The following is a 57,671-nucleotide window of genomic DNA, read 5'->3' as shown; positions in this document are numbered from 1 at the left end:
CACTGCAGTGACTTGATAGTCAGATACCCCATCAGCCAATGGTTTCTCGACAGTAATTCGCCACCCACCTTTATCATCAGCAACTGTCGATAAAATTTGTCCTGCAATTGTTAGCGTGACTGAACTACCGGCTTCGGCTTTCCCAGCAAAAGTAGGAACCTGATTATTCGTTTGTCTCCCACCCAATGTTTCGATATCCGAATGCCCATCAAGGCTAACAGAGAGGTTATCAAGCTGAGTGTCCACTTCAAATTGACCATTCACCGTCACTGGCTTACCGCCAACGGAAGAAGCCACTAATGAATATTCATATATTTTATCGTCTAACGGTTCTATGATTTTTAATAACCACTTCCCGTCTTTATCTGCGGTGATCGGATATTTTTTATCATTAATCGTCAGATAAGCCTGACTATCAGGAGAAACAAACCCAGTAAATGTCGGTGTATTAATATGGGTAATATTATCGCCCTTTTTCCCTGAGTCAGACTCTTCGCTTAGTTTCCCCTGAATAAAAACCTGTGTTATCGGTTTATCTATTTGGGAAGCTGCGGGTGGCTTATTTGCAGACTGAGTAGATGATGACGAGGAGCTTATTGGCATAGCCACAGGTGCGGGTGGCGGAGAAAAACTTAAGTCATTATCTTCTACCGGTGCTTTCTCTGATTTGTTTTTCTGATTTAGCTGTTTTTTCACTTCTGTAAGCTTTGTTAAAGACGAGCTTAGTAATGCTTCCTTTTCGTCTTTTTCAGAAGACAAAGTCTGAAGCGTCTTTTCTAGTTGCTGATTTTTTTGATTTAACTCCGCTAGTTTTTTGTTGAAACTTTGCTCATCGTCTTGCCGATTACCATCTTGCTGTTCCTCACCTTCTATTTGCTCACTATTATTTTTTGAGGCTTGGTTATCAGTATATTCGACGATATCACTCGTTAATTGCTCTTTGATATAAACGGCATCGGCTCCCACGTTTAAGGTTATTGATGATAGGATTTCATCTTGTGAAATAATCGTTCCTTGCTCAGTCAATAATGTCATGTTTCCTAAGATAACTTCAGACAACCCATTTTTAATGTTCTCAATAGAACCATCGGGTTTAGTTACAATTAAATCAAACCCTTGAACTTTAAACTTTTGAATTTCTATGCTTTTTAATTTATCGGTGATAGTTTTATCGGTCATATTCTATGTCATTATATTAATAAATGGATTTATCAGCTAATACTCACGCGCTGCCGTCAATAAAAACAATTATATCCATTTAATTAAAAATAAAACGTCATTTAATATAATGTGGTCTGACAATCTTTTTTTTTGAGCTCAAATTCAAGTGAGTTCATTTCAATAGCGATTATAATAAAAGAATGAATTAACAAAGATGTTTCTAAAATGAAAGAATAAAATAATGGAAGAAGATGATGATAACTCTGATGAAGAACTAGCCCCAATGGTTGATGGGTTAAGTGGAACACTATGCATAATTATTTTAGTTTCTATGGTGTTTATTTTTAGTGGTATGAAAGCCGCAGAAACCCATATCAATTATGGCCAGTTAAACTTTGAAAAAATAAAGATGGATATACCAAACAAACGTCTTTTCTTTAAAGGTGGCATTCATTTATCAAACAATGAAATTTCTTTAATAAAGAAAGAAATCATTAAAAACGAGAGTAATAAAATCATTATCAGTGGTTACATTAATGATAAGGTCAGCCACAGTAAAGAAAAAAACACCTATAACCTTCTTTATATGGCATCACTAATTAAGAATATGGGAATTAATAAAGAGATTGTTCTAAAACAAGGGACAAGTGAACATTGCCCAGGTTGGAACTCATGTATTTATTGGGGTTACAAATAACATGTATTATATTGGATTATTTTTTTATGCAGCAACGTTTATCGCTTGTTTTTTATTACAATCGGTACGTGAAATGGTTCAGCAATGTCTATTGCTTGCTCCTGAAATCAGCTACACCATGATTGGGATTTATATTTATCCTTTAATTATATTTTTATTTCACCGAGTATTTAATAAAAACAAACAAAGCAACTATACATTGCTTTCAAACCAAACTAAATTATCTGCATCCGTCACTGTATCATTAGGGTTAATCGGAACATTTATTGGGTTAACAGGGATGATCACCGCGATCTCAGCATCGCTTGGGGGAGAAGGTGATATCTCAGAAAAAATGAATGCCATGATTTCATCCATTTCAATGGCACTTAATTCAATGTCTTTTGCATTCTTAACCTCCATTCTGGGAGTGTCTATTTCAGTTTTATTGTTAGTTAGTTTGAATTTCTTTCACTTCTTTTATCAAAAAGAAAATAAAAAAACTAAACAACAACTATCTAAAAACGACTCAGAAGAACTTAATCACATTCAAGAAACCCTGAATTCATTACAGGAAGTAAATATCAGTATAGCGCAAAAAATGGTTTCCGTGACTGAAAGCAATGAACTTGCGACTGATATTTCTTCATACCTTCAGGCCTTATCCACCACTGCACAAGATCACTTAGCAGTTTTACAATCAATAAAAGAAGCTGATGACGACTGGAAAAGAAAATTAGCGGTCTACTTATTAGAAGAAAAAATAAATAAAAGAAATGAAAATGAAAAAATATCAGAAGAAATTTTAAAAATAGATCAAACTACACAATGGCTAAAAGAAAACACCATTGAGAGCAGAAAAAAATTATTAACATTACTATCAATGGAGTAAAAAACGTGCGCCTCATCACCTTTGGTTTTTTATTAACACTATTATCACCATCTTATAGCTTGGCTAGCCAAGATGTAGAAAATTTCCAAGCCTTTATTAACCGAGTATTAGAAAATTCCAATCCGGTTCAAATAAAGTCATTAGAATTAGAAGCTGAAAAGCTCAGAGCAAAGCAAACAAACTATTATTATCTACCAAAAATATCAGCATCAGGAAAAATAAAAAGCCATGATGGCAGTACCAGCAGTAATATTACTGCCAGTTCATTAGTCTATGATACGACGCTAACTCATAAATTTAACGAAAAAAATTTAAAATTAAAAATATCAACGCTCTCACTAAACAAAGAAAAAGAAGAGCTTTACACCTCAACAACTAATAACTTAATTGGCATCTATTATCTCAATGAGTTAACAAAAACGACAGATGATTTAAATAAAAACGCTAAAAATATTTTCAAACTTATTACCCACCGCTATAAAAGTGGTATAGCGAAATACAGCGATGTTGAACAAGCGTCCTTATTGATGCAGAGGATTGAAACAGAGCTACAGAATATAGAAAAAGAAATTGAACAATATAAGTCAAATATTGAGCTTTTATCGGGGATCACCTTTCCATCTAAAGGCGTACAGGTTCCCAAAAACTTACTAAAAAAATTGCAAAAAACTATTATTGATAGTGAAAACGCGCAACAAAATAGCGAATATAACTTGCTCCGCATGCAAGCTGATGCAATGAAGGAAAATGCTTATCAACAAAACCCATTCTTGAATGTTAATGTTATCGCCGAAGAACGATTTGTTGACCAAGTTCGAAGTCGTAACGAGTCTTACATGGGAATGGAGGTAAAACTAAATATCTTTGACCTTGATAAAATACTGAATGAAAAATCTCAGCTAAAACTGTATGAAGCAACAAAGGGAAAGGCTGATTATAAATATAAAGAATCAACCGCTAAAATTAAAAATTTAAAATTAATTGCTAATTCAAATGCGACTGAACTTGCAGGGTTACATGCACAACGTAAGACCATGCGTTCGATAGTTAAGAGCCAACAAAGGGAATATGAAATATCACAGTCTTCTTTCTATGAAATGGTTAACACATTATTTGATATGTTAACAATGGAAAGGCGCATAGCTGAACTAATGATTGCTGATATGAAAAACAAAATGGAATACATACAATTAACAGGGAAGTTAGCTGAAATTGAAACGTTATCTAAATAAACTGAACCAAATCCCTAAAAAATTAAAAATATTCCTAGGTATCACATCATTGTTCATCGGATATATTTTATTAGCTGAAATAGAAATATCCTCTCCTGGAGAGGGTATCATCTCAGGGGTCTCCAATCGGCTAGAAATAGTAAGTCCTGCATCTGGATTTATTAATCAATTCGCGATTAAAACCGGCGATAAGGTAGAGAAAGATCAGATTTTATTTTCCTATACGAATCTAGATGCGTTTCATCAAGAAAAAACCTTAACCAACCTCGTTACTTTTGCTAATGAACGCATTGATGAATTAGAAGAAAATAAAAAGCTATTAAATAAAATCCTTGATGGAAGCATAAGTACAGAATCTGAATATTTTTTCTTTGCAAAGGGCTTACAGAGTCAAACGTTAAGTGCTTATAGAGAGCTTTATGGTCACGTTCTCTTACGCATGGAGATAAGCAACTTAAGAGATAAATATATCTCACAAGTTAAAGAGTCTAGTGAATTAGAGAATCAGATTAACATATTGAAAAAAAGGACTTATTATTAAAGAATGCAAGAGCTCCTGAAATTGAAAAACTCAATAATAATGCTGAAATTAGCCGTACCACCGCATTGATGACATCAGGTGAATTAAATGCTCAAGGGCTATTGCGAGAAATCTCACTGCTAGAAAAGAAATATACTGCACGGCTTATCGGTGAAATCCAAGAAAATGAAACTCTACTTAATCGGCTAAAAAAAGAGAAATTAGAAAACAGCGGCCAGATGGAATTACTTCGCAATAAAATAAGAGCAAATAGCGTACTATCGCCAGCAGATGGGGTTGTATTAAGTATCGAAAAAGATTTAGAAAAAGGCTCTTACGTTGAAGCCTCAAATTTAGTCATGGTAATTAAAAAACAGCAGAATACACGGGTCATTGAAGGTAAAGTATTAGCGAAATATCGTCCTTTTATAACGCAACAGTTGCCAGCAAAAATTGTGGTGAACTCCCCTGGATTTAAAAAAATCATTAACGGAAAAGTCACAAAAATCAGTGCTGACTCCTTTAGTGATAGGGAACGAGCCAACCAAGAGCGCTATTATTCCGTACAAATTACACCGGAACAAAATACTGTGCTCCTTCCAGAGCATGATGGCCTACCGGTGATGCTCTATATCTCGAGTAAAGAGATTTCAGTGCTTCATTATTTAACCGCATTAATTAGCGATAACATTACATTTAACGTTTGGTGACCTATGTTAGGTTTTATTTCTGCATTATCTGCTGCTGTAGCAACCATGACATTACTTATGGCCGTACTTTTAGCAAATGTGTTATCAAGTACGATGGCCGCTGAAGAAAATAAAGGTAAAGCAGCATTGATAGGAATTGATAACAGCAACACTGAAGCTTCTGCATCTATAAATACCGATAGTAATAATGGCAATGGCAAGAACATCATGAAGTCGTTAATATTTAGCCATGACACCATCAAATTCATTAACCATAAAAAGGTTAAATCTATTGATATCTATTGCAGTTATGGAAATAACATCTCTTTTGATGTAGCAATGACCTACACCATTTATAACACCGTATTAATTAAGAAAAGCACGCCTAATGTACACATTAAAGCATTGAAACCTATTGAAGATAATCAAGGTGTTAACGCTTGCTTCCTGAAGAGTGAAGAAAATGAAAGAAAGTAGTTTCCATGATGTCATTAACCAATATTTTAAGATATTAGGGGAGTCATTTATCTCTCCCGCCCTATCGTATGATAATAAATATATATTAAATAATATAAATGAATTTATTAATAATGATTTTTTCACTTATCAATATGTTTCCATTTCTGATTTTAGTGAAAAAAATCTGCCCGCTCTCTTCATTATGGAAATAGAAAATGGAAAGTACATTATCATTAAAAATCATAAGGGCCAGCTAACCAACCTCACAACTGACACCACAATAACGCACCAACTAATTGAAAGTAAAAACTTATTTTCATTCTCTGCGAGTGAAAACACATTGAATGAAGAGAGTATATACACATCACTAATTAAGTTAACCCCAAAATCCAGTTTATTTTCATTACCTTTAATTGTATTTGCACTGTTATTACCTTTATATTCAAATCTTTTTAACTCACGATTAGTTTACAGTGAGTCCATAAGCTCAATCTTATATATTAGTTTTATTTTCATTGTTGTTATTGGCTTAGAGTTCTTTATTAAACACATTATTCATGAACAGAATATAAAAAAAACAAAGCTTAACATCAGCATTTTTAATCGTTACTTTGTTAATTTATTAAAGCAGTCTAGTTGTAAAAGTGCCTCGATTAAAGTGAGAACTGCCGAAGCATCGATTTTACAGGTATGGGAAATCAAACCACAAATTATTTATGATATCGGTTTAGCCATTTTATTTTCATTTTGTATTTTTGGCATGCTAGGTTTTTATTCATTATTGCTATTAAGCTATTACGCTGGGCTTATCTTTTTATGTCTACATGTCCGCTTCCTTTCCTACAAAAATATGCTTCGAGCGAATACCTTAAACTATGAAAAATCAGCCATGTACTACTCGTTAGAACAGAAAAAACATGAGCTGTATTTCGCCAGAGATAACCACTTTAAGCAGTACATCAGTACAAAAACCAATGAAGATGAAAAAATAAAATTAAAACTGAATGAGGCGAACCACCATTGGATGGAAATCATCAAAGTAAATACGTTTCTATCCATGATTATCATGTACGTGGCTAGCTATTTAGCTATTGGTGAAGGGAGTTTAAGTTTGGCCTCCGTTATCGCTGTAATGATCATTAATGGCCGACTTTCAGGTGCAATTACAAGTGCAATTAATCGCTTATTTATGGTGAAAACACATCTATTTCATATCAAATCCAGTATTGATCAGCTAAAAAACAATCCACTTATCCATTTCAAAGTAGATGGCATAGCAACAGATTCGATAAAGCATTTTAGTGCAAAAAATCTTAGCGTTAATATTAATGGTAAAACCATTATTAACCAGCTCAATATTGAAGCCAAACCCGGTGATGTTATCGGTATTACTGGTATTTCAGGGGTAGGAAAGACATCTTTAATGAAAGCATTATGTGGGACTTCGGAATACTCTTCAGGGGATATTACAATCAATAGTATTGGAATTGATGAAATTTCCCAATCCTTTTTAACAGAAAAAATTGCCTACCATAATGGTATTTCAACATTTATTCATGGCAGCATACGTGACAATTTTAATTTCTACGGTGTTTTCGATAACAATACGATTGTTCGCCTGACCAAATTATGTTGCCCAACCTTACTGATTAGCAAAGAAACCTTAGACGACACACTCGTCACCGACATCGCTGCCTCTACAGGGGAAAAACAAAAGTTACAGCTCGTTCTTGCACTGATAAAACAACCTGAAATGATATTCTTAGACGAATCAACATCATTTATGGCGACCTCTGATGCGCTCTCATTTTTACAATTAATAAAACAAGAGTTTGAATTAGATAAATCAATTATTTTCTTTTCTACTCACGACTTAGGGCTGACCTCATTTTTTACGAAGCATATTGCGCTATCACCGGGCCATGTTAAACACATTAACGCCCCACAACCCCACAATGAAATTATCATTCCTAAAATTAGCTTAAGCTAAACAAAAACGCCCACTTGATTGTGGGCGCTTTGATTACCTTTTTATGAAGCACATTACAAGAACATAAAGAACACCATGCCGACAATTGCCCCTGTCGTACCAAGGATAGTTTCCATTACCGTCCACGTTTTTAGCGTTTGTGCTTCAGTTGCACCAGTAAATTTCCCATATAGCCAGAAGCCAGAGTCATTCACATGGCTTAAGATTAATGACCCACCAGAAATACAGATAGCTAAAGCTGCCAATTGTGCGCCTGAGTAGCCTAACTCACTAATAACAGGTAACACTAAACCTACAGCAGTTAAACATGCAACGGTTGCTGACCCTTGAATAACACGTACCGCACCTGCTAATACAAAACAAGCAACCGCAATAGGTAAACCTGCACCAATTAAAGAGTCACCTAGCGCGGGGCCGACACCTGAGTCCACCAAAATTTGTTTGAATACGCCACCAGCACCGGTCACAAGTAGAATGATCCCAGCAGGTTGGATCGCAGCAGAACAAATCGCCATGACTTTTTCTTTATCCATACCATAACGGAAGCCTAGGCCATAAATCGCCAGTAAACACGCTAACAATAAGGCAGTAAAAGGGTGACCGATAAACTCTAACCAATGCTCAAGAGTGGTTCCTTTTTCAACTAAATGAGTCCCGATTGTTTTTAAACCCACTAATACCAATGGGAAAAGCACTAAACACAAGCTAAATCCAAAGCTTGGCATTTTGCCATGTTCTGTATTTGGCGCTTGATAATCCGCGGGAATATCAATATGAACAAAGTTACTGATAAATTTGCCAAATAAAGGGCCTGCCAAAATCATGCCAGGGATAGCAGCACACAGGCCAATTAAAATCATCCAGCCATAATCCGCGCCCATTTGTGATGCAACCAACATCGGTGTTGGTCCCGGTAATAAGAACGCTGCCGCGGCGGCAACACCAGCAAATAGAGGGATAGCAAGGCGGACAACGTTATGGCCAGTACGGTTTGCAACTGCAAACACCACGCCAATTAACAAGACAATAGCCACATCAAAGAAAAGCGGTAGCGCACAAATCAACCCTGCGACACCCACTGCATAGTGAGCATTCTTTTCACCGAACAGATTAAGTAGCTTATTCGCTATTTGGTCTAACGCACCTGTTTCATGTAAAATTTTACCGAACATTGCCCCAAGCGCCACCACAATAGCAAGGAAACCTAAGGTTCCCGCCATACCTTTTTGCATGGTTTCAGTGATCTGTTGTACTGGCATGCCGGAGAATAAACCCGCGCCAATAGAAACGATCATTAGCGCGACAAATGCGTGTAAACGAGCATACATCACTAAAAAGAGCAGTAAAACGACAGAGCCAACCGCCGTTAGCACGAGCGTTAACGTGCTTAATGTTTCTGGGGTATTCATTAGTTATCTCCAGCGACAATCTTACGAATAGTAGAACACGTATTTTCAATCACGTTCTCTAAGGATGGTCGAATATCAACAACCTGCACATCAGGTTCATCCGCACCAGGTTCTTGTAAAGCATCAAATTGCGATTTCAGCATTTCAGGCTTAAAGAAATGCCCTTTACGTGCTTTCAATCTATCTTCAATAACAACCGCATCACCTTTTAGGTAAATAAAATAGAGGTTATGGTTCCCCTCTCTTAAGATATCGCGATAGCTTTTTTTCAGTGCGGAGCTAACCACCAGCGATACCTTATTGGTTCTTTGCATTGCAAAAATGGCATTATTTAATGCGACTAACCAAGGTTTACGGTCGTCATCATTTAATGCGTGACCCGATGCCATTTTTAAAATATTTGATTTAGGGTGAAGAAAGTCACCATCAAGGAAGGCAGCTTGTAGTTGCTGTGCAACACCGGTAGCAACAGCAGACTTACCACTACCCGATACCCCCATTAGTACAAATGTATAGTTTTGTTTTTGGGTATCATTCATAGGAAACTCCTCAGATATTCACTATTGTCCTGGCTTTAGTTAAAAACCGGCATTTGTTACCGGTAACAAGTTACGGGTAACATTATCATCAGTGCGGATTTATTTGGCAATCAAATTGGTGAAGAAGAGAACAGATCTGTGATGATACTCTCAATCTGACTTCAGAAGAGGCAGGTGAAGAACAAAGCAAAACTCGCAATGCAATATAGAAACAAAAGACAAAAAGTATATTTAAACTTTATTGCTCGTCTTAAAACATTCCTCTAAATAATTCGTGTTGTCGCTAGGCGCCAAGCGAGTCAAGCCCTAGGAGCATACATAAGTATGTGACTAGGGTTGGCGAGTACAGGCAACAACGCGACAGCGCGAAGGATGACGAGGAATAATTAGATACTTTCGCCAGTAAGGACAGAAAACCCCACATCAAAATGCGTATCCGTTAGCTTCTTACCAGACATTCTCGCCAACAAGACTTCTGCCGCCTTACGCCCCATTTGGTCCCTTGGCGTCAAAATACTCGCCAGTTTTGGCGTCATCACTTGCCCTACATCATGGCCGTGGAAACCTGAAATAGCGAGATCTTGTGGAATTTGAATACCTAAACGTTGGCATTCAAAAATAGCCCCTATTGCTAAGTCATCATTGGTACAAAATAAGCCGTCAGTATCTGGATACTTATCACGGCAATCGTGCAACAATTGAGCGCCTAACGAATACGATGAGCTAGCCTGTGTCATCACATTACGTGGTTCAAGATTGGCATCGAGCATGGCCTGCTCATAACCTTTCAGGCGGATAAAAGTACGCTCATCATGCCTTGCGCCTAAATACACAACCTTACGGCAGCCGCGCTCAATCATCGCCCGAGTCATTTGGCGGGACGCTTCAAAGTTATCAATACCCACTGCAATATCTAGGCAAGGAGAAACGCTATCCATAATTTCAACCACAGGGATCCCCGCAGTTTTAAGCATACGCAGCGTTCTCTCTGTATGGGTTCGTTCAGCTAAAATCACACCATCAATATTATAAGAAAGTAACGAAGTCAGCCGCTCCTCTTCTTTTTCGGGCAAATAGCCATAGTGAGCGAGCATGGTTTGGTAGCCATGGCGGTCTGTCACGGCTTCAATTCCACGGATCACTTCGGCGAAAACTTGGTTAGTTAATGAAGGAAGCAACACCCCGATGGCATGGCTGGTTGCATTCGATAAAATATCGGGAGCTTTATTCGGAATATACCCGGAAGCCTCCACCGCCTGAGCAATTTTATCACGCAGAGCTTCTGAAACCTGCTCTGGGTTTCGTAAAAAACGGCTCACCGTCATTTTCGTGACGCCAACTTGGTCGGCAACATCCTGCAAAGAAGGTCTTCTTTTCTTCATAAGTCCAAAGTCATATTCAATTCGTTAACGATAACAATGTTCTGCTATCCATCAATAGATAGCAATCTTTGTTACTGATTTACATCACATAAACGTTGATTTTTCTTAACCAACCCACTTTTGTAGTTGACTCTCTATCATGACTCCGCTAATTTTCGCGCTATATAATTATTATCATAACGAATAGATGAAATTAGACTATGGCTATCAATCGTAGACAGTTTCTTAAATCCAGTGCCGTCCTCACTGCTTTTTACTGCTTACCAAGCTTCGCACAAACTCGCCCAGAAGTTGAAGCCGCGATATTCGGTAAACTCCCAACACCCAAGGATATTCATCGCGTCATCAGCTCGGGGCCCCCTTCCGATTTACTGATGTTTGCCTTAGCCCCAGAAAAAATGGTGGGTTTCGCCTCTATTTCATTGAAAAAAGGGCAAACGGGCCTTTTTGCACCACAATGGCTTGAATTACCGGTTTATGGCCGCTTGGCAGGCCGTGGTAGTACCCTTTCCCTTGAACAACTGTTGTCTTATAACCCTGACTTAATTATTGACACAGGAAACATTGATGAAACTTATCGCTCACAAGCAGAAAAAGTCGCCAAACAAACCCATGTTCCTTATTTGTTAATCGCAGGTGGCCTAAAAGACTCACCGCAGCAACTAATGCAACTGGGTGAAATCTTAGGGGTTTTACCACAAGTACAACAATTGAGCCAACTTGCTCAACGCTATATTGATGATGCTGCCTTATTTGCTCATCAAAACCAACAGAAATCACTGAGTTTTTACCTCGCGAGAGGGGCAAAAGGTTTAGAAACTGGCGCTAAAGGCTCAATTCATACTGAAGCGATTGAAATGCTAGGCTTACGCAATGTAGTGGATATCCCTAATTTTCATGGCCTTACTACGGTTTCTATGGAGCAGCTCTACCAATGGAACCCTGACATCATTATAACGCAATATGACGAAGCCATTGAACTGATGACAAGTTCTGCATTATGGCAAGGGCTTGATGCTATTGCTAATCGCAAATTACTTGTATTTAGTGGCATGCCATTTGGTTGGTTAGATGGGCCTCCAGGCGTTAACCGCCTACTAGGAATGAGGCGGCTACAAAGCCATTTTGATAAAAACATTGCCATGAATATTAAACATGATATTGCTGAGTTTTTTACTCGTTTCTACCATTCATCATTAACGACACAGCAAATTGATTTGCTCATGGAAAAGTCATGAATGATGTTTTGAACAAAAAGGGAAAATTCCTTTTATTGGTCATCATATTACTGATTAGCTTTGTTATTGCGTTAACAAGTGGTAAGTACTCACTTACACTTAATGAACTTTATCGACTATTTGCCAGCCAATTATCATCTCACAGTGAATTGAGTAACCCACGCCATGAAACCGTTTTCTGGCAAATACGCTTTCCACGCACATTAGCCGCTATTATTATTGGCGGAGGGCTAGCGATTGCAGGCGCAGCTTACCAAGGAATGTTTCGTAACCCACTAGTTTCGCCTGATATTTTAGGTGTTTCTGCTGGTGCGGGCGTGGGAGCTGTCATTGGTATTTTCTTCGGCCAATCTTTGTTTTACATTCAATTAAGTGCATTTATTGGTGGGCTAATTACCGTGACTTTAGTGTGTTTTATTGCCCGCCTAGCACGGCAACATGACCCTATTTTATCTTTGGTTCTTGTCGGTGTCGCTATCAGTGCGTTATGTGGTTCCGCCATCTCCTTAATGAAGATCCTTGCAGACCCCTACACCCAGTTGCCTTCCATCACTTTTTGGTTATTAGGTGGATTGTCATCGATTACCCAAGCAGACTTAGTGTCAGTATTACCACTGATGATTATCGGTATTATTCCACTATTATTATTGCGCTGGCGTATGAATTTACTCAGCTTATCGGATGAAGAAGCCAAAAGCCTTGGGATCAATGTCAGTTTAACCCGCGCTGTTTTCATTGTTTGTGCCACATTACTTACAGCAAGCGCGGTGTCAATCGCAGGAATTATTGGTTGGGTGGGGTTAATTGTTCCACACATCACTAGAATGATAGTGGGTGCTAACTTTCGCTATCAGCTCCCGGCATCACTGGCAATTGGTGCCATCTTATTGCTAGTTACTGACACCTTAGCACGGACTATTGCTGCAATTGAATTACCAATAGGCATTTTAACCTCCGCAATTGGCGCCCCCTTCTTTCTGGCTATCTTATTGCAGACAAGGCGGGTGAAATGAGCATTCTGTCTTTGCAAAAGGTCGCAATTGGTTATCATGGCACTGCCATCATTGATGGTATTAACCTTTCATTACCTAAGGGGGAGATTAGTTGCTTGTTAGGCGCAAATGGCTGCGGTAAAACCACCTTGATGAAAACATTACTGGGGTTATTACCCGCAATTAAAGGTGAGATCCTACTCAATGGGCAAGACATTCAAGGTCTTAAACCCCGCGAAATAGCCAAAACTGTCGCTTATGTTCCCCAAGCCCATGATACCCCCTTTACTTTCACTGTACTTGATATGGTGATGATGGGTTTAACACCCCATATTTCAATATTTTCAGTCCCTAAAGAGGCCGAAAAAAACTTAGCATATCAACAACTAAAGCATCTGGGCATTTCACACTTAGCAACACGTCTATACAGCACACTTAGTGGCGGAGAGAAACAATTAGTATTGATAGCAAGGGCTTTAATACAAAAACCATTACTTCTAATTATGGATGAGCCGGCCGCTAGCCTTGATTTTGGTAACCAAATTCGCTTACTTGAGCAAATCGAAAAGCTTAAATCCCATGGTATGACGATATTGATGTCAACCCATCATCCACAGCATGCCGCAGCTATCGCTGATAACGTCATTTTGCTTGATAAGCACCACAAAGCGAGGCAAGGGTTATCCAAATGTATGTTAACACTTACTAACTTGGCAGCACTTTATAATGTGGATGAGCGCAGCATTCAAGCTCACTTCCAGCTTCCATCAACGTTTTCTTGTTAAGGTCAGGGATCATGTTAATCAATCAAATCGATTTTTCAAAAATGTACCAACAGCACATGCAACAGGCACAACGTAGCCGCAAAGAACCAGAGCATTGGGATAAAAAAGCACAACAAATGGCACAAAACTGTGCTAATCCTCATGACCCATACTTAGTACGGTTTCGCGAACTAATGGATTTAACAGGTGCTGAAACCTTACTTGATGTCGGTTGCGGCCCCGGTTCCATAAGCCTTTGCCTAGCGAATGAATTTAAAGATGTGATTGGAATTGATTATAGCCGTGGCATGCTCGAAATGGCTGAACTACGGGCTAAAGAGCTCGCTATCCCACATGCACGCTTTGAACAGCTCGCATGGGAAGATGATTGGCGTTCATTGCCAAAAGTGGATATTTCTGTGGCATCGCGTTCAACGCTGGTTGATGATTTAAAAGCTGCTTTATTGAAACTTAATAACCAAACAAAATTACGGGTGTACACAACCCATACCGTCAACCCAACATTTATTGATGAGAAAATAATTCGCAAAATAGGCCGTGAAGTTGTTCGTTTACCTACCTATATTTATGCAGTGAATATTTTGCATCAAATGGGTATTAATGCGCGTGTTGATTTCATTAAAAACCCCAATAAAGGTGGATTTGATAGCTTTGAGGCTTTCGCTGATAGTGTCAATTGGTCCCTTAAAAATATCACGCCAGAAGAAACCTCGGTCTTACGTCAATACTATGATGAACAAACCGCTTTAGGCAAAACAGTCCCTTATCCTTCCAGAGATTGGGCGATGGTATCTTGGGATGTGGTAGATGAATCGGAACTGACGTTATGATTTACGTGCCCGATGCATTGATCGACCAACTACTGCTAGATGACATCCAATATGGGGACCTCACTACACGGGCACTTGGCCTACAATCCCAACTGGGTGTCATGACCTTTGCATCCAAATTTGGCGGCTGTGTCAGTGGAATAGCTATCGCCAGACGCATGTTAGAAAAACTCGGTATCACTTGCGAGTGCCACTGCCAAGATGGCCAACAGGTTGAACCACAAAGTATTTTAATTCGTGCGACTGGGCCTATTGAAGCCTTACATCAAGGCTGGAAAGCGGTGCAAAACGTGCTTGAATGGTGTGGAGGTGTAAGTCACTACACCCAGCAAATGGTCAGTATTTTGCGTCAATATCAACCGGATGGGCAGCTTGCTTGCACCCGAAAAACCATTCCACAGACAAAGCCCCTTGCCTTAACTGCGATTTTGGCTGGGGGCGCTATTATTCATCGTGCAGGCAGTGCAGAAAGTATCCTACTGTTCACCAATCATCGCCAATGTCTTGAAAAACCAGATGATTGGGCGGGCCATATTAAAACACTACGCCAAGCCGCTCCTGAAAAAATGATTATTGTTGAGGCTGATGACTACGAGCAAGCCATTCTCGCCATCAATGCGCAAGCCGATATTATTCAGCTGGATAAATTGCCCATTGAGCAAATTCAGCGACTACAAGAACTCGCCAAGCAACAAAGCCGGCCTTGTCGACTATCCATTGCTGGTGGAATTAATTTAAAAACAATAGAAACATTCGCACAAACAGGGGTGCCATTATTGGTTACGTCAGCCCCTTACTACGCAGCACCACGAGATATCAAAGTGAAGATTTTTAAGCAGTAACCAAAGAAGTTAGCGTCAAAAAAAACCATTTGCAAAAACAGCCTACCCCGTAGGCTGCATCCACTTATGGTTAATGACGCACATCGTTATATAAAAAATAATATATCGTTATTTATGAAACTGGAAAGAGATAATGAAAATAAAACAAATTACCTATTTAGTCGGGATGGCTTTATTCACAGCACAAGGATACGCCGCCTCACCTAACACTGAAAAAAATACCGATGTGATATCCGTTTGGAGTACCCCACTTGCGGCTGATGCAAACATCATCACAGAGAGTCAAATGAAACAGTTGAATAAAACCAACGTCGCACAGGCGCTGAGCACAATACCAGGAGTTTCCATTCAAAAGTCAGGTAACCGCAATGAAACCCAAGTCAATGTACGTGGTTTTGATAGCCGCCAAGTGCCTATTTTCTTTGATGGTATTCCAACCTACGTACCTTACGACGGCACATTAGACCTCGGGCGCTTTATGACTAGCGAGCTGGCCAGTGTTGAGTTATCGACTGGCTATACCTCTCTATTACAAGGCCCAAACCTAATGGGCGGAGCTATTAACCTAACCACCGCCACGCCTAAAAAACCCTTTGAAGCCAATATTAGTTTGAATCAAGGTTTTGCTCGCGGTGCCGATAATGCCCACAATATCAGTGCGCGCTTAGGTGGACGTAATGATCTAGGCTTTATCCAAGTGAGTGGCAGCCAATATAAACAACGTTTTATGGGAATACCGGGGTCTGAAAATAACAATCCATTAGCAGGAAATAATGGCCGTCGCCCGAATTCAGCTACTGACGACAAGCGCATGATGGTGAAAGTGGGCTGGACACCTCGTGAAGCCGACGAATATGTCATTACCTATCTCAAACAAGATGGAGATAAAAATAGCCCCCCGAGTGTGACAAATACCAAGCCTCAAATATGGCAATGGCCAGCTTATGACAAAGAAAGTTTTTATTTCAATGGCACAACCCAAATAACCAATGATATCGCGTTACAGAGCCGTCTGTACCACGACACATTTAAGAATACCCTTCATCAATATAAGTCTATCAAAGATTATGAAAAAGGTATCTATAACTACAGCCGTTATGACGACTACAGCAACGGGGCTGATATGCGTGTTGACTTCACCGTGCGTGAATTAGATATGCTGTCATTTGCTGCCCACTGGAAAGAAGATGTTCACCGTGCGCGTGCAAAAAGAGATGTCCCATTCGACCGTTATAAAGACAATACCTATTCTATTGCTACAGAATATCAATGGGTTGCCATGGATAACCTTGATATTATCGGGGGTATCGGCTATGACTGGCGCAAGAGTGCTGACGGCAAACGCTATGACTATAAATCAGGGGATTTTGAGAAATACGATGGTAACAGCCAACATGCCTTCAACTGGGAAGTGATGGCTCGCTACCACTTAGAAAATGAAGATACAGTACAATTCTCGATATCAGAAAGAAGTCGTTTCCCAACGCAAAAAGAGCGCTATACCAAAGAAAAAATGAAAAGTGACGACACTTTCGTCATTAACCCACATATCGATACAGAACGGGCACTTACCTATGATTTGACTTACAAGGGACATATCTCACCCACTTGGTCATATACTTCAAGTCTCTATTATAACCATGTCTCTGATGCCATTATGGCGCATCGTGTTGGCACAAATAAGAATGGAGGCTATATACTCGAAAATCGTAATAGCGGAAAAGTCGATTACTTTGGCATTGATTTAGGCACCACGGGTCAAATTACGGATTGGATGGAAGCCGGTTTAAGCTACGGCTATATTCATGCGGATCCAAAACATTACAGTGTAAAACACGTCACCGAATTACCGACTCATAAAGCCTTTGCTTGGGTGAAATTTACCCCTTATGAGCCATTCAGTATCACAGTAACAGAAGAAGCCAGAAGTTGGGCCTTCAACTATGTTGATACCGATAGCAAAGTACGTGGCTATGCTAAAACTGACCTGCGCTTAGATTATGATTTTGGCCAAGGTGTTTCTGTTAACACCTCAGTGAACAACTTATTCGATAAATCATATGAATATACTAATGGCTATATTGAAGAAGGCCGTAACTATTGGCTAGGTATTGAATATAAATATTAATCATTAATATATTAGGCAGAGAATTAAGTTCTTTGCCTAATATTTATTATATAGACTTAAATTAGTTAACATTGAAATAATTAAGTAATAACACTTAAGATATTTCCTATAAAAAAATGTATTTCTACATGAACTGATTTATATAGATTATTATATCTTTTTAACTACAAATGTGATTAACCCACCACCATTAAGGCTTTAAATATACCATTAAATAGTTTTTAATAACATTTAAGCTGTCAATTCAATAAATTTGCTAATTCATTACAAAAAAGCTCACCTCACAATACTTGCAGTTAATTGATTCCGTATTTAGACTATAAGCATAATAATAAAAGTCAAAACAACATACTTTATCCAAAATTAATTCCCTTAATTTAAATTTCCTATTAGTCATTTTAATTAGAGAGAGCAAACAGTATTTATGATCGAAATGCATGATTATACTATTGATGAAAAATATATTTTCGAGCAGAAAACAAGTTTAATATACCTAAAATATGATCGAAATCAAAATATTGAATTATCTAAGCCTGCGGCAAGGTTATTCAATGAAATCATTTTATTAAATTTAAAAAAAGGAATTGCAACGCGAGATGAACTCTTAACTAGTGTATGGGAGGAATATGGGCTGGTTGGTTCTAATAATAATTTAAATACTTATATTAGTGAAATAAGAAAAAAACTTGAACAAATTGGTATCGACCCTAAATCGATCGTTACCGTACCTAAAAAAGGCTTTCGACTCGATAATCATATATCTATACATGAAAATATAGAAACTGAAGATAGTAATGTGAAGGAAGATGTTATTTATCTCAATGATAAATATGATTATATTGAAAACCCAGAATATTTCCCTCAGCCAATTGATAGCCAATTAACGACCCAGCCCCCGCTCATCACTACTATTGATGAACCATCATCCCCTATTGATGAAACGAAAAATAACCATATTTATAATATGGATATTAATGAAGCCTTATCGCTTCAACACCGGAAGGATGAGGTAATAGAAAAAAGTGGTAAAAAACCCTTAAAGATATTATTCCTAGCTATTTCAACGTTTACAATATGTTATTTAATCTATTTATTTATTCAGCACCCAATGGATAATCCAAATCCAATCAATAATTATCTGACTGTAAGTACAAATGAAAACTGTGTAATACAAACACCGGTTGATATGGTCGGTAAAATTTCCAGCGATAATATTGCTACCGTAAATAAAAAGCTGAATAAATACAACATCCCATGTGATGAGCCAAAAAGAATTATTCTTTTATCGGATTTAAATAAATCCTACTCTATCGACAAAAACATATCTATTAGTATTTGCAAAGAAATCAATAAAAAATTTGATTGTATCTCAATCAATGATCAGAGGATTTAAATGAAAAAATATATTTTAACTTCACTGTTTTTAATTGCAACTGCATCAACTGCATCACTGATGATCAAAAAAAGTAGCCATGATGTCCAAATTTGCCATTCCGAAATATTATGGATTAAAGATAATAATACTCAAGATGGCCTGAGTTTAAAATCAAAAGTTAATGTCCAACTTTCTGCACGCCAACAAGGGCGAATGAATATGTATGGTTACTTAAAAGATAATAGTCAGATTTACCGACTAGATAGAGCTCTTTACTTTGATTATCAAGATGTTGACCATAAAGGTAACTATGCCGTCACCTTTACTTCATCATCTGTAACCAATTCAGATAATATACCAGAGAAATTATTTTCTAACTTTATTCAATTAGAAGAAGACAAAATAAAATATTATGTCAACATTACTAAAATGGAAGACAATATTTATATTATCAAAGATGAATCCTATTCCGCTTTTACTTGCCAAGTTCAATAAAAAAAAGCCTACCAACAATTACGTTTAAGTAGGCAAAACCGTCAACATGGGAAATGACGAATCCAAATATCTATTTAAATCATGGAATAGTTAAAACGAGGGTAATGCGACCACTAAATTTTCCCGGTGCAACAGCGCCATTAGTTTTTAAGGTTGACGCCACCTGCACAGGCCATACTTGATTTGCTCTTACTGACTGAACCACCCCTTTTGCTGCCGACTGATTATTTAATGTAACATGGGACTGCAATTCTCCATTCGGACGCAGATAAACATTATCTTGCTGCAAGTTTGAAGAAACCTTCACACTCATATCTTTATTACATTGAATATAAAATAACCCCGTCTCTACATCGCCATTGAGTTCATCCGCATTTAAAGGACCGTGATCTAATTCGAGAGAATTCGCATTACCAGTCGGAGAAGTAAAGTAACATTTTCCTGCTGGAGGAGGCGCTATCCCGCAAATTCCGCCTGGTAACATTTTACCTTGAGCTCCTTTTGATGTAGCTAGAAAGATCCCTACACATTCATCCGTTGTGATTGCTCCACTATGTTGACTACTCCCTGTTCGAGGAAAAGAAAGGCCACAAATCGCATTGGCATCTCTGATAATTGCGGCCATTGTCGTGTAAGTTGCAAAATTGACATCACACGACCAATCTGCACGAGAAGCTATCCCCCCAGTCTCTTTCCCTGAGTGTAGGTGATTAATCGTAAAATAACACCGTTTTGCCCCTTTACTGCCAAGTACGGATTGACATGGATTCCCTTCATAAGGAGAGTTTTCTTTCCAATATTCGATAACAAAATGATAAATATTTTCATGCTTCGATAGTGATTCAACTTCTTCCACATACGAAAAATAGGTTGAACCATAACTTCCCAAACCAAAGAACAAAAATGGTATGGCTAATAATAATTGCTGAATTCGTTTTCCCATTTCATATCTCTTTATATTCATTTCAATGTTTTGATATCAGTACCGGATAAGGTTCTGAGAATGAAATTACTCGTACTCAAATAAAAAAGTGGCTATTGCGGCAATCTGCCCTGTTTTAATTTGTTTATTGTTGATTGCTTCAGGGGTTGCCTTGAGAAAAGTATTAAATTTAAGTTCATTTTTCCCAGCTTGAATGATTGGTACTAGCGAAGAAAACTTATTCACTTTAATTTCTTCACCGCTAGCTAGCTCAATGCCAATCCCTAATCCAGGGTTGTGTTCCGTATCTGTTAATGCCAAATATCCTGACATTTGCCTATGTTCAGCTCCGGTAAACTTCACTTTCATTTTTTTCGCAATAGTTAAGTCGCAATTAGATAATACCAACGTTAACTCTCTGCGAGGCAACTCGTAAGTCGGGTCGTAAATATCTAATAACCGAATATCGCCAAAATCTACTTCCATCATTTTATTTTCCGGCAGAACAACACAAGGTGAATTCACCAGTGTCCCTTTCACTTTGACATTATTTTTAGCGGCAAAGACAATATTGCTACTTAAAAATGCCGTACTTATCAAAGTAAACAGTGTCCCTATTAATAGTGAGGTCGTATTTTTCATTATTGATACTCCACAACCATGGTGCCATTAGCAATAAAATCCCCCGTCTTTAGTTCATTATCGCCATTCCTGACTAATACGGCCCAAAGTACACCGGGAGAGCTAGGGTTAATAAGGTATTTCTTACCTAACTCCAATTCGGTATCCGCAAGCTGAAATTTTACTGCTAGATTATTAACTCCAGTATTTAACCCATTTATATCAAAATCACTTTTTATTCCATCTAACATCAGATACATAGACCAGTTATTTTTATTTTCACCACATTGGATCTGGTAATTAACTTGCCTTTTTTGGTCATTACCTTGGATTGATTTTATTGATACATTACCAAAATCAACTTCAATATCTTTACCATCATCAATATGACAAGGCGGTGGTGTAATTAAATTACCTTTAATATTAATCCCTGTTTCATAGTCTTTTGCGGTTGATGTAAAAGATAAAATGGCACTGAGGAACACCAAACCGATTATGTTATTAACAGTCTTCACATCTCAGCCCCTTATTGATACACCACTTTCAACGTTGCATTTGCCGTAAAACTTTTTGCGGGTAAATCTGTACCGCTTTTTTTCACTAATACGGCATACAATTTCAATGGATTTGCAAAGTTAAAAGCAAGTTTCTTTTTCAGCGGGAAATCGCTGGTGTCTGCTTTAAATAACACCGCAAGGTTATCAATATCCGTTTTTAATAGGCGCTGATCAAAACTTGCCGATATTCCCTCAATAAAAATGTTCAGTTTAGGTTGGACGCCATCTTTACACGTCACCGTGTAGTCAATGGGTGCTTTATAAACCTCATCTTGGACACGTGTTGTTAATACATCGCCAAAATCAATTTCTATTGTTTGCCCATTATTAATTGAACAAGGCTTTGATAGTACTTCTCCTTTAATATCAATGTATAGGAATCCTGAAAAACCAAATACACTCGATATCTGTAAAGTGAGCAATAACACAAATACCTTTGTTAATGTTTTAATAGACATCATGGCGTCAAACCTTATTTTCTTGGCAGCACTGAGCATTCAGCTGACTGACAGCTAAATTTCAAATCCATAGTTCCACCGAAGTCATTGAGATAAACCAAAGTTGGAGATGAACCTAAATCTCCAGTAACTTTGCCTAAACCCGCTTCACTAAATGGAGCAACCATTACAGGTTCAAAATTTTGAACTTCAGTATTGCCTTTTTTCAGTTTTGTAATGGATAAAAAGTAAGGTGACGGGTTTTTCACAATATAATTCGCCCCCTGTTTAAGAATTTTCATATCATTTTCTTGAGGGATCACTTCCATTCTATCTTTAATTACAATTGCTGCTGGGCGGTAAAAAAGCTTAATTTTTGTCTGTAATGCAATTTGCAATACATTCACTTTCTCACTACGTGGTGGAATCTCTCTCACATTTAAGTAGTAAACACTTTCCCTATCTTTAGGTAACTGCGCTACTGCAGGGATTGCCTGTATTTTAATTTGGCTTTTAGAATTAGCTTCAATACGATGCACCGGAGGAGTCACAATAAAAGGTGAATTTACTTTTTCATCTTTGTCATTTTCTATCCATGCCTGAGCTAAATACGGGCTAGTTAAATGTTCGTTAGTCAGTCCCATACCGACAGTTTTGTCTTGTTCATTATAAATAATACGAGTTCTATCTAGTGCAATCGCTGAATAAGCCGATTGTGCTAATAAAGAAAGACTTATCGCTGTTACAATTTGAACTTTATTTATAAATTTCATATTTTCACCGTTGACGTTAAAACATATTTATAATTATTTGCATGGTAATAACATTGTATGTTCCATGCCACTTTCTATTTTTTCAGGTAATTGAATGTGACAAGATGAATTATTTCCCCAAGTCACTTCAAGAACATCTGATGGGTTAATACCCGCTAAGTAAATAAATCCGTTATCTGAAACGATGCCAACTTCAACATTATTTTCATTTTTGACGGATGCACCAAATGGTGGATAACTATTATTTGCAAGATGAATTGTTCCCAATATTTTTTCACCCTGAATGACATTAAACTTCCGGTACCCAATAGCCCCTTCCGTTAATGTCGCATGCTGTGTCGATTGAACTGCTTCCGCATTATCTGGCACTCTATTTAAATCTATTCGAATATTATTGCGGTTATAATCCATAACACTGGTAATAACGGCTTTACCATATCGATTCGTGCGTATCGGCGTTACCCCTGTTTGCACAGGAATATCAGCAACACCACTCGTATCTAACAGTATCCTTGACCCACCATTGATTGAGGTATTACGGTGTAAAGCACCACCTTCTTGGGTCATGGTCAGTCCCCCTTTCAACTGCATTGAAAGAGTAGATTGATTATCTTGAATATAAGTTCCACTCAAATTAAGTTGTGCGGTATCACCATCATAGTTATACATACCTGATGTTGTTACCTTGTCTTTATCCCATGTACCCGCTGAAATAGAATAAGTACTACGTTCATTTATACGGTCATAATAGTTAACGTTATGACTGTTCGTATTTCCTGAATAAGAACCTGAGTAACTAATACTTGCTTGGTTATTATCCAATGGTACATTTAAATTTAGATAAACTCCGTCATCATCATTTTGGTCTGATTTTGTTTTGTAAGCTGTTAAGCTAAGACTTAAATTTTTTATTTTCCCCAAATCAAAATAATTAGAAACTGTTAGATTATATTGATCCGATGATGACCTATTCCAATAAGTTTGATGTGAGTAATTTAAATACATATTAGTATTATATTCAGGGAATGCAGTACCAAATATAATAGTATAAAGCTCTTTACCACTATCAACCGTACTTTCATTATAGCGACGGTCGATAAATTGGCTCATGCTCATATAATTTTTTTCAGAAAAACGATAGCCTGCGAATGTAATTTGGCTGTTAATATCATCAAATTGTTTGGAATAAGTGACGTTATATGAATTACCCGTCAAAGTTTGGTTATTTTCGGTTCTGCCCATTTCAGCACGAGAGATACTTAAGTTCCCTGACAATACGCCAAATGGTGCTAAATCACGCCCTAAACCAATCGCAATATTTTGATATTCTGATGAACCAAGCATACCACCATAAACGGTTGTATTATTAGTTACACCCCATGATAAGGAGCCCAAACTAAATGCAGGACCTTGAGTATCATGTTCATTTTTAGTCGGTTTACCAACGACAAACTGGTAAATCAGCTGACTCGGTCGAATCAATGTCCCTAAACGAGATGTTTCCACTTTATAGTTAGTCACACTACCATCTTGTTCTTGAATAGAAACATCTAACGTACCGCCACCAAAAGAGTTCACATCCTGAATACGAAATGGCCCAGGACTAACTTCTTTTTGATAAATAATACGGCCATCTTGCTTCACAATGACGGTCGCATTGGTTTTGGCAACCCCCGCAATTTCAGGTGCATAACCTTGTAAACGCGGTGGTAACATAGATTCATTGGTTTCTAAACTAGCACCAATATAACGAATACTGTCAAATAGCGTTGAAGACAGATATTGTTCACCAAACGTTAACCTTGAATTTAAAGAACGTATGGCGCGATACGCATATAACTGATTCCATGACCATGATTGGCCGCCTTTATTTAATTGGCCTTTTTGCGTTTGCCAATCACCTCTAAAACGCCAAGCACCAATATTTGTCCCCATTGTCCCTGTCGCTGTAATACCTGAATCCGTTCCTTTGTCACCCGTTTCTTTTTTAACAACCCGACCCGTCGCATTGTAGTCGATAAATGCACCTAGAATGCCATCATCCCAACGTGACGGAGGATCCCAATTTGGGTCTTCATATTCCATATAAGCTTGTGGGATACTGATTTCGACAATATTTTTTGCAAGATCACCTTGAGTCCGCATTTCTGGTACAGAACGAATATCTAAACATTTTCCATCAAGTAACCAAGTTACTTTATTACTCCATTCTGGCTTTAATCCTAGTTGCCCATATAACTCAGGTGTAATACAAGCTAATGATATTTTTTCATCATAATTAGGCGTAAAGAATATAATGGACTGCTCCATGGAAATTTTGACTTTATTTACAGCAATAGCTAAAGAGTAATTTCCAGGTGGAATATAATTAGCATGAGAAAACTTACTAAAATCGACATTTTCAGTGCTGTCTGCCTCTAAAAAATCAGTATTGAAATCAACTGCCTCCTCAGAAAATGCAATCATCGGCGTTAATATTAAAAGCATTAATTTTGTAATTAAATTGAGTTTCATGCTTTTCATTCAACTATGCCGCCTATCAGACTAAAAATGAAAAAGAAGGTAGAAACATATGGCGTCATTAATACGCCACATGTTTTTACTTAACTAAGCTTGAACTTATTGGTAAATAATTTTGAAGTTAGCAACAGTGTTAAAGCTACCTGTTGTTGCTTTCGCATCCGCTGCTTCGTTACCTTTAACGTATGCAGAGAAGTGCAGTGTAGTTTGTTTTCCATCACCAGCATTTAATGCGTATCCATCACCTGTACCTGGGAATGCTTTACCAAATTCAACAACTTTGTCAGCACCATTAGTGATTACAATACCGGCATTTTTAACTTTTCCACCTAAGCCAAGTAAGTCACCGGCAAAACCTTGGAAACCATTAATAGTTTGGCCAGTAAAGGTGATTTTTGCGTTTTTATACGTTTCTGTTGAACAGTTTTTCAATACGATATCGAAATCTCTGTTATCTGAACGATATTGGTTAGATGTCAGTTCATGTAATGCAATTTCACCAAACTCAACTAATTGTTTTAAGTTGTTTGCATCAATTGAACATGGAACATCGTTAATGAAACCAGTGAAGCGGACTTCACCTTGTGAACTTTCAACTGTTGGTGGCGTTACTGGATCTTCAGCCACTGCAACACCAGAAATTCCAACACCTAAACCTAAAGCCAGAGTTAACGCTAATTTATTCAGTTTCATAAACATTTCCTTTAAATGAGTAGGAAGTAGCTGCCTCTTTTCTGATTTTTATTGATAAGGAATCAATTTTATTTTTTTGATTACTTAACAGTGAAATTCTTCAGTCATCCAACATCATTAATTTCATTCAGATTAGAGGTGAATATATAAATAAGATCCCTTTCATCTATAATTTTTAAAATACCTAAAATTTTTAATTCTTTATTTTCTATTCAATATTAATTATTCCCATGAGGGGTAATTCGCTAAAATTGACATAGAAATAGAAAATGACTTTTTACACATGCCTTCCGATACTTTCTGATGTCAATTCTACATAACCGATATTTATTGTCAAAACCGACACATAATTAGAGTTAACAAAGAATAAATAACCAGTGAATTCAAAAGCAGCAAAATATAAAATCAAAACGCTATCAAAATATACATTTCAAATTTATTACTTAGAAAAACTTATATAAAACCCTCATTTTTCACTTACAAATATCTCAAAATATGTCAAATTACAGATAGATTTATATCGGAATTTAAATCTATATTTATCGACAAAGATAGATATTAAAACCAAGCAATAACAGAAAAACCGCAATTAAAATCCAAGCAAGACAGAAAAGAAGCGACAAAAAGAATATTGAAAAGTGAGGTTAAGATAAGTCTTAATTGAAATTGCATCAAATTGAAACGGAATATTTCAATTAATTGTTCGCAATGCGTTGCGCTTTTATCATGCATTTGTTTAATATTTGTTTCTATTTTTCCTGTTTAATTTTAAATATCATTTTTTATATTTTTTATTACCCTCATTTACTTTCTTTATTAATCAAAAAAATACTTAGCAAGGTTAAAATTTTTTGATGGTAATGCTTTCATTTCTTGATTCTCTATAGTTCAAGAAACTGTGATAAACTTGTGAACAGTAAACATTTGCATTTTTCAACGGGTGGGTCAGTAAAATGGAAAAGATGAGTGAAAAAAAAGTTCTTGCGATGGCTGAACATATTTGCCAGTCAAGAGGCGTCAGGTTGACACCACAAAGAGAAACGGTATTGCGCTTGATAGCACAACAACATGGTGCAATCAGCGCTTATGATTTACTCGACTTACTACGTGAAATTGAACCTCAAGCTAAACCCCCTACGGTTTATCGTGGCCTTGAATTTTTAATGGAGCAAGGTTTTATCCATAAAATTGAATCAACAAACAGCTATGTCGTCTGCCATCATTTTGATAACCCAAGCCATATCTCTGTTATGTTGATTTGCGACCATTGCGGAAGCGTAACGGAAAGTGACTGTACAACAATAGAAGCTGCCATTATTAATTTAGCCGACGAACACCAATTCCGCTTAAGACATACCGTGGTGGAAAACCATGGCTTATGCAGAAGTTGTGACGAAGTGAATAGCTGCCAAGATCACGAACATTGTCATCATAACCACGAACAACCTATAGCATCAAAAAAGAAATAAATTACTGTATTGCTAAATAGTTTGATGAATACAAAAGAGAGAAGAGAGAAGAGAAAAAATATAAGGAAGGAAACAAAACAGGCAGACCTCAAAATAAAGCAATGAAATCTGCCTGCAATAGTCATTCCCGGGTGTAACCTACCATGACAGCTGGCTACTAGCGGAAATTAATACCAATCACTGTTACGGATAACCCCAACAGCTAAACCTTCAATAGTGAAGTTTTGCTGACGTAAATCAACAACAATAGGTTCGAATTCTGGGTTTTCTGCTATTAATTCAACGCGGTTACCCTGTTGCTTAAAACGTTTAACCGTAACTTCATCTTCGATACGAGCGACAACAACTTGCCCGTTATGTACATTTTGCGTTTTATGTACAGCTAATAGATCGCCATCCATAATGCCAATATCTTTCATGGACATCCCGTTCACACGCAATAAAAAATCTGCATGTGGTTTAAACAGCTCCGGGTCAACTTGATAGTGGCTCTCAATATGTTCCTGCGCTAATAATGGTTCGCCAGCGGCAACACGCCCAATCAGAGGTAACCCCTGATCTTCGGTTTCTTCTTCAAGAAGCAGACGAATACCTCGGGATGCGCCTGAAACGATTTCAATAACCCCTTTACGTGCTAAGGCCTTTAAATGTTCTTCTGCCGCATTAGGCGAACGAAAACCAAGGCTTGCTGCTATCTCAGCACGTGTAGGTGGCATACCTGTCTGCGAAATGTGATCTCGCACCAGATCGTAAACCTGCTGTTGTCGAGCCGTCAGTGCTTTCATTCCGTTCCCCTGTTTGTTTATACAGTCAAGCTGTGAGTATATACAGGTAAATGAAGATTTGAAACAGTTAAATCGCGCAATTTAAGCATTTGTTATCGATTTACTCTCTTTTTGTCCGATTAAGTAACCAAACACCTTAACCAGAAAAATAACGCTGCCATAATACCAGCGCCCAAATGAACAGCGCTAAACCGATACTCACAAATACTGCAGCAGAACCAATATCTTTAGCTCTTCCTGAAAGTTCATGATACTCACTACCAATACGATCAACTACAGCCTCTACCGCGCTATTCAATAATTCGACTATTGCCACCAGCACAACTGAGCTCACTAACAAAATCCTATCTATATAGCTGATATCTAAATAAAATGCGATAAAAATTGCGATGATTGCTGCAACTGATTCCTGCCTAAATGCTGCCTCATTAACCCAAGCAGCTTTCAAACCTTTAAGGGAATATCCTGCCGCTTTAATCACTCGCGTGAACCCCTTAACTTGACTCGCCATATTTATTCCTTAAAAAATACAAACAATAATCGATTTTTACGGTCAAAGTGAATTGTCAGTAACAGATCTAACCAGGTATTTCTGGTATGATTGCACAGCATTGTTAACAAGAGGCTATAATCATTTATGTCACTATGGCGTAAAATATATTACAACACGTTGAATTTGCCACTTAAATTATTGGTAAAAAGTAAACTAATTCCTTCGGATCCCGTCACTGAGTTGCAGCTTGATGTCAACAGGCCAACTCTGTACGTATTACCTTATCATTCGAAGTCTGACCTCCTGACGCTACGGCATCAATGCTTAGCTATCGGTCTGCCAGACCCGCTAGTCGACAATGATATCAATGGAACGAAGCTTCCGGCTTACGTTTTTATCGATGATGGCCCACGTGTTTTTCGCTATTATTCACCGAATCCACGTAAGGATTCAGTAAAAACATTCCATGCTTATTTAGATTTGCACAAAAACAATCCAAATCTAGATATTCAAATGCTACCTGCATCCGTGATGTTTGGGCGTTCACCTGGGCGTGAAGGCCATACTCCAGCACCGCCACTGAAGCTGTTAAACGGTATCCAAAAGTTCTTTGCAGTTTTATGGTTAGGGCGTGACAGCTTTGTGCGTTTATCACCGATTGTCTCAATTGGGAAAATGGCACAAGACCACGGTACAGACACTATTATTGCCAACAAACTCGCTCGTGTCGCGCGTATTCACTATTCGCGCCAACGCTTAGCAGCAGTTGGGCCAAAACTTCCTGCACGTTATGAGCTGTTTAATAAGCTATTGACGTCAAAAGCGATTGAAAAAGCCGTTGAAGACGAAGCGCGCAGTAAAAAAATCCCACTCAAAAAAGCCCAGCAAAATGCCGTTGGGATGATGGAAGAAATTGCGGCCAATTTCTCTTATGAAGCCGTACGTTTAACCGATAGAGTTCTTAGTTGGACTTGGAACCGCCTTTATCAAGGTATCAATGTTCAGCACGCTGAACGGGTTCGCCAACTCGCACAAGACGGCCATGAAATCGTTTATGTCCCCTCTCACCGCAGCCATATGGACTACTTACTGCTCTCATATGTGCTATACCATCAAGGGCTAGTGCCGCCTCATATCGCAGCGGGGATCAATCTTAATTTCTGGCCAGCAGGGCCAATTTTCCGTCGCTTAGGGGCCTTTTTTATTCGCAGAACGTTTAAAGGAAACAAACTGTATTCGACTGTTTTCCGCGAATATTTAAGTGAACTGTTTGCACGTGGTTACTCCATCGAATACTTTGTGGAAGGTGGGCGCTCACGTACCGGTCGTTTATTACAACCGAAGACAGGTACTCTCTCAATGACATTGCAAGCGATGTTGCGCGGTGACTCACGCCCTATCACTATTGTTCCTATCTATATTGGGTATGAACATGTCATGGAAGTAGGAACTTACGCCAAAGAACTTCGTGGTGCAGAAAAAGAGAAAGAAGGCTTTTTCTCAATGGTTCGCGGGTTACGTAAATTGCGCAACTTAGGTCAAGGGTATGTTAACTTCGGTCAACCTATTTCTTTACCTCATTACCTCAATCAGCGTGTACCTGATTGGCGCGACTCTATCGATCCTATCGAACCACAAAGGCCGACCTGGTTAAACCCAACGGTCAGTTCGTTAGCTGATAACATTATGGTTAATATTAATAATGCAGCCGCAGCCAATGCGATTAACCTCTGTGCGACCGCATTGCTGGCATCTCGTCAACGCTCGCTCACTCGTGAGCAACTGATTGAACAAGTCGAATGTTACCTGCAATTATTACGCAACGTGCCATACACCGCAGATGCAACAACCCCAAATAAAACAGCAGAGCAATTGTTAGAACATGCTTTGCAAATGGATAAATTCGAAGTCGAAAAAGACAGCATGGGGGATATTATTATCCTTCCTCGTGAAAATGCCGTCTTAATGACCTATTACCGTAACAATATCCATCATTTATTGGTATTACCATCTCTAATAACTAGCATTGTGTTACACCATGAGCGCATTAGTCGCCAAGATATTCACTATCAAGTCGGTCAAATTTATCCGTTCTTAAAAGCAGAACTGTTTATGCGTTATAACAGTGATGAGCTACATGAAGCGGTAGATACGCTGATCGATGAACTGAATAACCAAAAACTAATTTGCTTAAGAGAAGACGATATTGTGGTGTTAAATCCTCGCCGTATTCGTCCATTACAGCTTTTAGCCGCTGGTGTACGTGAAACCTTGCAACGTTATGCAATCACATTATCATTACTCAACGCGAGCCCTGAAATCAGCCGTAATACGTTGGAAAAAGAAAGCCGTATCCTTGCGCAACGTCTTTCTGTCTTGCATGGTATTAACGCACCTGAATTCTTTGATAAAGCGGTATTCTCGACATTAGTCGATACCCTCAGAGAAGAAGGCTACATTGATAATAATGAAAATGATATTTTTGTTACCAATGCACAAAAACTGTATGCCGTTTTGGCCCGCTTGATGTCACCGGAAATCCGTTTGACCATTGAAAGTGTTAGCCAAGATGATGAGTTTTCTGAAGAAAAGCCGAGTGAAAGCGCGCAGTCTCAGGAACAAGAGAAAAGCTAATCGCGTTTTCTCAGCTCAATAAAACAAAAAAGTCATGTTAGAAATAACATGACCTTTTACTTTGGCTCAATAAAGGCAATTTAAAAATAACTGACAAGAATACCAATGAACAAAATTAAGCCAACAAAGTTATTATTCATAAAAGCTTTAAAGCAAGGCGCACGTTCACGATTAGCCATTAATTGCTGCTGATAGATAAATAGACCCGCTACGAGCACCAATGAAATATAATAAAGAGTACCTAAACCCGCCAGTGAGCCTATCACCAATAAGAAGCCAACCATCAGGAATTGCAGTACGCCAATAATCAGTTTGTCATACTGCCCGAATAAAATAGCGGTTGATTTCACACCAATTTTTAAATCATCATCACGGTCTACCATCGCATACTGAGTATCGTAGATCACAGACCAAATAATATTAACTAAAAACAGTAACCAACAAACAACAGGTAAAGTTTCGCCAACAGCAGAGAAAGACATTGGGATTGACCAACCAAAAGCCGCGCCTAATACCACTTGAGGTAAGTTACTGACCCTCTTAACAAAGGGATAAACCCATGCCAAGGCCAAACCGGCAACTGACAACCAAATAGTCATTGAATTGAGTGTTAAAACCAGCAGGAAAGAAAGGCCAACAAGGCTTGCAAACAATATTTTTGCTTCTTTTTCTGTCACGTCACCACTCGGGAGAGGGCGGTGTTTAGTCCGCTCTACGTGGCCATCAAAATGGCGGTCAGCAAAGTCATTAATGACACAGCCAGCGGCACGCATAAAAAATACGCCAGCAGTAAAGACAATTAAAAGATGTAAACTTGGCGTACCTTGAGCCGCAATCCATAATGCCCAATACGTCGGCCACAGTAGCAACAGTGAACCAATGGGTCTATCAATACGCATTAAACGGCTGTATGCATGCCATTTACTTAGCGTCATACTTCCCTCCACTTTGTCGTGCTCCTTTTCGAATTCCATCATACTTCAAATTGGGTATATTTTAATACCACCAAACTCTACAACTTACTGATTTATATTTGTTGGCATAGTGTCATTGCAGAGACCTGAAAATTCAAAATACTTAGGATAGTTAACGATATGCAGGTGATTCAGGTAAAAATATTTCTGTTAATAATAAGGGTTTATCCGATAACCTTAACCGAGAACAACGCACCCAACGATTTGCGCAAGAACCAATATGGATATAATCTCGAGTTAAACTATCACGGCTAAATAAATAACGTCCTAATGGCATTCTCCCAATATCTACCAATTGCTGGTCATCATCGGTCAGTGTCTCTTCAGGGATTACAGTTCGGCCCAGTAACCAAGGGATACCATCACCATACATGACGACTTCTCTGACCCAATAGCGCTGGCTTTTAGGTAAAGACTGCACTTCATCTGCACTCAGCTTATCTTGCGATACATAGCACTCTAAATAAGGTATCACGGTCACTTGCTGGCTATGCTGCTCAAAACGCTTTGTCATTGAGCCAAGCTCTAATAGCCAATCTAATATATTAGCAGGCACTATTTTATCGTTTTTATCGTTCTCCGCCAGCCAATGAATCGGCTGAGAAGTAAAAAGCGTTTCATCCATTACTTAAAATTCCACCATGGATAACATGGTTATGATTTACTGTATTTCTTACGCAATAGGATATCACGTTGTTTTACGACAAGGTTAAAGTTAGCTAACAATTTATATAAAAAGTCACATTTTCAACACAAAATGTAAAAATATAGTGAAAAATATTTTAATTACTAGCGAGTTATCGATAATAATAAAATTTATTAACATCATAATAAATTTTATTTAATTGCTTGAAAAACGAACAATTTAACAATGGTTTGTTGAACAATATAAGGCAGGAACTCCCTACCTTATATTGAAGTATTTAAATAATACGTTGTTAACTTATCGCCAAGCTTTATAGCTGTTAATCAGACCATTGGTCGAACTATCATGGCTACTCACCGTATCACTATTTTCTAATTCAGGCAGAATACGGCTTGCGAGCTGTTTGCCTAATTCCACACCCCATTGGTCGAAAGTGAAAATGTTTAAAATCGCCCCTTGGGTGAAAATTTTGTGCTCATACATCGCAATCAATGCACCTAACGAATAAGGTGTGATTGATTTCAATAAGATGGAGTTAGTTGGGCGGTTACCTTCAAACACCTTATAAGGCGCAACATATTCCATATCTGCGACATTCTTCCCTTGCTCAGCAAACTCGGCATCAACCACTTCACGAGTTTTACCAAATGCTAATGCTTCCGTTTGCGCAAAGAAATTAGATAATAGTTTTTCGTGATGATCCCCTAACGGGTTATGGGTTACCGCAGGTGCGATAAAATCACATGGGATCATCTTCGTTCCTTGGTGGATCAACTGATAAAACGCATGTTGACCATTGGTTCCCGGCTCCCCCCAAATAATCGGGCCTGTTTGATAAGTAACAGGTTTTCCATCACGATCAATATATTTACCGTTCGATTCCATATTGCCTTGTTGGAAGTAAGCGGCAAAACGATGCATGTATTGGTCGTATGGCAGAATCGCTTCAGTTTCCGCTTCAAAAAAATTGTTGTACCAAATGCCAATCAAACCTAACAACACAGGAATATTCTTTTCTAGCGGCGTTTGGGTAAAATGTTTATCCATCGCATGGGCACCGTTCAATAATTGAACGAAATTATCAAAGCCGACCGATAAAATAATGGATAAACCAATCGCTGACCATAATGAATAACGGCCACCAACCCAATCCCAAAATTCAAACATATTGTTGGTATCAATACCAAACTTCGCGACTTCTTCGCCATTTGTGGAAAGTGCCACAAAATGCTTAGCCACTTGGCTTTCATCTTTTGCCGCAGCCAAGAACCAATCGCGAGCAGAATGCGCATTAGTCATGGTTTCTTGGGTTGTAAAGGTTTTTGACGCAATTAAAAACAGGGTTGTTTCTGGGTTCAGCTTTTTCAGTGTTTCCGCAATTTGCGTACCATCCACGTTCGATACAAAGTGCATGTTTAGGTGGTTCTTGTATGGACGCAGTGCTTCTGTCACCATGAATGGACCAAGGTCTGAACCACCAATACCGATGTTCACCACATCCGTAATCGCTTTACCGGTATAACCTTTCCAATCACCACTAATAATGCGCTGGCTAAATTGCTGCATTTTATCCAATACCGCGTTCACTTCTGGCATGACATCTTTGCCATCAACATAAATAGGCGTGTTATCACGGTTACGCAAAGCGGTATGTAGTACTGCACGGTCTTCAGTACGGTTAATTTTCTCACCTTGGAACATACTGTTAATAGCGCTTTCTAGCTCTGTTTCTTTTGCTAAAGCCAATAAATGTTCCAATGTTTCTTGAGTAATTCTATTTTTGGAGAAATCCACTAAGATTTGACCATCGAACGTCGCCGAAAAATGAGTAAAGCGGTCTTTATCCTGTGCAAACAAATCACGCATATGGACATTTTTCATTTGCGCAAAATGTTGCTCTAGCGCCCGCCATGCAGCCGTTTGGCTTGGATTAATACTTCTCATGGATAACACTCTCCAAATAATTTTAAATAGAAATAGATTGTACCCCGTCACGAAAACGAGACTTATCGGTTTTCTGCGTTATATTGATATTCCCCAATTCTGCCGCACTTTTCCAGACTTAATTGTCCCTTTTATTGAAATACGCACTTTCTAGACCAATGAGCATACAAAAGTATGAGATTCAGCTAGCTGAACGCTAATCAACACCCATACAGCTTGAAGTATGGCGAGTATATACCCTAAATAATTCAAGTTGCATGTAGGCGACAAGCGAAGATAGACCGATGAGCATACAAAAGTATGTGATTCAGCTAGCTGAACGCTAGTCAACACCATACAGCTGAAGTATGGCGAGTATATACTCTAAATAATTCAAGTTGCATGTAGGCGGCAAGCGAAGATAGACCGATGAGCATACAAAAGTATGTGATTCGGTTATCTGAGCGCAGTCAACACCCATGCAGCTTGAAGTATGACGAGTATGACGGGTACATTGAGAAAAGCGATAATAAATTACCTATCATTAGAATTACTGATTTCCTTCGATTCCTGATTGACGCCATCCTATTTACCCGATAAATCTATATAAAGATTAGGTTTAACCAAAGGGATTGACACCATGAATATCGCAGCGTCTTCAGCAGACAACCATCCGTATGTTATCGCCAAATTTGGCGGTACCAGCGTCGCTAACTTTGAAGCAATGAATAACAGCGCCAATATCGTACTTTCCAACCCAAATGTACGAGTTGTGGTACTTTCAGCTTCTGCTGGCATTACCAATTTATTAATCGAACTGGCCGAAGGCTGCGACGCAGATAAACGCAATGAACTGCTGAAAAAAGTGAAGGATATTCAATACGCAATTATTGATAACCTACAAACTGCTGATGTTATTCGTGAAGAAATCAATCGCTTACTCGATAATATTGCTCATTTAGCTGATTCGGCTGCTTTAGCCACTTCTGACGCATTAACGGATGAAATGGTGAGTCACGGCGAATTAATGTCAACCTTGCTATTTGTTGAAGTACTGCGCCAACGCAACGCTAACTCCCAATGGTTTGATGTACGCAAAGTGATGAGAACGAATGACAGCTTTGGCCGTGCTGAACCAGAACTTGCTCAGCTAAAAGCATTATCAGAGCAGCAACTCATGCCACGCCTTGCCGAGTCAGTTGTGATCACCCAAGGATTTATTGGCCGTGATGAAAAAGGCCGTACAACAACTCTTGGTCGTGGTGGAAGTGACTACACCGCTGCCCTGTTAGCCGAGGTTCTTAATTTATCACGTGTCGATATTTGGACTGATGTTCCTGGAATTTACACCACTGACCCTCGCGTCGTACCGAGTGCCCAACGCATTGATGAAATTGCTTTCGATGAAGCGGCTGAAATGGCGACCTTTGGCGCAAAAATTTTGCATCCTGCGACACTCCTTCCTGCAGTGCGCGCAGGGATCCCTGTTTTTGTTGGTTCAAGTAAAGCGCCCGAAGCTGGCGGCACCATTGTGTGTGATAAAACCACTAATCCGCCGCAATTTAGGGCATTAGCACTGCGCCGTAAACAAACGCTACTCACCTTGCACAGCCTAAAAATGCTGCACGCACGCGGTTTCTTAGCGGAAATTTTCACCATTTTACTGCGCCACAATATTTCAGTGGATTTAATTACCACTTCAGAAGTCAGTGTGGCACTAACCTTAGACACAACAGGCTCAACAGGAACTAACGGTAGTTTACTCACCAATGCGCTAATGACTGAGTTATCCGCATTATGTCGTGTCGAAGTGGAAGAGGATTTAGCGCTCGTCGCAATCATTGGTAATGAGCTATCGCAAGTGAATGGCCTAGGAAGGCAAATTTTTGGCGCACTTGAGTCATTCAATATTCGCATGATCAGCTATGGCGCAAGTAGCCACAATATTTGTTTATTGGTCCCCGGAAATGATGCTGAAGAGATTGTTCGTACCTTGCACAGTAATTTATTTGAATAGTGTGGAAGTTTGATCAAAATACCAGAAGGCGATCGTGACGATCGCCTTCTATATTATGCAGTTAATCCCCTCCAGCCTGTTTGCTGGGTTGTGTAACATTGCTGGTGTATTGCAGCATCTTGCCCGTCACACCGTTATTCTGTTTTAAAAGCGCCAAGTTCCCTTTTGCAGTTTCATTACCGAGTTCTACCGCTCGTTCAAACCACATTACCGAACGGAAAATATTTTTTTCACCGCCCTCGCCTCGTGCATACATCACCGCAAGGTTATTTTGAGCATCGCTATTCTTTTTAAATGCCGCTTTTTCCAGCAATTGCCGTGCTCTGTGTGTGTTTTTCGCCACACCTGTTCCCGTTAAATAAAAGATAGCTAACTGGTTTTGAGCCTCAATGCTATTTTCTTGAGCAATCAGCAACCAACTCAAAATGTCATTCACATCAACATTTTTCAGTTCTCCAGACACATACAGTTCTGCTAACTTAATTTGAGCCTCTTTACCATCACTGTTGGCAAGTGATATATACCACTCAACAGCCTTTTTGGGGTCTTTTTTAACCCCGCCTAACCCTTTTTCATAGAATTCAGCTACCTTCATTCCTGCATCTTGGGATTCATTTTGTGCAGCACGTTCATACCAGATAAAGGCTTCAGCAAGGTCTTTGCCAACGCCATTGCCTTGTTCATAGGCTTTCGCAATCGCCAATTGAGCCGCAATATTGTTCTGTTGCGCCGCGCGTTTATACCAGTACATTGCTTGGTAGCTATTTTTTTCTATTGCGCTATGGCCTTCTTGATAAAAGTCCCCCATATTTACTTGCGCTGTTGCAGAGCCCATATTGGCGGCTTGGCGATATAAGTAAATCGCCATTTCATCATCCAGTTCTACGCCTTCACCATTTTCATACATCACCGCTAAGTTATTCACTGCGGCTGCAATATTATTGCCCGCACTTCTTTCATACCACTCACGCGCCTTTTGGTAGTCAATACCACCACCTAAACCATCATGATAAAATAGCCCCATGGCAAACTGTGCGTTAGCGTGTTCTTGCTCTGCGGCTTCTGCATACCATGCTTTCGCTTGCTTTAAATTTTGCTCAACACCAATACCATGTTCATATAAGTAACCCATCGCATATTGGCAATAAGCATCGCCTTTTTCGGCACCTCGGCGATACCACTTTTCCGCTTGTTGGTATTTTTCCTGATTTTGCAGCAACATCCCTAAATAATAGTCTCCATCCGTATTATCTCGGTCAGCCACTTTTTTAAACCAGCGGTAAGCCTCTTTCTCATTGACCGCTAGAAATTCAGTCCCATCCATATAAGCAAGCCCAACATCTACCATCGCCTCTTCATCACCAGCATTCGCTAGCTTTAATTTGGCTTTGAACTCATCAGGCATAGGCGTACTTTTAGGCTGTGCCTGTAGCGTATCCGGTTTATTTTTCGTCGAAGGCGCTTCAACGATATTGCCAGCTTGCGCAAGGGAAATACCGCTAACATAGAAAACTAACAGAAAAGAACGTAATTTCATCACCATGACCCATTTATTGGCGTTATGTCATTAACATATCATTCCAATAAAAAATTCATAAGGGATGTTGGCTGAAAAAGTAGAATTACAAAGGAATTATTCAGAAAACGGAGGAGACGCCAGTTTCTTGCTGAAACTTTTGTCTCCTTAATAAGCTACAGTTCTTAATTAACGCGGTAACCACCGTGTTTGCTGGCAAATAAATTAAATTTACCCCACTCAATTAGCAGGGCTTCCAATGTGCGATAGCTAATCTTACACAGCTCAGAGATCTGAGAAACCACAAAGTGGTTTTCGCTCACCAGCTCTGGTGAAAAGACTTCGGCAATCCATTCACACTCTTTCGTAGTCACCAGCCAACCATCATTGGTCGAAAATTTATGCACGGGTACCATACCGTCTTTAGGGCTTTCTTGGGATAACAGCTTATTTTCATCGAGTTGGGCTTGATGAAAAGCCGTGATTTCTTCCTCTGAAGGGATAGGCTCCACCGCTAAATTTTCTTCTAAAAACAGATAAATCTCTTCTGCTCTCGCAGGCGTTAGCTCGCTTCTTAACCAAATCTGATTAAAACAATGCTCACCCAGTGAATCATCGGTATCAAGCTTGTCCATGATCTGTAACACACTCATCATGGCACTCACCGCATCTTCACTCATCATAAAGGTTTCAGGCGCCGCGCTGTTTTGGATCTGATAAGGAAAAACTGCCGAGCGTGGCAGTTCTTCTTCAATAATAAATTCATAGCTCATCATTGGACCCCTCTAATGTATTACCTATAAGATGGTGCCGAATACATGAAAAATCAATATATTGATCTTGTTTTAATCTTCAGGATCATAAGCTAAGTTTGGCGCTAACCAACGTTCTAACTCTGTCACTGACATCCCTTTGCGTTTTGCGTAATCCTCAATTTGGTCTTTTTGTAGCTGAGCTACCGCAAAATATTTACTTTCTGGATGACTAAAATACCAGCCTGACACTGAGGCGCCTGGCCACATCGCATAAGAACTGGTGAGCTGCATACCAATTTTTGCTTCCACATCAAGTAACTGCCAAATTTTTGCCTTTTCTGTATGCTCAGGGCAAGCCGGGTACCCCGGTGCAGGACGGGTTCCTTGGTAATTTTCACGAATAAGCTCTTCATTACTCAAGTTTTCATCAGCCGCATAACCCCAATAACGCATACGGACTTGTTGGTGTAGATATTCAGCAAACGCTTCCGCTAGTCTATCCGCCAGCGCTTTAACCATGATTTTATTATAATCATCATGCTGTTGTTCATATTCATCAGCAAGCGCATCTTCTTCTAAGCCCCCAGTCACAGCGAAAGCCCCAATATAGTCAGCTTTACCGCTATCCTTTGGCGCGACAAAGTCAGATAAACAATAGTTTGGAAATTCCGTTTTTAAGGTTTGTTGGCGTAAATTCAGCCCCATCACTTGCACCTGGTTTCGCGACTCATCGGTATAAATTTCCACATCATCCCCAACCCGGTTTGCAGGGAATAAGCCAAAAATACCTTTTGGTGTTAATAAGCCGTCTTTATCTAGCTTATCTAACATATTATTAGCGTCTTTCAATAGCTTACGAGCTTCAGAACCCACCACTTCATCTTCTAAAATTCGCGGATATTTACCTGCTAAAGACCATGTCATAAAAAATGGCGTCCAGTCTATATAGCCTCTCAAGGTTGAAATAGGTGCTGTGACTTCTTGAATACCAAGGAATTTTGGTACCGGAGGTTGGTAATTTTGCCAATCAATCTTCACTGCATTCGCTCGCGCCACATCCAATGCTACAGGGGGGGTTTTTGGCCTTCTACGGCCATGTTGCTGACGAACGGTTTCATATTCACGGCGAGTTCGCGCCACAAAATCTGCTTTTTGTGTTTCTGATAATAATGCAGCCACCACTCCCACGGTGCGTGAAGCATTTTGCACATAAGTCGTTGGCCCACTATAGTTCTGCTCAATTTTTACAGCGGTATGTGCTTTTGATGTTGTTGCTCCACCTATCAATAATGGCAAGGTAAACCCTTGTCTTTCCATCTCTTTTGCCACATGCACCATTTCATCAAGCGATGGCGTGATCAACCCAGACAAACCAATGATATCAACGTTCTCTTCACGTGCTGTTTTTAGAATAGTTTCACACGGAACCATCACACCTAAGTCAATGATTTCATAGTTATTACATTGCAATACAACCCCAACAATATTTTTACCAATATCATGAACATCGCCTTTTACGGTAGCGAGCAAGATTTTTCCTGCACTACTACCTGATTGCTTAAGCTCTTGAATATAGGGTTCTAAATAGGCTACAGCTTGTTTCATCACCCGAGCAGATTTCACCACTTGAGGTAAGAACATTTTGCCTTCCCCAAATAGGTCACCAACCACATTCATACCGTTCATTAAAGGGCCTTCAATCACTTCGATTGGGCTGGAAGCACGTTGGCGAGTTTCTTCCGTATCTTCAATGATAAATTCGGTAATCCCTTTCACTAGTGCATACTCAAGGCGCTTTTCCACTTCCCAACTACGCCATTCCGCTTGTTGAACTTGTTGCTCTCCAGCCCCTGCTCCACGGTATTTTTCCGCCAGCTCAAGTAAGCGTTCTGTGCTGTCATCACGGCGGTTTAAAATCACATCTTCAACAGCATCTTTTAATTCCGCGGGTAAATCATCATAGATAGCAAGCTGCCCTGCATTAACGATCCCCATATCCATTCCATTACGAATGGCGTAATACAAGAAAACAGCATGAATTGCTTCACGGACAGGGTCGTTCCCTCTAAATGAAAAGGAGACGTTGGAAACCCCACCAGAAATCATCGCATGAGGTAACTGAGCCTTGATATCCTTACAGACTTCAATAAAATCAACTGCATAGTTATTATGCTCTTCGATTCCGGTGGCTACGGCAAAAATATTCGGGTCAAAAATGATATCTTCAGGTGGGAAGCCCACCTCTTCGGTAAGGATCTGATAAGCACGGCGGCAAATTTCAATTTTCCGCTCACGTGTATCTGCTTGGCCAACTTCATCAAATGCCATAACGACCACGGCAGCGCCATATTTACGCAATAATTTAGCGTGTTCAATAAACGCCTCAACCCCCTCTTTCATTGAGATTGAGTTAACTATCCCCTTACCTTGTATACACTTAAGCCCCGCCTCGATCACTTCCCATTTTGAGGAGTCAATCATAATCGGCACGCGTGCAATATCTGGCTCGCCAGCAATTAGATTCAAGAAACGTACCATCGCTGCAAGGGAGTCCAGCATTCCTTCATCCATATTGATGTCGATGATTTGTGCACCATTTTCAACTTGCTGACGCGCTACATCTAAGGCTTCTTGGTAATTTTCTTCTTTAATCAGCCGCTTAAATTTTGCCGAACCAGTCACGTTGGTTCTTTCCCCAACGTTCACAAATAATGATTTTTCGCCAATATTTAGTGGTTCTAAACCGGATAAGCGGCATTCAACAGGGAGTGACGGTAATTGACGTGGCGTGATGCCTTTTACTGCTTCTGCCATTTTTTTGATATGTAATGGCGTCGTTCCACAACATCCACCAACAATATTCAAGAACCCTGCGGTTGCCCATTCATGAATTTGTTCAGCCATATTTTGTGCATCAAGGTCATACTCTCCAAACGCATTTGGTAGCCCCGCATTAGGGTGCGCGCTAACATAACATTCAGCAATCCTTGATAATTCAGAAATGTACTGACGAAGTTCATCAGGGCCTAATGCACAGTTCAAGCCAAATGATATCGGCTGCGCATGGCGCAATGAGTTATAAAATGCTTCTGTTGTTTGTCCTGATAATGTACGGCCAGAGGCATCCGTGATCGTACCCGAGATCATAATTGGCAGAGAAACACCCAAAGCTTCCAGTTCGGTTTCTACCGCAAAGATCGCGGCTTTCGCATTCAATGTGTCAAAAATGGTTTCGATCATGATCAGATCCACACCGCCTTTCACTAAGGATCGTGTAGATTCGCGATAAGCTTCAACGAGTTGTTCAAAGGTAATATTGCGATAAGCCGGATCATTTACATCAGGAGAAATAGACGCGGTACGGTTTGTCGGGCCTAATACGCCAGCGACATAACGCGGCTTTTCAGGGGTTCTACGTGTCCACTCGTCGGCACATTCACGGGCAAGGCGCGCAGCAACTTCGTTAATTTCAGCGGAAAGCGATTCCATTTTATAATCAGCCATCGCAATGGATGTTGAGTTAAAGGTATTGGTTTCAACAATATCCGCCCCAGCTTCAAAATATTGAAAATGAATATCACGAATGATATCTGGTTGAGTTAAGACTAATAGGTCGTTATTTCCCTTTAGATCACTCGGCCAATCCGCAAATCGTTCACCGCGAAACTGGGCTTCCGACAACTTATGTTGTTGGATCATTGTTCCCATTGCACCATCTAATACCAATATACGTTTTTTTAATTCTTGTTCTAATTGATTAACTTTTGCGGACACTGCACTGCCCTCCTGAAATGGAACACTGAGAAATAAGTCAAATTTTTACTTTTAACATCCTATCACAACTTCTCATGCGAAAATTCGCTGTTATGATGAGAGTTTTTCAAGGTTGCACAAGAGCACACTTTTCACTGATCCGATGAGTATTTTCAGGTGAAATAGTTCATAATAGAAGCAAAATGACAGTCAGGAGAGACTTAATGGCAACGGCACCAATTACTAAGAAACTTAAAAAAGCAAAAGGGCCGGCGAGTGGCGCAGCTGCAGCAGGACAAGTACAGTCATTAAGTCGTGGCTTAACACTGTTGGAATATATTTCCGAATCAACAGGGGGGATCGCCCTCACAGACCTTGCGATGCAAGCTGGCTTACCAAACTCAACAACACACCGCCTATTAATGACATTAGAACAACATGGTTTTGTTCGTCAAACGGGTGATTTAGGCCTATGGGTTATTGCTTCTCATGCTTTTATCATTGGTAGTAGCTTCTTAGAAAGTCGCAATTTATTAGCCCTTGTTCACCCGATACTGCGCCGCTTAATGGATGAATCAGGGGAAACCGTCAACTTAGCGATCCTAGACCATACCGAGTACGATGCCGTTATTGTTGACCAAGTACAATGTAATGCGCTAATGAGAATGTCAGCACCGATCGGTGGAAAACTGCCATTACACGCCTCGGGGGCAGGTAAAGCATTCATTGCTAACTTACCGGAAGATAAACTAGTTCCACTTTTAAGCCGTAAAGGTTTACATGCTTATACGCCTTATACATTAACTAACCCATCAGCCTTAAAAGAGAATTTACAACAGGCTAAAAAACAAGGCTTTTCTTATGATGACGAAGAGCATGCTTTAGGGTTACGCTGTATTGGAGCTTGTATTTATGATGAGCACAAAGACGCTTTTGCAGCCATTTCTATTTCAGGCCCATTATCTCGAATCACCGATGACCGCATTACTGAATTAGGCGCCATGGTTATCAAAGCTGCAAAAGAAATAAGCCATGAATATGGCGCAAACCGCTAACCAAACAGTAAAAGTGAAATACGAAACAACTTGTATTTCACTTTGAATCAACCTAATAGAGCATTTTCACTTCCTGCTAGTCGCCTTGCTGATTTGTCGAAACATTAGGCAACTGCGAGGTCTTCTCAAATAACTTAAATTTTTGCATATCACGATACTTTTCAATGAGTGCCAATGCGATAGCCTCTGTTTCAGCATCCGCTTGTCCTTCAATATCCCGCGGGCGGAAATGCAATTGGAAAGCACGTAATATTTTTTTCGTCTGTGGATCTAACTTACCTGATAACGGAATTGTTGAATAACCATAATAATTAAGCGCTTTTTGAACGCGTAGCACGTTTGCAGGCTCATTGGCATTACGCCCCGCTAGAAATTTAGTCACTGTGTTAGGGTCTGGCCAAGCGCCTATTCCATTTTGAGCAAGACGTTGCCATGGAAATGCCTTACCCGGATCTTGCTTGCGCAGTGGAGCAATATCACTGTGGCCAATAATATTCTCTGGGGGAATGTTATACCGCTGCATAATATCTTTGACGAGAGGGATCAAGGCAACAATTTGCGCTTCATTATAAGGGGCCCAATGCAGTTTTCCTTTTACATCCTTTTGCAATCCTGCATTGACGATTTCAATTCCAATAGAAGTATCATTCAGACCATTATGCTGTCGCCAATAGCTTTCACCTGCATGCCATGATTTTAACGATTCAGGAACGAGCTGTAACACAACAGGCAGACCATTTTTAGTTTCAGGTACACTCGGAACAAGGTAATGGGAACTCACTTTGCCTTGTGTTAGCAGAGTTATAGAATGCGCATCATCAGAGACTGTATAGTGAATAATGATATATTGAATACGTTGACTACTATTTTTTGATGGGTAACGGTTATCAAGATAGTAACCGTTGTTCGAAGCCGAACAGCCTAATAGCAAAAAGGCAAATAATATCCCTATATACTTGAACATCGAACCATAACCTTCATCTATTATTCATTAAGCTTTATTTAAGCATTGTGTCGTCAGCAATACTATCAATTTTCATGCATCAACAGCACTGCGACGCCTTTTATTCATAAGAATATAGATAAGAGACAATAAAATAAATCTTTAAATACATCACGTTAAAACCTTTTTAGCTCATATTAGAAACAAAAAAGGCTTTAATATTTACTAGAACGGTCTCCTTACCTAAAATGGTAGGAAACATTGGAAGAAACAGAGATAAACTCCAGAAAACTTGTCATTATGAACACTAATAAATTCACTTTAAAAATAAAAAAACATGAAATTGATTATTCTTATTTCTATAATTTAATTCCAAATTATTTTCAATTTTAAATACTTACCATAAAATTTATTTTTCTAGCGTTCTGAAAAATTAATCATCTAGTTCCCTATACGTATAAGTGACACCCCATTCTTATACTAAAAACCTTTAAAGAAAATAAATTATTTATAATAATTTCATAAATAGAAAATAAAAAGCATTTTACTTTGTTTACCACTAACTCATTTTTTCATATTCAACCTGCTTAGCAATAATTCTAGTAATTTCATTAATATCGATGTCTAAAAAAATCACAATTTCAATCAGTTTATCTAAACTCAACTTATTAATACCTAACTCATATCGTGATACTTGCTGTTGACTCAAATGAATAATTTCGCCTAACTCATTCCCTGATAATCCTTTACTTACTCTAGCCTTACGTAAATGATTACCTAATAATGCATAAACATTTTTATTTTTAGCGATATGCATAACCATCTCCTAAATTTAAATAAGACAAATAATTTAGCTAGTATTACTCATTATAAAATTAATTATCACCTTTTAAAATAGTTATGAACAATCAAAGATGGCAAGAACAATAGGTAAACATCATCTTTATATACAAAAAAAAGAGACCCCAGTCATATTTACAAAGTAATCCATTGCTTTATAAAAGTTTTTCTCTTTTTGGTATAAAATAATATTTATATATATTTTTTTTGATCAAATCGATATTTTAATATATTTTTACATTTTAAATGTAACTAGCAATGATTAGCAACCAATAAAAACAATTGTATAATTTTCATTATTGAACTATTTTATTGCATGTATTGATTTTATTTTATGTATTGATTTTATACATACATAAACTTGAGTTTACTTATTTTTTATATCAAAAATAAATAGACTAATTATCTGATTTAGGTCTAAAAACAACAATACCAGACTTTCCTTTTAAATAATCACTCAATTCAATATCAATGACCTGAAGATTTCCACGTAGTGAAGAAGCATTTCTAAATATTGTCTTGTTCCCCCTACGTATTACAACCCCCACATGGCTGACATCTAACCCATTATCCTTTGAATAAATACCAATGTAATCCCCTGCATTCAACCTCAACACCAAGTCATCATCTACATATTCTGTTGGAATATAGGTTATTAACCTATTTTTAACCGGCAATCCCGATATATACATCTGATTATGGTTTTTAAAATTAAGTCGTTTATTTACCTTAACTGCATGTGAACTTATTTCATTGGTAATATCGACCACAATTGCTTCAGGCTCTTGTGCCCAATCAGAAAAAAAATGCCGACGATGTTTAAATGTAATATTTTGACTGATATAACGAATATTGATTAAATTTAAAACAAACTGTTCATAGTTTTTAGAACGCTTAAAAGCTTCGGTGTACTCTATAAATGTCATACAGTCCATTTCTTTCAAATTAATGACTAATTCTTCGGCTGATAACGGGCTCATATTCAATGTTTGCTTATTATAAGGCGTCGTTAAAAAACGTTGAGTCATTGCATCAATTTTGTCTGCTTGTGACGCATTATGTAATTGCATTGCTGCTTGCTCATTAAAAACTTCATTTAAGACTTTATATGAGCCCGAAACTAAAATCACTTCAGCCCTTACAAAATTTGCCAATAGCAATATACATGCCGCTATAGCTAGCCTTAACATTCTTGCGCTCTTCTCATTGATACGACCTAACCTTCTGCAATTATCTAATTGAATTTGATGATAAAACCATCAATAAAGCCACTATAGCATGCTTATTTGTCTATTTTCTACCCTGTCCATACCATAATATAAATTTGATTCAGATCACAGATAGCTTCGAATATTCATTTTCCATATTGCAACGCCTCCATTTTCATTGAACAATGTTACCGGTAACATTGATGCTATAGTACTCGAGCAAATAACGATAGGTACACCCCAAATTGACTTGCAGTTTGATTCATCATTTTACTGCGCTATGGAGCAATTATCATGAGCATGACCACCTCTAAAGTGACAAATCCTTCGGTGATCAATAAAGAACTTGATCGCATCACTCAACGTATCATTTCTCGTTCCGTGAAAACTCGAGCCGCTTACCTCAAGAAAATAGAGCAGGCTCGTAGTATGACTGTCCATCGAGCATCATTAGCTTGTGGTAACCTTGCCCATGGTTTTGCAGCCTGTCAAAGCGAAGAAAAACAAATTCTTAAAAGCATGACTCGCTCTGATATTGCTATCATCAATTCCTACAATGATATGCTTTCAGCACATCGTCCATACGATAAGTATCCAGAGCAACTCAAAAAAGCATTATTAGAAGCCGGCTCGATTGGCCAAGTCGCTGCAGGTGTTCCCGCAATGTGCGATGGTGTAACCCAAGGTCAAGATGGGATGGAGTTATCGATGTTAAGTCGAGATGTCATTGCCATGTCAACCGCCATTGGTCTATCCCACAATATGTTTGATGGCGCACTCTATTTAGGCATTTGCGACAAAATTGTTCCTGGTTTAATGCTTGGTGCACTTTCATTCGGCCACCTTCCCGCAATATTTGTTCCAGCAGGCCCAATGGCTACGGGTTTACCAAATAAAGAAAAAGTTCGCATTCGCCAGCTGTATGCTGAAGGCAAGGTTGATAGACTCGCTTTATTAGAGGCTGAGGCTGCGTCTTACCATGGGATAGGTACCTGTACTTTCTATGGTACGGCTAACTCAAATCAAATGATGATGGAAGTGATGGGGTTACATCTACCCGGTGCGTCATTTGTACCGCCCGATTCTCCACTACGAGATGCATTAACAGAAGCCGCCGCACGACAAATTACACGTTTAACTGAGCAGTCAGGCCAGTATTTACCTATTGGTCAACTGGTTGACGAAAAAGTGATTGTTAACGGTATCGTCGCATTACTCGCGACGGGAGGCTCAACTAACTTAACCATGCATCTTGTGGCTATAGCAAGAGCCGCAGGGATCATTATCAATTGGGATGATTTTTCTGATATTTCTGCCATTGTTCCACTCATTTGCCGTATCTATCCTAATGGCCAAGCAGATATCAACCAATTCCAAGCTGCGGGTGGTGTAGCTTTACTTATCCGCCAGCTATTACAAAAAGGTTTATTGCACAACGATGTCCATACCGTCGCAGGATTTGGTCTAACAAATTACACCTTGGAGCCTTGGTTAAACAATGGCCAACTTGCATGGCGAGAAGGACCAGAGTCCTCATTCAATCTGGATGTTATTGCTGATATAGACCGCCCTTTCTCTCCTCATGGAGGCACAAAATTACTGTCTGGTAATTTAGGACGCGCAGTGATGAAAACATCAGCTGTTCCTGAAGAAAATCAAATTATTGAGGCTCCAGCAGTCGTATTTAACAATCAAAATGAGATTGCCGCACACTTTGAAGCAGGTGAACTCAATAAAGATTGTATCATCGTTGTCCGCTTCCAAGGGCCATCTGCAAATGGCATGCCTGAACTTCATAAGCTAATGCCGCCTCTTGGTGTACTTATGGATAAAGGCTACAAAGTCGCACTCGTTACTGATGGCCGCTTATCTGGAGCGTCTGGCAAAGTACCCTCCGCAATTCATGTCACGCCTGAAGCTTACAATGGTGGACTGTTAGCAAAAGTAAAAAATGGCGATATTATTAGGGTAAATGCATTGACCGGAGAACTACAATTACTGGTTGAAGAAGAAGAACTCAATAAACGCCAACCCTTTGAGGCTGATTTAACTGCTGAGCGTAGTGGTTGTGGAAGGGAACTTTTCGGTGCATTAAGAAGACACTTATCAGGTGCCGAAGAAGGCGCTTGTAGCATTGATTTTTAATCTATTTTCATTGAATAGGAATAGAAAATGAATAATTGGAAAATGACCGCTGAAAGCGTATTAAAACAAGGCCCTGTCGTCCCTGTTATTGTTATTAAAAAATTAGAACAAGCGGTTCCTCTTGCAAAAGCATTAGTCAAAGGTGGTGTTAACGTTTTAGAAGTCACTTTACGCACTGAATGTGCTATTGATGCTATTCGCCTCATTGCGAAAGAAGTACCTGAAGCGATTATTGGCGCAGGCACTGTTATCAATGCAAAACAACTTGCTGAAGTCACTGAAGCTGGAGCACAATTTGCAATCAGCCCCGGCTTGACGGATGAATTGCTCAATGCCGCCACTAAAGGAAATATTCCTTTAATTCCAGGTATTTCAACCGTTTCTGAACTTATGCTTGGTATGCAATATGGCTTGAAAGCGTTTAAATTTTTTCCAGCAGAAGCCAACGGTGGGGTTAAAGCGTTAAAAGCCATTGCCGGCCCTTTCTCACAAGTCAAATTTTGTCCAACGGGTGGAATATCGCTAGCTAATTACCTTAGCTATTTAGAATTAGATAGTGTTCTGTGCATTGGTGGTTCTTGGCTCGTTCCTGAAGAAGCACTGAATTCAGGTAATTACGAAAAAATTACCCAACTTGCACAAGAGGCTGTACAAGGCGCCAAAAGATAGTGCCCCGAAAAACGGCTCAGTCACTTGCTGGGTCGTTTTGTCCCTCTTTAATTAATACGATTAAAATTATGCAACCTCATTGAGTTTATGACAAAAACGTAATTCCTCACGATAAGCATAAACATCTTCTACGTACCCCGCCAAAATCCTATTTTGTAACTTTTGCCAATAATCTGCGGAAAATAAATCTGCATGATATTGTTGCAAGTAATGACGAATTTTCTCATTTTGGCAAATAAAAGAAGCAAACTCTTCAGGAAAAACATCTTGCTCACCAATGCTATACCATGGCTCACTCGATAACTCTTGCTCAGGGTATAATGGCTCAGGAATTTTACGAAAATTCACCTCTGTCATATAACAGATTTCATCATAATCATAAAAGACAACACGGCCATGACGCGTTACGCCAAAATTTTTAAACAACATATCTCCGGGGAAAATATTTGCAGCCGCTAATTGCTTAATCGCCAAACCATATTCATTCAATGAATGATGTAATTGCGCATCAGTGGCATTATCCATATAGATATTCAATGGGATCATCTTTCTTTCCATATACAGATGACGAATCAATATGTTATCGCCTAAATCTTCAATTTGAGATGGAGCTTCTTTCAATAACTCCGTCATTAGTTCATCGCTGATAGCAGATTTGCTAATCACAAAATTTTCAAACTCTTGGGTGTCAGCCATGCGACCAACTCTATCGTGCTCTTTAACCAAACGATAGCATTCTAAAACCCGTTCTCGTGTCACCTGTTTTTGTGGGGCAAATTGGTCCTTAATAATTTTAAAAACACGGTCGAACGAAGGCGATGTAAAGACTAACATCACCATTCCTTTCACGCCTGGAGCGACAGTAAATTGCTCTCGTGAAAAATTAATATAGGCGAGATACTCTCTGTAATACTCTGTTTTTCCATGTTTTTGACAGCCAATTGCCATATATAATTCAGCAATTGACTTGCTGGGTAAAATCTCCCTCAACCAAAAAACCAGAGCTGCTGGAAAAGGGGCATACACCATAAAATAGGACCGAGCAAAACCAAACACAATACTGGCTTCATCAAACTCAGTTAAACAGGTATCGATATAAATGTACTGACAATCATCATGATGAATAGGGAGTAAGAATGGATAAACCTCATCATTAATATAAATTTTACCGACCAACCAAGCTGCCTTATTACGATAAAATAGCTCATTTGCGATATGGAAGCTGACTTTTTGGTTTTCAATATCGGGAAATCTTATTTCCAATACATTGATAATACAATGAATATCGAAATCCAGATTCCGCCACTTTAGCCTTAGTGGTAATCCACTTAACATTGTAAACAATAATCCCTCTAAATTATTATTAACAATATATTCGCGAGATAACGGCCTAGGCGAAATAGAAAAGCGCCTCGCAGGCTGAGACGTAAAAATAAATAGGTTATCTTGTGTCAGCTCCCGATGCTGAAATAGCCGACAATAAACGGAATTAAAAAAGCTTTCTGCTATTTCAAACCTTGGGTAATCCGGTAATAAGGTTTTATAAATATTTTTTATTTGTGCCAATTTATCAGGGGTTAAAGATTGCACTAACCCCATAAACTGTAGCTGAGCGACAACTAAGCCAACATGATGGTCATACAATTGAATTCGTCTTTTCATCGCATGCTGAATGGCATGCCAATCTGCCTGTTCAAACCTTTCTTGTGCGCCTGAGGTTATTTCAAGGAAGCGGCCATATTGCGCATCAAAACCCTGTAAAATGGTTTGCGCTATTATCTGTTCTGTCGTCAATATCATAACCACTCCTATAAGAATACAGACTCACTTTGAATAAAAAACAGGCACTAAACGTGCCTGAAAAATTAACAGATATAGCTAACCAATAAAGACACCAGAAACACCGATTGAAAGGAAAATAATCTAACTAGAATTGCTCTTCTTCAGTTGAACCAGTTAAAGCCGTTACTGATGAAGCCCCACCTTGAATAACGGTTGTCACTTTATCAAAATAGCCGGTTCCTACCTCTTGCTGATGTGAAGAGAAGGTATAACCTTTATTCATTGCAGCAAACTCACATTCTTGAACTTTTTCAACATAATGTTTCATGCCCTCACCTTGTGCATAAGAGTGAGCCAAATCAAACATGTTGAACCACATGCTGTGAATACCTGCTAACGTAATGAACTGGAAGCGATAGCCCATCGCTGAAAGTTCGTCTTGGAAACGCGCGATCGTGCTGTCATCTAAATTCTTTTTCCAATTGAAAGATGGAGAACAGTTATAAGCCAATAGCTTACCTGGATATTTAGCATGAATAGCCTCAGCGAACTGTCTTGCTGCTTCAAGGTCAGGTTTTGACGTTTCGCACCAAACAAGATCTGCATATGGTGCATAAGCGAGCCCGCGGCTAATCGCTTGCTCAATTCCTGCTTTAGTACGGAAAAAACCTTCAGAGGTGCGTTCCCCAGTAACAAATGCCGCATCATAATCATCGCAGTCAGATGTTAAAAGGTCTGCTGCATCGGCATCCGTTCTAGCAACCAAAATAGTTGGTACACCTGAAACATCCGCCGCTAAACGAGCTGCAACCAGTTTTTGAATCGCTTCTTGAGTAGGAACAAGAACTTTCCCACCCATATGACCGCATTTTTTAACCGCGGCTAATTGGTCTTCAAAATGGACAGCTGCGGCCCCCGCTTCTATCATATTTTTCATGAGTTCGAAGGCATTTAATACACCACCAAAACCCGCCTCCGCATCTGCGACAATAGGTAAAAAATAATCAATATACTCTTTGTTGTCAGGGCCAATACCATTCGCCCACTGAATTTGGTCTGCACGACGAAATGTATTATTAATTTTCTTAACTACTGATGGCACTGAATCAACAGGGTAAAGTGATTGGTCTGGATACATACTCGATGACGTATTTGCATCCGCAGCAACCTGCCAACCTGATAAATAAATAGCTTCAATACCTGCTTTCGCTTGTTGTAGCGCTTGCCCACCCGTTAAAGCGCCCAGTGCATTTACATAGCCTTTCTTTGAACCACCATGTAACTGATCCCAAAAACGCTCTGCACCTTTGCGCGCTAAAGAGTGTTCAATATTCACAGAACCACGTAATTTCACCACTTCTTCGGCTGTATATGGGCGAGTAATGCCTTTCCAACGTGGTTTTTTCCACTCATTTTCTAATTCGGCAATTTGTTCTAAGCGCGATGTTGTCATGATCCACTTCCTTTATAAGAATATGTAGGGTTTATCGAATTTTTTATTTACTATGCTTAATCTAATAATTGGTATCCGGGGATAGTTAGGAATTCTATAAGTTCATCCTGTGTTGTAATGCGCCTCATCAGTTCTGCAGCCTCACGAAAACGACCGCTTTGAAAACGCTTATCACCAAGTTCTTTTTGAATAACTTGTAATTCCTCATCCAGCATTTCTTCAAATAAAGCCTTAGTGACTTTCTCACCGGTGGACAATGTTTTACCGTGACGGATCCACTGCCAAATTGAAGTCCGTGAAATTTCTGCTGTCGCAGCATCTTCCATCAAACCATAGATGGGTACACAGCCATTCCCGGAGATCCATGCTTCAATGTATTGAACCGCAACACGAATATTAGCTCGCATGCCTGCTTCTGTTCGTTCACCGGCACAAGGCTCTAATAGCAGGTCAGCCGAGATTTCTTCGTCGAAATCACGGGATACATGTAGCTGGTTTTGCTGCCCACCAAGAGCTTGATTAAACACGCTCATAACGGTATCCGCTAAGCCCGGATGTGCAATCCAAGAGCCATCGTGCCCATTTTTCGCTTCTAACTCTTTGTCTGCTTTTACTTTCGCTAAAATAGTTTCATTTTCTTGAGGATCTTTACTCGGTATAAAAGCAGACATTCCCCCCATCGCAAATGCACCACGGCGATGACACGTTTTAATTAATAAGCGCGAATAAGCACTTAAAAATGATTGTGTCATTGTGACAACTTGGCGGTCTGGCAAGACGCGATCTGCGTGCTCCTTCAGAGTTTTGATATAACTAAATATGTAGTCCCAGCGCCCGCAATTCAGCCCCACGATATGGTGGCGCATGTGGTACAAGATTTCATCCATTTGGAATACTGCGGGTAATGTTTCAATCAGTACGGTTGCTTTGATCGTGCCCCGAGGTATCCCCACCAAATCTTCAGCCATACTAAAGACATCGCTCCACCATTTTGCTTCCTCCCAAGATTCAAGTTTTGGGATGTAAAAATAAGGGCCACTCCCTTTTTTTAATAACGCTTGATAGTTATTAAAGAAGTAAATAGCGAAATCAAATAGGCCACCAGGGATCGGCTTCTCTCCTGATAAAACGTGTTTTTCATCTAAATGAAGGCCACGAACACGAGCAATCAAAACAGCAGGATTAGATTTTAATTGGTAGACCTTTCCACTTTCATTGGTATAAGAAATATCACCACGAATCGCATCCCCTAAGTTGACTTGACCATCGATCAATTTTTCCCATGAAGGAGACAGAGAATCCTCAAAATCCGCCATAAATACTTTCACATTAGCATTCAAAGCATTAATAACCATTTTACGCTCGACCGGACCAGTAATTTCGACACGGCGATCTTGCAAATCTGCTGGGATACTTTGAATCTTCCAATTCGATTTTTTTATGGAATCAAATTCCGAAATAAAATTAGGCAAAGAGCCAGCATCGATCTTTTGCTGCCTGAGTACCCTATCTTTTAATAATCTCTCTCTACGAGGAAGAAACTCTTCAACTAACTTAGAAAGAAATACAATAGAATCAATAGATAAAACTTGATTTTCTAGCTGTTCAATATTCTTTGTGAATGTTAATTCCGATACAGGTAGTTGCTGCTCCATCGACCAATCCCTCATTCATCGTTGACTATGAATTAAGCATAAGATCAAAACAAAAATAAATCAAAAACGATTTCCATTTTATTAAAATAAACATGTAACTTATTAATAATAATGTATTTTTAAAGAATGGATGAATTGACCACCCATTCCTTTACTTTAAATAAAATGTTAAATAGTCGTTAAATCAACTAATTATAGAAAGCTGTACTTTTGAAATTTTTCGTTGGAAATAAAAAAAGCAGCTAATAAATAGCTGCTTTCAGACTAACTGTGACACCTGTTTCTACGATATAAGCCTAATTTAAACTGGTATAACCAGTTAAAACACTTATTTTATTGTCATTACTAAATTTATATTTCTTTTTTTAATCTAGTGTTGGTTCCATATTAGTAAGATCAAAAGGTGTGATCTGATACACATAATAATTCAACCAATTTGAAAACAACAAGTGACCATGGCTACGCCAACTCACCATTGGGGGATTATTGGGATCATCATTTTTGAAGTAATTGCATGGGATCTGAGGCGAAATTCCAGCATCTAGGTCACGCCAATATTCTTGTGCAAGCGTATCTCCATCATATTCTGGATGGCCTGTCACAAATGCTAAGCGCTTGTCTTTTGACCCAAATAAATAAGCACCTGCCTCCTGTGAACTTGCTAAAATCTCCAGATCCGTATGCTGACGGATAAGATCTTCAGGAAAATCGGCATAACGAGAGTGAGGCGCATAAAATGATCCATCAAACCCTCTTGTCAGCAAAGCATATGGCTCTAATGTATCATGCTGGTAAATACCAGATAATTTTTCTTCTCTAGTCCATTTTGGTAAGTCATACAGCACCTTTAAAGCGGCTTGTACAGCCCAACAAACAAAAAGGGTTGATGTTACATGTTGCTTTGCCCAAGCTATCACCTTTTCTATTTGCTGCCAGTATAGTACGTCATCAAACTCAACCAGTCCTAGCGGAGCACCCGTTACAATTAAGCCATCAAAATTCTGATCCTGTATGTCTTCAAAATCACAATAAAAGGTATTCAAGTGCTCTGTCGGAGTATTTTTTGACTCTCGTTGATCAATTCGTAATAGTTGAATATCAACCTGTAATGGTGTGTTTGACAGTAAACGAAGAAACTGATTTTCAGTTTCTATCTTTTTCGGCATCAAATTGAGTATCAACACTTTCAAGGGGCGGATCTCTTGATGACTAGCTCTTGTTGTTGTCATAACAAAAACATTTTCTTCTTTCAAGAAATTAACTGCCGGTAGTTCATCTGGTAAACGAATAGGCATCATTCATCCCCCTTTTTCCGTTTATACGTTTAGACTTCTAGAATGCTAAATAATCTAACTAATGTTATTCGTCTTGTCGAGTGTTTCAAGGTTAAATGAAATAATTTCAAGCACTAGAACTTATTACTTATTCTCAATGAGTATATCCAACAATCAACTCATTGATTTCCCATATTTTATATTGAGAGTTACTCATTTTTATTATCTACAAATAATAAGAAGGCTTTTACATAATTTATACTCAATAATTAGCTTTAAAATCTATCTCTACATTATCCCAATTATTTCAATTCATTCTGTAGTGCCAGTAAGTTGTTACTCACTACTTTGCGTTTAAAATATCCATCCGTCACGCCAATATAACCGCTTTTCTTCCTTGCTCCTCCTAGCTCCCGTCACCCCACTACCATCACCAGTAACCACGGTCCCACCTCAACAAGTGAGTTGTTACTTACTACTTTGTATCTAAAACATCCATTCATCGCGCCAATACAACCGCTTTTCTTCCATTGCTCCTCCTAGCTCCCGTCACCCCACGACCATCACCGGCAGTCACAGTCCCACCTCAACAAGTGAGTTGTTACTTACTACTTTGTATCTAAAACATCCATTCATCACGCCAATACAAACGCTTTTCTTCCATTGCTCCTCCTAACTCCCGTCAACCCATCACCATCAACAGCAACCACTATCCCCTTCAACATGTGAGCTGTTACACACTACTTTATATCCAAAATTTTCATTCACAGAGCCAATGCCACTAAGAGTCACCTACCGATTGCCTAACCTAACTCTCTTAACTCTTTTTACCCCACAGCCATCACTTATATCTCCGTGCGCTCTTCAACACGTGAGTTGTTACTTACTACTTTGGCTCAAGTGATTACATTCCCTGGAGTAATAGATAATCATCAATACACTATATCCATTTGATTTTATTGACTTACCTGCACTTAATTAAAAAATACGTAAGCTGTTACTTACTACTTTGACTCAAGTGATGTCATTCATCACCGTGATGGAGAAACACCCAGTCCACAGTACTCACGTGATATTCTTAAATTTTTTTCCACAAAATAACCTGTGAGTTGTTACTCACTACTTTACGTCTAGAATGTCCATTCGTCACACTGATACACTCCATTGCTCCTCCTAGCTCCCCTCACCCCACTACCATCACCGGCAGTCACCGCCCCCTTCAACATGTGAGCTGTTACTTACTACTTTGGCTCAAGCAGTTACATTCCCTGGAGTAATAGATAATTATCAACTCACTATATCCATTTAATTTTATTGACTTACCTGCACCTAATTAAAAAATACGTGAGCTGTTACTTACTACTTTGACTCAGGTGATGTCATTCATCACCATGATGAACAAGCACCCAATCCATAATACTCACGTGACATTCTTAAAATTCTCTTTTCCACAAAATGATCTGTGAGCTGTTACTCACTACTTTAGTTCCAACAATTCTATTCACCACGATCAGCGGTAAAGGTG

Annotated in this window: 47 protein-coding genes (1 of these 47 running past the window's edge); 21 read left to right on the top strand and 26 right to left on the bottom strand. The window is 39.0% G+C overall.

All coding sequences use genetic code 11. The features are described 5' to 3' along the window. Positions 1–1,179: the 5' end (the start) of an Ig-like domain-containing protein gene (locus PSF67_RS07945; protein ID WP_272676733.1), read on the bottom strand. It extends 5,478 nt beyond the left edge of the window; only the first 1,179 of its 6,657 coding nucleotides appear in the window; its start codon is at positions 1,177–1,179; its stop codon lies beyond the left edge, outside the window. Positions 1,180–1,402: 223 nt separating this feature from the next. Here PSF67_RS07945 and PSF67_RS07940 point away from each other — a divergent pair, with 223 nt between their 5' ends. From PSF67_RS07940 to PSF67_RS07910, 7 genes are all read left to right on the top strand, one after another. After that, positions 1,403–1,858: a hypothetical protein gene (locus PSF67_RS07940; protein ID WP_166267829.1), complete on the top strand. Its 456-nt coding sequence runs from the start codon at positions 1,403–1,405 to the stop codon at positions 1,856–1,858. Continuing rightward, positions 1,809–2,729: a hypothetical protein gene (locus PSF67_RS07935; protein WP_242685833.1), complete on the top strand. Its 921-nt coding sequence runs from the start codon at positions 1,809–1,811 to the stop codon at positions 2,727–2,729. The genes PSF67_RS07940 and PSF67_RS07935 overlap by 50 nt, the downstream gene beginning before the upstream one ends. Positions 2,730–2,734: 5 nt before the next feature. Next, a complete protein-coding gene (locus PSF67_RS07930) occupies positions 2,735–3,961 on the top strand; it encodes a TolC family protein (protein WP_102139184.1) in 1,227 nt (408 codons plus the stop codon). After that, entirely contained in the window at positions 3,942–4,502 is a 561-nt protein-coding gene (locus PSF67_RS07925; RefSeq protein WP_272676732.1) for a hypothetical protein, read from the top strand. Before PSF67_RS07930 ends, PSF67_RS07925 begins: the two co-directional genes overlap by 20 nt. A gap of 68 nt (positions 4,503–4,570) precedes the next feature. Continuing rightward, a complete protein-coding gene (locus tag PSF67_RS07920; RefSeq protein WP_272676791.1) occupies positions 4,571–5,191 on the top strand; it encodes an HlyD family efflux transporter periplasmic adaptor subunit in 621 nt (206 codons plus the stop codon). Positions 5,192–5,194: 3 nt separating this feature from the next. Further along, the gene (locus PSF67_RS07915) at positions 5,195–5,647 is read left to right on the top strand and encodes a hypothetical protein (protein ID WP_231068854.1); all 453 of its coding nucleotides are present in this window, start codon (positions 5,195–5,197) and stop codon (positions 5,645–5,647) included. Further along, positions 5,634–7,619, top strand: a complete 1,986-nt coding sequence (locus PSF67_RS07910; protein WP_210848784.1) for an ATP-binding cassette domain-containing protein — start codon at positions 5,634–5,636, stop codon at positions 7,617–7,619. The genes PSF67_RS07915 and PSF67_RS07910 overlap by 14 nt, the downstream gene beginning before the upstream one ends. 53 nt (positions 7,620–7,672) lie before the next feature. Here PSF67_RS07910 and gntU read toward each other — a convergent pair whose 3' ends face one another. The 3 genes from gntU to gntR all read right to left on the bottom strand — a co-directional run bounded on the left by gntU (position 7,673) and on the right by gntR (position 10,949). Next, positions 7,673–9,028: a gluconate transporter gene (gene gntU, locus PSF67_RS07905; protein WP_272676731.1), complete on the bottom strand. Its 1,356-nt coding sequence runs from the start codon at positions 9,026–9,028 to the stop codon at positions 7,673–7,675. Further along, positions 9,028–9,567, bottom strand: a complete 540-nt coding sequence (gene gntK, locus PSF67_RS07900) for a gluconokinase (RefSeq protein ID WP_272676730.1) — start codon at positions 9,565–9,567, stop codon at positions 9,028–9,030. Before gntK ends, gntU begins: the two co-directional genes overlap by 1 nt. A 386-nt stretch (positions 9,568–9,953) precedes the next feature. Beyond that, a complete protein-coding gene (gene gntR, locus PSF67_RS07895) occupies positions 9,954–10,949 on the bottom strand; it encodes a gluconate operon transcriptional repressor GntR (RefSeq protein WP_102140239.1) in 996 nt (331 codons plus the stop codon). A gap of 200 nt (positions 10,950–11,149) precedes the next feature. On the opposite strand from gntR, the gene PSF67_RS07890 reads away from it, so the two are divergent. The 8 genes from PSF67_RS07890 (at position 11,150) to PSF67_RS07855 (ending at position 19,634) form a co-directional block, all read left to right on the top strand. Continuing rightward, the gene (locus tag PSF67_RS07890; RefSeq protein WP_272676729.1) at positions 11,150–12,187 is read left to right on the top strand and encodes an ABC transporter substrate-binding protein; all 1,038 of its coding nucleotides are present in this window, start codon (positions 11,150–11,152) and stop codon (positions 12,185–12,187) included. Then, positions 12,184–13,200: a FecCD family ABC transporter permease gene (locus tag PSF67_RS07885; RefSeq protein WP_231068852.1), complete on the top strand. Its 1,017-nt coding sequence runs from the start codon at positions 12,184–12,186 to the stop codon at positions 13,198–13,200. The genes PSF67_RS07890 and PSF67_RS07885 overlap by 4 nt, the downstream gene beginning before the upstream one ends. Continuing rightward, complete coding sequence (locus tag PSF67_RS07880) at positions 13,197–13,964, top strand: ABC transporter ATP-binding protein (RefSeq protein ID WP_102140237.1); 768 nt, start codon at positions 13,197–13,199, stop codon at positions 13,962–13,964. The genes PSF67_RS07885 and PSF67_RS07880 overlap by 4 nt, the downstream gene beginning before the upstream one ends. Before the next feature lie 11 nt (positions 13,965–13,975). Continuing rightward, positions 13,976–14,794, top strand: a complete 819-nt coding sequence (locus tag PSF67_RS07875) for a class I SAM-dependent methyltransferase (protein WP_206276120.1) — start codon at positions 13,976–13,978, stop codon at positions 14,792–14,794. Continuing rightward, a complete protein-coding gene (gene modD, locus PSF67_RS07870) occupies positions 14,791–15,636 on the top strand; it encodes a ModD protein (RefSeq protein WP_206276121.1) in 846 nt (281 codons plus the stop codon). The genes PSF67_RS07875 and modD overlap by 4 nt, the downstream gene beginning before the upstream one ends. A 133-nt stretch (positions 15,637–15,769) precedes the next feature. Next, positions 15,770–17,764: a TonB-dependent receptor plug domain-containing protein gene (locus PSF67_RS07865; protein ID WP_272676728.1), complete on the top strand. Its 1,995-nt coding sequence runs from the start codon at positions 15,770–15,772 to the stop codon at positions 17,762–17,764. Between the two features lie 424 nt (positions 17,765–18,188). Further along, positions 18,189–19,157, top strand: a complete 969-nt coding sequence (locus PSF67_RS07860) for a winged helix-turn-helix domain-containing protein (protein WP_210844375.1) — start codon at positions 18,189–18,191, stop codon at positions 19,155–19,157. Beyond that, positions 19,158–19,634, top strand: a complete 477-nt coding sequence (locus PSF67_RS07855; RefSeq protein WP_210844374.1) for a FidL-like protein — start codon at positions 19,158–19,160, stop codon at positions 19,632–19,634. 79 nt (positions 19,635–19,713) lie between these two features. Here PSF67_RS07855 and PSF67_RS07850 read toward each other — a convergent pair whose 3' ends face one another. The 7 genes from PSF67_RS07850 to PSF67_RS07820 all read right to left on the bottom strand — a co-directional run bounded on the left by PSF67_RS07850 (position 19,714) and on the right by PSF67_RS07820 (position 26,157). Then, a complete protein-coding gene (locus tag PSF67_RS07850; protein WP_102140231.1) occupies positions 19,714–20,577 on the bottom strand; it encodes an MrpH family fimbial adhesin in 864 nt (287 codons plus the stop codon). 66 nt (positions 20,578–20,643) lie between these two features. Continuing rightward, a complete protein-coding gene (locus tag PSF67_RS07845; protein WP_102140230.1) occupies positions 20,644–21,198 on the bottom strand; it encodes a fimbrial protein in 555 nt (184 codons plus the stop codon). Then, a complete protein-coding gene (locus PSF67_RS07840) occupies positions 21,198–21,692 on the bottom strand; it encodes a fimbrial protein (protein ID WP_102140229.1) in 495 nt (164 codons plus the stop codon). Before PSF67_RS07840 ends, PSF67_RS07845 begins: the two co-directional genes overlap by 1 nt. A gap of 11 nt (positions 21,693–21,703) precedes the next feature. Beyond that, the gene (locus PSF67_RS07835) at positions 21,704–22,195 is read right to left on the bottom strand and encodes a fimbrial protein (RefSeq protein WP_102140228.1); all 492 of its coding nucleotides are present in this window, start codon (positions 22,193–22,195) and stop codon (positions 21,704–21,706) included. A gap of 11 nt (positions 22,196–22,206) precedes the next feature. Beyond that, a complete protein-coding gene (locus PSF67_RS07830) occupies positions 22,207–22,944 on the bottom strand; it encodes a fimbria/pilus periplasmic chaperone (RefSeq protein WP_195698113.1) in 738 nt (245 codons plus the stop codon). 33 nt (positions 22,945–22,977) lie between these two features. Continuing rightward, complete coding sequence (locus tag PSF67_RS07825) at positions 22,978–25,467, bottom strand: fimbria/pilus outer membrane usher protein (RefSeq protein ID WP_272676727.1); 2,490 nt, start codon at positions 25,465–25,467, stop codon at positions 22,978–22,980. Between the two features lie 96 nt (positions 25,468–25,563). Beyond that, positions 25,564–26,157 (bottom strand): fimbrial protein, encoded by a 594-nt coding sequence (locus PSF67_RS07820; RefSeq protein WP_102140225.1) that lies wholly within the window; start codon positions 26,155–26,157, stop codon positions 25,564–25,566. Positions 26,158–27,110: 953 nt separating this feature from the next. Here PSF67_RS07820 and zur point away from each other — a divergent pair. Beyond that, a complete protein-coding gene (zur, locus tag PSF67_RS07815; RefSeq protein WP_102140224.1) occupies positions 27,111–27,626 on the top strand; it encodes a zinc uptake transcriptional repressor Zur in 516 nt (171 codons plus the stop codon). A 167-nt stretch (positions 27,627–27,793) separates the two neighbouring features. On the opposite strand, the gene lexA is transcribed toward zur, so the two are convergent. Further along, positions 27,794–28,411: a transcriptional repressor LexA gene (lexA, locus tag PSF67_RS07810; protein ID WP_004915217.1), complete on the bottom strand. Its 618-nt coding sequence runs from the start codon at positions 28,409–28,411 to the stop codon at positions 27,794–27,796. Between the two features lie 136 nt (positions 28,412–28,547). Further along, positions 28,548–28,922 (bottom strand): diacylglycerol kinase, encoded by a 375-nt coding sequence (locus tag PSF67_RS07805; protein ID WP_102140223.1) that lies wholly within the window; start codon positions 28,920–28,922, stop codon positions 28,548–28,550. 126 nt (positions 28,923–29,048) lie between these two features. Here PSF67_RS07805 and plsB point away from each other — a divergent pair, with 126 nt between their 5' ends. Further along, the gene (gene plsB, locus PSF67_RS07800; protein ID WP_102140222.1) at positions 29,049–31,538 is read left to right on the top strand and encodes a glycerol-3-phosphate 1-O-acyltransferase PlsB; all 2,490 of its coding nucleotides are present in this window, start codon (positions 29,049–29,051) and stop codon (positions 31,536–31,538) included. A gap of 80 nt (positions 31,539–31,618) precedes the next feature. Here plsB and ubiA read toward each other — a convergent pair whose 3' ends face one another. The 3 genes from ubiA to pgi all read right to left on the bottom strand — a co-directional run bounded on the left by ubiA (position 31,619) and on the right by pgi (position 35,102). Continuing rightward, complete coding sequence (gene ubiA / locus PSF67_RS07795) at positions 31,619–32,473, bottom strand: 4-hydroxybenzoate octaprenyltransferase (protein WP_166267860.1); 855 nt, start codon at positions 32,471–32,473, stop codon at positions 31,619–31,621. A 151-nt stretch (positions 32,474–32,624) separates the two neighbouring features. Further along, positions 32,625–33,137: a chorismate lyase gene (ubiC, locus tag PSF67_RS07790; protein ID WP_102140220.1), complete on the bottom strand. Its 513-nt coding sequence runs from the start codon at positions 33,135–33,137 to the stop codon at positions 32,625–32,627. Between the two features lie 318 nt (positions 33,138–33,455). Next, positions 33,456–35,102 carry a glucose-6-phosphate isomerase gene (gene pgi / locus PSF67_RS07785; protein WP_272676726.1) on the bottom strand — a complete coding sequence of 549 codons (1,647 nt, stop codon included), beginning with the start codon at positions 35,100–35,102 and terminating at the stop codon, positions 33,456–33,458. Positions 35,103–35,721: 619 nt separating this feature from the next. On the opposite strand from pgi, the gene lysC reads away from it, so the two are divergent. After that, a complete protein-coding gene (lysC, locus tag PSF67_RS07780) occupies positions 35,722–37,098 on the top strand; it encodes a lysine-sensitive aspartokinase 3 (RefSeq protein WP_195698111.1) in 1,377 nt (458 codons plus the stop codon). A gap of 61 nt (positions 37,099–37,159) precedes the next feature. Here the strand turns inward: lysC and PSF67_RS07775 are convergent, their stop codons facing one another. From PSF67_RS07775 to metH, 3 genes are all read right to left on the bottom strand, one after another. After that, entirely contained in the window at positions 37,160–38,635 is a 1,476-nt protein-coding gene (locus PSF67_RS07775) for an SEL1-like repeat protein (RefSeq protein ID WP_272676725.1), read from the bottom strand. Positions 38,636–38,799: 164 nt separating this feature from the next. Next, on the bottom strand, positions 38,800–39,390 hold the full coding sequence (locus PSF67_RS07770; RefSeq protein ID WP_181490022.1) for a hypothetical protein: 591 nt from the start codon (positions 39,388–39,390) through the stop codon (positions 38,800–38,802). A 69-nt stretch (positions 39,391–39,459) separates the two neighbouring features. After that, positions 39,460–43,143: a methionine synthase gene (gene metH, locus PSF67_RS07765; protein WP_272676724.1), complete on the bottom strand. Its 3,684-nt coding sequence runs from the start codon at positions 43,141–43,143 to the stop codon at positions 39,460–39,462. 203 nt (positions 43,144–43,346) lie between these two features. Between metH and iclR the strand changes: the two genes are divergently transcribed. Next, positions 43,347–44,177, top strand: coding sequence for a glyoxylate bypass operon transcriptional repressor IclR (iclR, locus tag PSF67_RS07760; protein WP_206276779.1), 831 nt, complete (start codon positions 43,347–43,349; stop codon positions 44,175–44,177). A 76-nt stretch (positions 44,178–44,253) separates the two neighbouring features. Here iclR and PSF67_RS07755 read toward each other — a convergent pair whose 3' ends face one another. The 3 genes from PSF67_RS07755 to PSF67_RS07745 all read right to left on the bottom strand — a co-directional run bounded on the left by PSF67_RS07755 (position 44,254) and on the right by PSF67_RS07745 (position 47,150). Then, positions 44,254–45,141, bottom strand: a complete 888-nt coding sequence (locus tag PSF67_RS07755; RefSeq protein ID WP_102140213.1) for an N-acetylmuramoyl-L-alanine amidase — start codon at positions 45,139–45,141, stop codon at positions 44,254–44,256. A gap of 538 nt (positions 45,142–45,679) precedes the next feature. Further along, positions 45,680–45,937, bottom strand: coding sequence for a helix-turn-helix domain-containing protein (locus PSF67_RS07750; protein ID WP_229597511.1), 258 nt, complete (start codon positions 45,935–45,937; stop codon positions 45,680–45,682). A 421-nt stretch (positions 45,938–46,358) separates the two neighbouring features. Then, positions 46,359–47,150: an N-acetylmuramoyl-L-alanine amidase-like domain-containing protein gene (locus PSF67_RS07745; RefSeq protein WP_102140212.1), complete on the bottom strand. Its 792-nt coding sequence runs from the start codon at positions 47,148–47,150 to the stop codon at positions 46,359–46,361. A 318-nt stretch (positions 47,151–47,468) separates the two neighbouring features. On the opposite strand from PSF67_RS07745, the gene edd reads away from it, so the two are divergent. Then, on the top strand, positions 47,469–49,313 hold the full coding sequence (gene edd / locus PSF67_RS07740) for a phosphogluconate dehydratase (RefSeq protein ID WP_375373128.1): 1,845 nt from the start codon (positions 47,469–47,471) through the stop codon (positions 49,311–49,313). A 27-nt stretch (positions 49,314–49,340) separates the two neighbouring features. Then, the gene (locus PSF67_RS07735; protein WP_102140211.1) at positions 49,341–49,982 is read left to right on the top strand and encodes a bifunctional 4-hydroxy-2-oxoglutarate aldolase/2-dehydro-3-deoxy-phosphogluconate aldolase; all 642 of its coding nucleotides are present in this window, start codon (positions 49,341–49,343) and stop codon (positions 49,980–49,982) included. A gap of 66 nt (positions 49,983–50,048) precedes the next feature. Here the strand turns inward: PSF67_RS07735 and aceK are convergent, their stop codons facing one another. From aceK to metA, 4 genes are all read right to left on the bottom strand, one after another. Further along, the gene (aceK, locus tag PSF67_RS07730; protein ID WP_272676723.1) at positions 50,049–51,782 is read right to left on the bottom strand and encodes a bifunctional isocitrate dehydrogenase kinase/phosphatase; all 1,734 of its coding nucleotides are present in this window, start codon (positions 51,780–51,782) and stop codon (positions 50,049–50,051) included. Between the two features lie 127 nt (positions 51,783–51,909). Continuing rightward, entirely contained in the window at positions 51,910–53,217 is a 1,308-nt protein-coding gene (aceA, locus tag PSF67_RS07725; protein ID WP_102140209.1) for an isocitrate lyase, read from the bottom strand. Between the two features lie 56 nt (positions 53,218–53,273). Beyond that, a complete protein-coding gene (aceB, locus tag PSF67_RS07720; RefSeq protein ID WP_166267874.1) occupies positions 53,274–54,872 on the bottom strand; it encodes a malate synthase A in 1,599 nt (532 codons plus the stop codon). Positions 54,873–55,237: 365 nt separating this feature from the next. After that, positions 55,238–56,167, bottom strand: coding sequence for a homoserine O-acetyltransferase MetA (metA, locus tag PSF67_RS07715; protein WP_102140242.1), 930 nt, complete (start codon positions 56,165–56,167; stop codon positions 55,238–55,240). Positions 56,168–57,671: the final 1,504 nt, after the last annotated feature.

The sequence above is a fragment of the Providencia sp. PROV076 genome, from assembly GCF_028483405.1.
In the GTDB taxonomy this organism is placed as follows: Bacteria; Pseudomonadota; Gammaproteobacteria; order Enterobacterales; family Enterobacteriaceae; genus Providencia; species Providencia huaxiensis.
Note: the sequence above shows the minus strand (reverse complement) of the source record. Positions and strands in the feature narration are given on the sequence as shown.

Bases quoted from the DNA above. Each gene is read 5' to 3' on its own strand.
- PSF67_RS07940 (WP_166267829.1), top strand. From the start codon at position 1,403: ATGGAAGAAGATGATGATAACTCTGATGAAGAACTAGCCCCAATGGTT.
- PSF67_RS07920 (WP_272676791.1), top strand. From the start codon at position 4,571: ATGACATCAGGTGAATTAAATGCTCAAGGGCTATTGCGAGAAATCTCA.
- PSF67_RS07915 (WP_231068854.1), top strand. From the start codon at position 5,195: ATGTTAGGTTTTATTTCTGCATTATCTGCTGCTGTAGCAACCATGACA.
- PSF67_RS07910 (WP_210848784.1), top strand. From the start codon at position 5,634: ATGAAAGAAAGTAGTTTCCATGATGTCATTAACCAATATTTTAAGATA.
- gntU (WP_272676731.1), bottom strand. From the start codon at position 9,028: ATGAATACCCCAGAAACATTAAGCACGTTAACGCTCGTGCTAACGGCG.
- gntK (WP_272676730.1), bottom strand. From the start codon at position 9,567: ATGAATGATACCCAAAAACAAAACTATACATTTGTACTAATGGGGGTA.
- gntR (WP_102140239.1), bottom strand. From the start codon at position 10,949: ATGAAGAAAAGAAGACCTTCTTTGCAGGATGTTGCCGACCAAGTTGGC.
- PSF67_RS07890 (WP_272676729.1), top strand. From the start codon at position 11,150: ATGGCTATCAATCGTAGACAGTTTCTTAAATCCAGTGCCGTCCTCACT.
- PSF67_RS07885 (WP_231068852.1), top strand. From the start codon at position 12,184: ATGAATGATGTTTTGAACAAAAAGGGAAAATTCCTTTTATTGGTCATC.
- PSF67_RS07880 (WP_102140237.1), top strand. From the start codon at position 13,197: ATGAGCATTCTGTCTTTGCAAAAGGTCGCAATTGGTTATCATGGCACT.
- PSF67_RS07875 (WP_206276120.1), top strand. From the start codon at position 13,976: ATGTTAATCAATCAAATCGATTTTTCAAAAATGTACCAACAGCACATG.
- modD (WP_206276121.1), top strand. From the start codon at position 14,791: ATGATTTACGTGCCCGATGCATTGATCGACCAACTACTGCTAGATGAC.
- PSF67_RS07865 (WP_272676728.1), top strand. From the start codon at position 15,770: ATGAAAATAAAACAAATTACCTATTTAGTCGGGATGGCTTTATTCACA.
- PSF67_RS07860 (WP_210844375.1), top strand. From the start codon at position 18,189: ATGATCGAAATGCATGATTATACTATTGATGAAAAATATATTTTCGAG.
- PSF67_RS07855 (WP_210844374.1), top strand. From the start codon at position 19,158: ATGAAAAAATATATTTTAACTTCACTGTTTTTAATTGCAACTGCATCA.
- PSF67_RS07850 (WP_102140231.1), bottom strand. From the start codon at position 20,577: ATGGGAAAACGAATTCAGCAATTATTATTAGCCATACCATTTTTGTTC.
- PSF67_RS07845 (WP_102140230.1), bottom strand. From the start codon at position 21,198: ATGAAAAATACGACCTCACTATTAATAGGGACACTGTTTACTTTGATA.
- PSF67_RS07835 (WP_102140228.1), bottom strand. From the start codon at position 22,195: ATGATGTCTATTAAAACATTAACAAAGGTATTTGTGTTATTGCTCACT.
- PSF67_RS07830 (WP_195698113.1), bottom strand. From the start codon at position 22,944: ATGAAATTTATAAATAAAGTTCAAATTGTAACAGCGATAAGTCTTTCT.
- PSF67_RS07825 (WP_272676727.1), bottom strand. From the start codon at position 25,467: ATGAAAAGCATGAAACTCAATTTAATTACAAAATTAATGCTTTTAATA.
- PSF67_RS07820 (WP_102140225.1), bottom strand. From the start codon at position 26,157: ATGAAACTGAATAAATTAGCGTTAACTCTGGCTTTAGGTTTAGGTGTT.
- zur (WP_102140224.1), top strand. From the start codon at position 27,111: ATGGAAAAGATGAGTGAAAAAAAAGTTCTTGCGATGGCTGAACATATT.
- lexA (WP_004915217.1), bottom strand. From the start codon at position 28,411: ATGAAAGCACTGACGGCTCGACAACAGCAGGTTTACGATCTGGTGCGA.
- PSF67_RS07805 (WP_102140223.1), bottom strand. From the start codon at position 28,922: ATGGCGAGTCAAGTTAAGGGGTTCACGCGAGTGATTAAAGCGGCAGGA.
- plsB (WP_102140222.1), top strand. From the start codon at position 29,049: ATGTCACTATGGCGTAAAATATATTACAACACGTTGAATTTGCCACTT.
- ubiA (WP_166267860.1), bottom strand. From the start codon at position 32,473: ATGACGCTAAGTAAATGGCATGCATACAGCCGTTTAATGCGTATTGAT.
- ubiC (WP_102140220.1), bottom strand. From the start codon at position 33,137: ATGGATGAAACGCTTTTTACTTCTCAGCCGATTCATTGGCTGGCGGAG.
- pgi (WP_272676726.1), bottom strand. From the start codon at position 35,102: ATGAGAAGTATTAATCCAAGCCAAACGGCTGCATGGCGGGCGCTAGAG.
- lysC (WP_195698111.1), top strand. From the start codon at position 35,722: ATGAATATCGCAGCGTCTTCAGCAGACAACCATCCGTATGTTATCGCC.
- PSF67_RS07775 (WP_272676725.1), bottom strand. From the start codon at position 38,635: ATGAAATTACGTTCTTTTCTGTTAGTTTTCTATGTTAGCGGTATTTCC.
- PSF67_RS07770 (WP_181490022.1), bottom strand. From the start codon at position 39,390: ATGATGAGCTATGAATTTATTATTGAAGAAGAACTGCCACGCTCGGCA.
- iclR (WP_206276779.1), top strand. From the start codon at position 43,347: ATGGCAACGGCACCAATTACTAAGAAACTTAAAAAAGCAAAAGGGCCG.
- PSF67_RS07755 (WP_102140213.1), bottom strand. From the start codon at position 45,141: ATGTTCAAGTATATAGGGATATTATTTGCCTTTTTGCTATTAGGCTGT.
- PSF67_RS07750 (WP_229597511.1), bottom strand. From the start codon at position 45,937: ATGCATATCGCTAAAAATAAAAATGTTTATGCATTATTAGGTAATCAT.
- PSF67_RS07745 (WP_102140212.1), bottom strand. From the start codon at position 47,150: ATGTTAAGGCTAGCTATAGCGGCATGTATATTGCTATTGGCAAATTTT.
- edd (WP_375373128.1), top strand. From the start codon at position 47,469: ATGACCACCTCTAAAGTGACAAATCCTTCGGTGATCAATAAAGAACTT.
- PSF67_RS07735 (WP_102140211.1), top strand. From the start codon at position 49,341: ATGAATAATTGGAAAATGACCGCTGAAAGCGTATTAAAACAAGGCCCT.
- aceK (WP_272676723.1), bottom strand. From the start codon at position 51,782: ATGATATTGACGACAGAACAGATAATAGCGCAAACCATTTTACAGGGT.
- aceA (WP_102140209.1), bottom strand. From the start codon at position 53,217: ATGACAACATCGCGCTTAGAACAAATTGCCGAATTAGAAAATGAGTGG.
- aceB (WP_166267874.1), bottom strand. From the start codon at position 54,872: ATGGAGCAGCAACTACCTGTATCGGAATTAACATTCACAAAGAATATT.
- metA (WP_102140242.1), bottom strand. From the start codon at position 56,167: ATGCCTATTCGTTTACCAGATGAACTACCGGCAGTTAATTTCTTGAAA.